General features: G+C 56.7%; 62 protein-coding genes, 4 tRNA genes and 2 rRNA genes (2 of these 68 only partly in view). 11 read left to right on the top strand and 57 right to left on the bottom strand.

The features are described 5' to 3' along the window. The 3 genes in view from M0746_RS28885 to M0746_RS28875 are tightly spaced (each overlapping or abutting the next) and all read left to right on the top strand, a layout consistent with a single transcriptional unit that may run on beyond the window. Window positions 1-740: the 3' portion of an endonuclease/exonuclease/phosphatase family protein gene (locus tag M0746_RS28885; RefSeq protein ID WP_208939579.1), read on the top strand. The gene continues 58 nt to the left of window position 1, outside the view; only the last 740 of its 798 coding nucleotides appear in the window; its start codon lies off the left edge, out of view; it ends in the stop codon at window positions 738-740. Then, window positions 737-2,011 carry a cardiolipin synthase ClsB gene (gene clsB / locus M0746_RS28880; protein WP_203419677.1) on the top strand — a complete coding sequence of 425 codons (1,275 nt, stop codon included), beginning with the start codon at window positions 737-739 and terminating at the stop codon, window positions 2,009-2,011. The genes M0746_RS28885 and clsB overlap by 4 nt, the downstream gene beginning before the upstream one ends. After that, entirely contained in the window at window positions 2,008-2,994 is a 987-nt protein-coding gene (locus M0746_RS28875; protein ID WP_258447863.1) for a lysylphosphatidylglycerol synthase domain-containing protein, read from the top strand. Before clsB ends, M0746_RS28875 begins: the two co-directional genes overlap by 4 nt. A 112-nt stretch (window positions 2,995-3,106) precedes the next feature. Here M0746_RS28875 and M0746_RS28870 read toward each other — a convergent pair whose 3' ends face one another. The 3 genes from M0746_RS28870 to M0746_RS28860 form a co-directional block, all read right to left on the bottom strand. Continuing rightward, complete coding sequence (locus tag M0746_RS28870) at window positions 3,107-3,865, bottom strand: alpha/beta hydrolase family protein (RefSeq protein ID WP_093097875.1); 759 nt, start codon at window positions 3,863-3,865, stop codon at window positions 3,107-3,109. Beyond that, on the bottom strand, window positions 3,855-4,964 hold the full coding sequence (locus M0746_RS28865; protein ID WP_208939575.1) for a DUF3182 family protein: 1,110 nt from the start codon (window positions 4,962-4,964) through the stop codon (window positions 3,855-3,857). Before M0746_RS28865 ends, M0746_RS28870 begins: the two co-directional genes overlap by 11 nt. A 299-nt stretch (window positions 4,965-5,263) precedes the next feature. After that, entirely contained in the window at window positions 5,264-6,244 is a 981-nt protein-coding gene (locus M0746_RS28860; RefSeq protein ID WP_258447862.1) for a GlxA family transcriptional regulator, read from the bottom strand. 101 nt (window positions 6,245-6,345) lie between these two features. Between M0746_RS28860 and M0746_RS28855 the strand changes: the two genes are divergently transcribed. From M0746_RS28855 to M0746_RS28825, 7 genes are all read left to right on the top strand, one after another. Then, the gene (locus M0746_RS28855; protein ID WP_208939573.1) at window positions 6,346-6,900 is read left to right on the top strand and encodes a cysteine hydrolase family protein; all 555 of its coding nucleotides are present in this window, start codon (window positions 6,346-6,348) and stop codon (window positions 6,898-6,900) included. A gap of 230 nt (window positions 6,901-7,130) precedes the next feature. Continuing rightward, on the top strand, window positions 7,131-7,712 hold the full coding sequence (locus M0746_RS28850) for a YjfI family protein (RefSeq protein ID WP_258447861.1): 582 nt from the start codon (window positions 7,131-7,133) through the stop codon (window positions 7,710-7,712). A 17-nt stretch (window positions 7,713-7,729) separates the two neighbouring features. Then, window positions 7,730-8,428: a PspA/IM30 family protein gene (locus tag M0746_RS28845; RefSeq protein WP_208939571.1), complete on the top strand. Its 699-nt coding sequence runs from the start codon at window positions 7,730-7,732 to the stop codon at window positions 8,426-8,428. 212 nt (window positions 8,429-8,640) lie between these two features. Beyond that, window positions 8,641-9,291: a YjfK family protein gene (locus tag M0746_RS28840; RefSeq protein ID WP_258447860.1), complete on the top strand. Its 651-nt coding sequence runs from the start codon at window positions 8,641-8,643 to the stop codon at window positions 9,289-9,291. Window positions 9,292-9,306: 15 nt separating this feature from the next. Further along, window positions 9,307-9,732, top strand: a complete 426-nt coding sequence (locus tag M0746_RS28835) for a DUF350 domain-containing protein (RefSeq protein WP_208939569.1) — start codon at window positions 9,307-9,309, stop codon at window positions 9,730-9,732. A 17-nt stretch (window positions 9,733-9,749) separates the two neighbouring features. Further along, window positions 9,750-10,445 (top strand): DUF1190 domain-containing protein, encoded by a 696-nt coding sequence (locus tag M0746_RS28830; RefSeq protein WP_258451406.1) that lies wholly within the window; start codon window positions 9,750-9,752, stop codon window positions 10,443-10,445. Between the two features lie 2 nt (window positions 10,446-10,447). Then, window positions 10,448-11,605 carry a glutathionylspermidine synthase family protein gene (locus tag M0746_RS28825; RefSeq protein WP_258451405.1) on the top strand — a complete coding sequence of 386 codons (1,158 nt, stop codon included), beginning with the start codon at window positions 10,448-10,450 and terminating at the stop codon, window positions 11,603-11,605. A gap of 78 nt (window positions 11,606-11,683) precedes the next feature. Here M0746_RS28825 and M0746_RS28820 read toward each other — a convergent pair whose 3' ends face one another. Next, window positions 11,684-12,205 carry a single-stranded DNA-binding protein gene (locus tag M0746_RS28820; protein ID WP_042610650.1) on the bottom strand — a complete coding sequence of 174 codons (522 nt, stop codon included), beginning with the start codon at window positions 12,203-12,205 and terminating at the stop codon, window positions 11,684-11,686. 15 nt (window positions 12,206-12,220) lie between these two features. After that, window positions 12,221-13,612: an MFS transporter gene (locus tag M0746_RS28815; protein WP_258451404.1), complete on the bottom strand. Its 1,392-nt coding sequence runs from the start codon at window positions 13,610-13,612 to the stop codon at window positions 12,221-12,223. A 191-nt stretch (window positions 13,613-13,803) separates the two neighbouring features. On the opposite strand from M0746_RS28815, the gene uvrA reads away from it, so the two are divergent. Next, window positions 13,804-16,638 carry an excinuclease ABC subunit UvrA gene (gene uvrA, locus M0746_RS28810; RefSeq protein WP_258451403.1) on the top strand — a complete coding sequence of 945 codons (2,835 nt, stop codon included), beginning with the start codon at window positions 13,804-13,806 and terminating at the stop codon, window positions 16,636-16,638. Window positions 16,639-16,702: 64 nt separating this feature from the next. Here uvrA and bfr read toward each other — a convergent pair whose 3' ends face one another. The 52 genes from bfr to M0746_RS28550 form a co-directional block, all read right to left on the bottom strand. Beyond that, the gene (gene bfr, locus M0746_RS28805) at window positions 16,703-17,170 is read right to left on the bottom strand and encodes a bacterioferritin (RefSeq protein ID WP_208939560.1); all 468 of its coding nucleotides are present in this window, start codon (window positions 17,168-17,170) and stop codon (window positions 16,703-16,705) included. A gap of 150 nt (window positions 17,171-17,320) precedes the next feature. Continuing rightward, the gene (locus M0746_RS28800; protein ID WP_258451402.1) at window positions 17,321-18,775 is read right to left on the bottom strand and encodes a catalase; all 1,455 of its coding nucleotides are present in this window, start codon (window positions 18,773-18,775) and stop codon (window positions 17,321-17,323) included. 236 nt (window positions 18,776-19,011) lie between these two features. Further along, on the bottom strand, window positions 19,012-19,398 hold the full coding sequence (rplQ, locus tag M0746_RS28795; protein WP_003176402.1) for a 50S ribosomal protein L17: 387 nt from the start codon (window positions 19,396-19,398) through the stop codon (window positions 19,012-19,014). Between the two features lie 42 nt (window positions 19,399-19,440). Then, window positions 19,441-20,442, bottom strand: a complete 1,002-nt coding sequence (locus tag M0746_RS28790) for a DNA-directed RNA polymerase subunit alpha (protein ID WP_003186012.1) — start codon at window positions 20,440-20,442, stop codon at window positions 19,441-19,443. Window positions 20,443-20,464: 22 nt separating this feature from the next. Beyond that, window positions 20,465-21,085: a 30S ribosomal protein S4 gene (gene rpsD / locus M0746_RS28785; protein ID WP_003176404.1), complete on the bottom strand. Its 621-nt coding sequence runs from the start codon at window positions 21,083-21,085 to the stop codon at window positions 20,465-20,467. 18 nt (window positions 21,086-21,103) lie between these two features. After that, complete coding sequence (gene rpsK / locus M0746_RS28780) at window positions 21,104-21,493, bottom strand: 30S ribosomal protein S11 (protein WP_002555466.1); 390 nt, start codon at window positions 21,491-21,493, stop codon at window positions 21,104-21,106. A 30-nt stretch (window positions 21,494-21,523) separates the two neighbouring features. Further along, window positions 21,524-21,880 carry a 30S ribosomal protein S13 gene (gene rpsM / locus M0746_RS28775; RefSeq protein WP_083353677.1) on the bottom strand — a complete coding sequence of 119 codons (357 nt, stop codon included), beginning with the start codon at window positions 21,878-21,880 and terminating at the stop codon, window positions 21,524-21,526. Between the two features lie 130 nt (window positions 21,881-22,010). Continuing rightward, the gene (rpmJ, locus tag M0746_RS28770) at window positions 22,011-22,127 is read right to left on the bottom strand and encodes a 50S ribosomal protein L36 (RefSeq protein WP_002555468.1); all 117 of its coding nucleotides are present in this window, start codon (window positions 22,125-22,127) and stop codon (window positions 22,011-22,013) included. Between the two features lie 27 nt (window positions 22,128-22,154). Then, on the bottom strand, window positions 22,155-23,483 hold the full coding sequence (gene secY / locus M0746_RS28765) for a preprotein translocase subunit SecY (RefSeq protein WP_090286770.1): 1,329 nt from the start codon (window positions 23,481-23,483) through the stop codon (window positions 22,155-22,157). After that, a complete protein-coding gene (rplO, locus tag M0746_RS28760) occupies window positions 23,484-23,921 on the bottom strand; it encodes a 50S ribosomal protein L15 (RefSeq protein ID WP_003228720.1) in 438 nt (145 codons plus the stop codon). A 3-nt stretch (window positions 23,922-23,924) separates the two neighbouring features. Beyond that, on the bottom strand, window positions 23,925-24,101 hold the full coding sequence (gene rpmD, locus M0746_RS28755) for a 50S ribosomal protein L30 (protein ID WP_003176408.1): 177 nt from the start codon (window positions 24,099-24,101) through the stop codon (window positions 23,925-23,927). Window positions 24,102-24,103: 2 nt separating this feature from the next. Further along, complete coding sequence (rpsE, locus tag M0746_RS28750) at window positions 24,104-24,604, bottom strand: 30S ribosomal protein S5 (RefSeq protein ID WP_007955637.1); 501 nt, start codon at window positions 24,602-24,604, stop codon at window positions 24,104-24,106. 3 nt (window positions 24,605-24,607) lie between these two features. After that, complete coding sequence (gene rplR, locus M0746_RS28745; protein ID WP_003186037.1) at window positions 24,608-24,958, bottom strand: 50S ribosomal protein L18; 351 nt, start codon at window positions 24,956-24,958, stop codon at window positions 24,608-24,610. A gap of 10 nt (window positions 24,959-24,968) precedes the next feature. Further along, window positions 24,969-25,502 (bottom strand): 50S ribosomal protein L6, encoded by a 534-nt coding sequence (gene rplF, locus M0746_RS28740; RefSeq protein WP_007966176.1) that lies wholly within the window; start codon window positions 25,500-25,502, stop codon window positions 24,969-24,971. A gap of 12 nt (window positions 25,503-25,514) precedes the next feature. After that, complete coding sequence (gene rpsH / locus M0746_RS28735) at window positions 25,515-25,907, bottom strand: 30S ribosomal protein S8 (RefSeq protein WP_016772944.1); 393 nt, start codon at window positions 25,905-25,907, stop codon at window positions 25,515-25,517. 210 nt (window positions 25,908-26,117) lie between these two features. Beyond that, the gene (gene rpsN / locus M0746_RS28730) at window positions 26,118-26,423 is read right to left on the bottom strand and encodes a 30S ribosomal protein S14 (RefSeq protein ID WP_003228726.1); all 306 of its coding nucleotides are present in this window, start codon (window positions 26,421-26,423) and stop codon (window positions 26,118-26,120) included. Window positions 26,424-26,436: 13 nt separating this feature from the next. Then, a complete protein-coding gene (gene rplE / locus M0746_RS28725; RefSeq protein ID WP_003210069.1) occupies window positions 26,437-26,976 on the bottom strand; it encodes a 50S ribosomal protein L5 in 540 nt (179 codons plus the stop codon). Window positions 26,977-26,996: 20 nt separating this feature from the next. Next, the gene (gene rplX, locus M0746_RS28720; protein WP_003186046.1) at window positions 26,997-27,311 is read right to left on the bottom strand and encodes a 50S ribosomal protein L24; all 315 of its coding nucleotides are present in this window, start codon (window positions 27,309-27,311) and stop codon (window positions 26,997-26,999) included. Between the two features lie 11 nt (window positions 27,312-27,322). Then, window positions 27,323-27,691: a 50S ribosomal protein L14 gene (gene rplN, locus M0746_RS28715; RefSeq protein ID WP_002555479.1), complete on the bottom strand. Its 369-nt coding sequence runs from the start codon at window positions 27,689-27,691 to the stop codon at window positions 27,323-27,325. A gap of 23 nt (window positions 27,692-27,714) precedes the next feature. Continuing rightward, window positions 27,715-27,981: a 30S ribosomal protein S17 gene (gene rpsQ / locus M0746_RS28710; RefSeq protein WP_003194644.1), complete on the bottom strand. Its 267-nt coding sequence runs from the start codon at window positions 27,979-27,981 to the stop codon at window positions 27,715-27,717. 2 nt (window positions 27,982-27,983) lie between these two features. Continuing rightward, window positions 27,984-28,175 carry a 50S ribosomal protein L29 gene (gene rpmC, locus M0746_RS28705; RefSeq protein ID WP_002555481.1) on the bottom strand — a complete coding sequence of 64 codons (192 nt, stop codon included), beginning with the start codon at window positions 28,173-28,175 and terminating at the stop codon, window positions 27,984-27,986. Beyond that, window positions 28,175-28,588 carry a 50S ribosomal protein L16 gene (gene rplP / locus M0746_RS28700; protein ID WP_003228729.1) on the bottom strand — a complete coding sequence of 138 codons (414 nt, stop codon included), beginning with the start codon at window positions 28,586-28,588 and terminating at the stop codon, window positions 28,175-28,177. The genes rpmC and rplP overlap by 1 nt, the downstream gene beginning before the upstream one ends. A gap of 12 nt (window positions 28,589-28,600) precedes the next feature. Further along, complete coding sequence (rpsC, locus tag M0746_RS28695; protein ID WP_003176422.1) at window positions 28,601-29,287, bottom strand: 30S ribosomal protein S3; 687 nt, start codon at window positions 29,285-29,287, stop codon at window positions 28,601-28,603. Between the two features lie 13 nt (window positions 29,288-29,300). Then, complete coding sequence (gene rplV / locus M0746_RS28690; RefSeq protein WP_003103908.1) at window positions 29,301-29,633, bottom strand: 50S ribosomal protein L22; 333 nt, start codon at window positions 29,631-29,633, stop codon at window positions 29,301-29,303. 11 nt (window positions 29,634-29,644) lie between these two features. After that, window positions 29,645-29,920, bottom strand: a complete 276-nt coding sequence (rpsS, locus tag M0746_RS28685; RefSeq protein ID WP_011336172.1) for a 30S ribosomal protein S19 — start codon at window positions 29,918-29,920, stop codon at window positions 29,645-29,647. A 16-nt stretch (window positions 29,921-29,936) separates the two neighbouring features. After that, window positions 29,937-30,761, bottom strand: coding sequence for a 50S ribosomal protein L2 (gene rplB / locus M0746_RS28680; protein WP_003228734.1), 825 nt, complete (start codon window positions 30,759-30,761; stop codon window positions 29,937-29,939). A gap of 14 nt (window positions 30,762-30,775) precedes the next feature. Then, the gene (gene rplW, locus M0746_RS28675; protein WP_002555488.1) at window positions 30,776-31,075 is read right to left on the bottom strand and encodes a 50S ribosomal protein L23; all 300 of its coding nucleotides are present in this window, start codon (window positions 31,073-31,075) and stop codon (window positions 30,776-30,778) included. Then, on the bottom strand, window positions 31,072-31,674 hold the full coding sequence (rplD, locus tag M0746_RS28670; RefSeq protein WP_003228735.1) for a 50S ribosomal protein L4: 603 nt from the start codon (window positions 31,672-31,674) through the stop codon (window positions 31,072-31,074). Before rplD ends, rplW begins: the two co-directional genes overlap by 4 nt. 12 nt (window positions 31,675-31,686) lie before the next feature. After that, window positions 31,687-32,322 carry a 50S ribosomal protein L3 gene (gene rplC / locus M0746_RS28665; RefSeq protein WP_003228738.1) on the bottom strand — a complete coding sequence of 212 codons (636 nt, stop codon included), beginning with the start codon at window positions 32,320-32,322 and terminating at the stop codon, window positions 31,687-31,689. Between the two features lie 80 nt (window positions 32,323-32,402). Beyond that, entirely contained in the window at window positions 32,403-32,714 is a 312-nt protein-coding gene (gene rpsJ / locus M0746_RS28660) for a 30S ribosomal protein S10 (protein WP_003186070.1), read from the bottom strand. A gap of 155 nt (window positions 32,715-32,869) precedes the next feature. Beyond that, the gene (tuf, locus tag M0746_RS28655; protein WP_024014521.1) at window positions 32,870-34,063 is read right to left on the bottom strand and encodes an elongation factor Tu; all 1,194 of its coding nucleotides are present in this window, start codon (window positions 34,061-34,063) and stop codon (window positions 32,870-32,872) included. A 31-nt stretch (window positions 34,064-34,094) separates the two neighbouring features. Then, the gene (gene fusA / locus M0746_RS28650) at window positions 34,095-36,200 is read right to left on the bottom strand and encodes an elongation factor G (protein WP_090286772.1); all 2,106 of its coding nucleotides are present in this window, start codon (window positions 36,198-36,200) and stop codon (window positions 34,095-34,097) included. A gap of 30 nt (window positions 36,201-36,230) precedes the next feature. Further along, window positions 36,231-36,704, bottom strand: coding sequence for a 30S ribosomal protein S7 (rpsG, locus tag M0746_RS28645; RefSeq protein ID WP_016772941.1), 474 nt, complete (start codon window positions 36,702-36,704; stop codon window positions 36,231-36,233). A 107-nt stretch (window positions 36,705-36,811) separates the two neighbouring features. Beyond that, window positions 36,812-37,183 carry a 30S ribosomal protein S12 gene (gene rpsL, locus M0746_RS28640; RefSeq protein WP_003186084.1) on the bottom strand — a complete coding sequence of 124 codons (372 nt, stop codon included), beginning with the start codon at window positions 37,181-37,183 and terminating at the stop codon, window positions 36,812-36,814. Between the two features lie 216 nt (window positions 37,184-37,399). Next, window positions 37,400-41,599 carry a DNA-directed RNA polymerase subunit beta' gene (rpoC, locus tag M0746_RS28635; protein WP_090286774.1) on the bottom strand — a complete coding sequence of 1,400 codons (4,200 nt, stop codon included), beginning with the start codon at window positions 41,597-41,599 and terminating at the stop codon, window positions 37,400-37,402. Window positions 41,600-41,663: 64 nt separating this feature from the next. Next, window positions 41,664-45,737 (bottom strand): DNA-directed RNA polymerase subunit beta, encoded by a 4,074-nt coding sequence (rpoB, locus tag M0746_RS28630; protein ID WP_258451401.1) that lies wholly within the window; start codon window positions 45,735-45,737, stop codon window positions 41,664-41,666. A 221-nt stretch (window positions 45,738-45,958) separates the two neighbouring features. Next, window positions 45,959-46,324 (bottom strand): 50S ribosomal protein L7/L12, encoded by a 366-nt coding sequence (rplL, locus tag M0746_RS28625; protein WP_003228750.1) that lies wholly within the window; start codon window positions 46,322-46,324, stop codon window positions 45,959-45,961. A 74-nt stretch (window positions 46,325-46,398) separates the two neighbouring features. Continuing rightward, window positions 46,399-46,899: a 50S ribosomal protein L10 gene (gene rplJ / locus M0746_RS28620; protein ID WP_008081912.1), complete on the bottom strand. Its 501-nt coding sequence runs from the start codon at window positions 46,897-46,899 to the stop codon at window positions 46,399-46,401. A gap of 198 nt (window positions 46,900-47,097) precedes the next feature. After that, entirely contained in the window at window positions 47,098-47,793 is a 696-nt protein-coding gene (rplA, locus tag M0746_RS28615) for a 50S ribosomal protein L1 (RefSeq protein ID WP_003228754.1), read from the bottom strand. Beyond that, on the bottom strand, window positions 47,793-48,224 hold the full coding sequence (rplK, locus tag M0746_RS28610) for a 50S ribosomal protein L11 (protein WP_003176435.1): 432 nt from the start codon (window positions 48,222-48,224) through the stop codon (window positions 47,793-47,795). The genes rplA and rplK overlap by 1 nt, the downstream gene beginning before the upstream one ends. A gap of 118 nt (window positions 48,225-48,342) precedes the next feature. Next, window positions 48,343-48,876: a transcription termination/antitermination protein NusG gene (gene nusG / locus M0746_RS28605; RefSeq protein WP_007957598.1), complete on the bottom strand. Its 534-nt coding sequence runs from the start codon at window positions 48,874-48,876 to the stop codon at window positions 48,343-48,345. A 9-nt stretch (window positions 48,877-48,885) separates the two neighbouring features. Then, complete coding sequence (gene secE, locus M0746_RS28600) at window positions 48,886-49,254, bottom strand: preprotein translocase subunit SecE (RefSeq protein WP_007916493.1); 369 nt, start codon at window positions 49,252-49,254, stop codon at window positions 48,886-48,888. 45 nt (window positions 49,255-49,299) lie between these two features. After that, window positions 49,300-49,375: transfer RNA gene (locus M0746_RS28595), tRNA-Trp, on the bottom strand. Between the two features lie 53 nt (window positions 49,376-49,428). Then, complete coding sequence (tuf, locus tag M0746_RS28590) at window positions 49,429-50,622, bottom strand: elongation factor Tu (protein ID WP_024014521.1); 1,194 nt, start codon at window positions 50,620-50,622, stop codon at window positions 49,429-49,431. Between the two features lie 84 nt (window positions 50,623-50,706). Beyond that, a tRNA-Thr gene (locus M0746_RS28585) sits at window positions 50,707-50,782 on the bottom strand. Window positions 50,783-50,808: 26 nt separating this feature from the next. Beyond that, window positions 50,809-50,882 (bottom strand) — tRNA-Gly (locus M0746_RS28580). Window positions 50,883-50,907: 25 nt separating this feature from the next. Next, window positions 50,908-50,992: transfer RNA gene (locus M0746_RS28575), tRNA-Tyr, on the bottom strand. A 143-nt stretch (window positions 50,993-51,135) separates the two neighbouring features. Beyond that, a complete protein-coding gene (locus tag M0746_RS28570) occupies window positions 51,136-51,567 on the bottom strand; it encodes a hypothetical protein (protein ID WP_258451400.1) in 432 nt (143 codons plus the stop codon). Between the two features lie 7 nt (window positions 51,568-51,574). Further along, window positions 51,575-52,324, bottom strand: a complete 750-nt coding sequence (locus M0746_RS28565; RefSeq protein WP_258451399.1) for a pantothenate kinase — start codon at window positions 52,322-52,324, stop codon at window positions 51,575-51,577. Further along, window positions 52,314-53,267: a bifunctional biotin--[acetyl-CoA-carboxylase] ligase/biotin operon repressor BirA gene (gene birA, locus M0746_RS28560; RefSeq protein WP_258451398.1), complete on the bottom strand. Its 954-nt coding sequence runs from the start codon at window positions 53,265-53,267 to the stop codon at window positions 52,314-52,316. The genes M0746_RS28565 and birA overlap by 11 nt, the downstream gene beginning before the upstream one ends. 132 nt (window positions 53,268-53,399) lie before the next feature. Further along, window positions 53,400-53,515, bottom strand: a 5S ribosomal RNA gene (gene rrf / locus M0746_RS28555). Between the two features lie 154 nt (window positions 53,516-53,669). Next, window positions 53,670-55,646: ribosomal RNA gene (locus M0746_RS28550) — 23S ribosomal RNA — on the bottom strand (it continues 917 nt past the right edge of the window).

Here is a 55,646-nt window from a genome sequence, read left to right as displayed (position 1 = left end):
TAAGCACCTTCACTGTACTGACGGTCAACACGCACAAGGGTTTCACGGCGCTAAACCGGCGCTTCATCCTGCCGGAGCTGCGCGAAGCGGTGCGCAGTGTCGCCGCCGATGTGGTGTTTTTGCAGGAAGTCCACGGCACCCACGAACACCACCACAAGCGCTTCGACAACTGGCCGACGATGCCGCAGTACGAATTTCTCGCCGACAGCCTCTGGCCGCAGTTCGCCTATGGACGCAATGCGGTATACCCGGATGGCGACCACGGCAACGCGCTGCTGTCGAAATTCCAGATCATCCGGCACGATAACCTCGACGTGTCGATCAGCGGCCACGAGAACCGCGGCCTGTTGCATTGCGTGCTGCGCTTGCCCGGCGACGGCGCTGAGGTGCATGCGATCTGCGTGCATCTGGGCTTGCGTGAGAGCCATCGCAACGCGCAACTGGATCTGCTGATGCAACGCCTGGCCGAATTGCCGCAGGACGCGCCGGTGATCGTCGCCGGCGACTTCAATGACTGGCGCCAGCGCGCTGATGCGCAACTCAAGCCGTGCGGCTTGCGCGAAGTGTTCGCCGAACATCAGGGCAAACCGGCGCGCAGTTTTCCGGCGCGCCTGCCGACCCTGCGCCTGGACCGCATCTACGTGCGCAACCTCAAGGCCAGCCAGCCGAAAGTTCTGGCGAACCGGCCCTGGTCACACCTTTCCGATCATGTCCCGCTGTCGGTGGAGATCCAACTATGAGCAGCTCGCCACTGGAGAAATCCGCCGTGGAGCCGATGACCATCACCCCGCCGGTCCGCGAGCCCGGCCATGTCGATGTCGAGTACCGCTGGCACGGCGGTAATCGCATCGAACTGCTGGAGAACGGCGAGGAATACTTCCCGCGAGTGTTCGAAGCGATGCGCGCGGCGAAAAGTGAAATCCTCCTTGAGACGTTTATCGTTTTTGAAGACAAGGTCGGTGCCGAGCTTCAGGAAATTCTCATCGACGCCGCGCGGCGGGGCGTGCGCACCACGGTCAGCCTTGACGGCTTTGGCTGTGGCGAGCTGAGCACCGGTTACCTCACGGCACTCAGCGACGCCGGCGTGCATTTGCAAATCTTCGACCCCGCCCCCAAGCACCTGGGCATTCGCACCAACTGGTTCCGCCGTCTGCACCGAAAGATCGTGGTGGTCGACGGCACGATCGCGTTCATCGGCGGGATCAATTTTTCCGGCGATCACCTGGCCGATTTCGGTCCCGAAGCCAAGCAGGATTACTCGGTGGAAATCCAGGGCCCGGCGGTCGCCGATATTCACCACTTCGCCTTGCTGCAAAGCGGTCGTCCGGGGCGAGCGAAATTCTGGTGGCAACGCCGGCGCCAGCGACGCGCCGAAATGGCTTTCAACGACCACGACGGCCAGGTGCGCCTGGTGTTTCGCGACAACGACCAGCATCACACCGACATCGAAGATGTGTATTTGCAGGCGCTGCGCCACGCCAAACACCGGGTGGTGATCGCCAACGCCTACTTCTTCCCCGGCTATCGCTTGCTGCGCGAAATCCGTAATGCCGCGCGCCGGGGCGTCGAGGTACGCCTGATTCTGCAAGGTCAGCCGGACATGCTGGTGGCCAAGATCGCCGCACGCATGACCTATGACTACCTACTCAAGGCCGGCGTGCAGATTCACGAATATTGCCAGCGCCCGCTGCACGGCAAAGTCGCGCTGATGGACGAAGAGTGGAGCACTGTCGGCTCGAGCAATCTCGATCCACTGAGCTTGTCGTTGAACCTTGAAGCCAACGTGCTGATCCGCGACCGCGCCTTCAATCAGCATCTGTACGAGCGCCTCGAAGACCTCAGCCGCAACCACTGCAAAGCCATGGACCCGGCGAAGCTGCCGCGCGGGCGCATCTGGCACATGACTGTGGGTTTTCTGGTGTTTCACTTCCTGCGGCATTTCCCGGCCATGGCCGGCTGGCTGCCGGCACATAAACCAAGGCTCAAGCCATTTCGAGGGAACCTGACATGAGCCATTCCGAAACGCATTCGGCCGAGCACTCGGCACCCGCGCAACATTCGAAGTGGAGCCGCTGGAAGCGTCCGCTGACGCTGCTGTTCTTTCTCGCCCTGATCGTCTTGCTGACCATGTTCGCCATGCGCATCGAATGGGCCGAAGTGCTGCAGACCCTTGCCGATTTCAAAGTGCGCACGCTGATCATCGCCGCCAGCCTGACCCTGCTGAGCTTTCTGGTCTACGCCAGTTACGACCTGATTGGCCGCACCTACATCGGCCAGGATCTGACCTGGAAGCAGATCCTGCCGGTGGGGATCATCAGTTACGCGTTCAACCTCAATCTGAGTGCCTGGGTCGGCGGCATCGCCATGCGCTACCGCCTGTATTCGCGGCTGGGGGTGAGCAAAAGCAACATCGCCAAGATTCTCGGCCTGAGCCTGGCGACCAATTGGTTCGGCTACATGACCATCGCTGGCGTGGTGTTCACCAGCGGTTTGGTGAGCATGCCGCCGGGCTGGAAAATCAGCAGCACCGCGTTGCAGGGCATCGGCGTTTTACTGTTGCTGGTGAGCGCGGGTTATCTGGCCGCGTGCCGCTTTTCCAAACGCCGTGAATGGTCGATTCGCAATGTTGAAATCAACCTGCCGTCGCTGCGCATGGCAGTTCTGCAACTGCTGCTCGGTGCGTTGAACTGGTCGTTGATGGCGGCGGTGATTTTCACCTTGCTGCCGAGCAAGCTCGATTATCCGTTGGTGCTGGGCGTGTTGCTGATCAGTGCGATTGCCGGCGTTATCACCCATATCCCGGCCGGACTTGGCGTGCTCGAGGCGGTGTTCGTCGCGCTGCTGCAACATGAGGTGTCGCGCGGCAGTCTGGTGGCGGGGTTGCTGGCGTATCGGGCGATTTATTTTTTGCTGCCGTTGCTGATTACGCTGGTGATGTATCTGGTGGTGGAAGCGAAGGCCAAGGCGTTGCGGATCGAGAAGAAGCCTTCCTGAGATTAGTGGTGAAGCTGATGGCCCCTTCGCGAGCAGGCTCGCTCCCACATTTGGAATGCATGCAACCTGTGGGAGCGAGCCTGCTCGCGAAGAGGCCAGAAAACCCAACACATCATCTGGACTGGATGATACTCAACCGCTCCCCGACCACCATCTCGGTAATCCAGTCCACCAGAATCGAGGTATACGCCTGCTGCGACACCGGATCGCTCAGCGCGTGATCGGCGCCGTCGATGATCCGGTGCGTCAGTGAGTGGGTCTGCTGACACGCCGCGCGATAACTCATGATCGTCGCGTGCGGGACGAAGTCATCGGTTTCGGATTCCACCAGCAACACGTCCCCGGTGAATTGCGAACAGGCATGCAAGGCGCGGTTGCTGTCCGCTCGCACCAGCGTGCCGCGATAGTCACGCAGATCCGCCTTGTCCAGATCGCGCTTGGGCGTGTGCCACTGCTCGTCGCGGTACAGCGCCGGCACCCGCAGCGCCAGCCAGCGCACCGGGCGCAACGAAGTCAGAATCGAGGCCAGATAGCCGCCATAACTGGTGCCGACCACGGCGATCGCCGAGGTATCCAGCGCCGGGTGCGCCAGCAGGCGATCGTAGGCGGCGAGCAAGTCGCGCAGATTATCCTCCCGGGTCACCCGGCTCAGCGGAATACCGGTGCCGCCGGTGTGCCCGCGCAAATCGAAGGTGAGGCACACGCAACCCAGACCGGCGATGCCCTTGGCGCGCTCCAGGTCACGCTCCTGACTGCCGCCCCAACCGTGCACGAACAAAACGCCCGGCACTTTCGATTTGGGACTCAGAAAGGTCCCGCTCATCTGTTCATCATCAATGTCGATTTGAATGCTTTCGCTTCTAGCCGTCATAGGATTTGACCGTTACATATTTGAGAAGAAATTCGCTGTTCTCGGCCGGGCCGCGATAGACCTCGATGGCGTCCGCCGGCAGCGCCTGATCGGTGTAGGTTTCCACCGAAGACACACGGATCGCGCGCATCCCCGGATCGTTGACGAAACTCTGCAGCGCCGCGACTTCGGCGCTGCTTGCCCCGCCCATGCGCCAGGATTGCTCAAGTACGCCGCTGCGCGGGTTGCCACTGCTGTCGAGGCCTTGGGCGATGTCGTAATTACGTCGCGAGGCGAAGAATCGCGGGTAGGCTTCGTCAGCGGCGCTGTCGAACACCTGGGCCTGTTCGATGGCCAGGCGCACGTCGTCGGGCAGATCCAGCGCCAGCAAGGCTTCATAACCGCCCTGCACCACCAGCAGATTGGACCCGCCGTAGACTTCCTCGCCCTGACCATCCTCGGTCAAGTATTGCTCGCCGCAGTAACTCAGCACTTTGCCGCCGATGAATGACTGGCCAACGCTGTGGGTCACCACTTTGCTCAAATCCTGCTCGAGCACCACGCCTTCGCCGAACAGCTTTTCAGCGTCGGGCCGGGCGAGGATTTCATCGAAGGCGTCGAGGCTTTTGATGACTTCCTGGCCGCGACCGGCGCAGGCATGAATCGGCTTGATGCGAATCGGCCCGGCATACAGCAGATGCTCGGCGGCTGGCCGTGCATCTTCCAGGGCGAATACGCTGAGCCCATCGAGCACGACGTTGCGCACCCGCTCGGAAAACAGTGGTGACCAGCCCGGCGGCGCGTGGGCCAGGTGGCTGCGTAAACCGTGGCTGATAGCTTTGGTGCAGATGAAGTCATGTTCGACGTAGCCGCCCCACAGATCGTCCGGGCCGCTGATGCCGAGCCCCTCGGCGTGGGCGGCACCGACGATAGTCTGCGTGGGCAGTAGATACAGGTCGCGGCCGCGGTGTTTTTCCGCATCGTAACTGCCGCCGAACTTGCACCCTAGAATCTGCGCCAGCCAGCGCGCCAGGGCTTTGTTGGTCTGGACTTCGTGTTGCGGCGCGTCGGGACGCACCGAGTGAGCGACAACGATTTTCTTGCGTGGTGTCGGGGTCATGCGTTCCCCTTTTGCTGGTTCAATGGTTTCCCGTTGAGAGGTGCAGAGATCAGGCCAATCGTTGCACGCGGCAAAGCTACTGAAAATCAATCAGTTACCGAGAAAATGCTGGCACCACGCCTGTTTCAAACTGCACGACAGCGCAGAAAATTCCGGCAAATTGCACGATTAATGGCTTCCACAACACACCTGTGGGAGCTGGCTTGCCAGCGATTTCGGTAGGTCCCTCACCAATGGCTTTAGCTGGAAGACCGAATCGCGGGCAAGCCCGCTCCCACAGGTTTTTCAGGCGCTGCTGACTAACGGGACAGACCAAACCGCCCCCGATAATCACTCGGCGTCAGCCCGGTAATCTTCTTGAAAATCGCGCGAAACGCGCCGGGATCCTGATAGCCCACCGTCCACGCAATGTGATCGATCGTGCCGTTGCTGAACTCCAACATCTCCCGCGCCTTGCCCACCCGCAGATGCTGGCAATACTCGGTCGGTTTCAACCCGGTCGCGGCGCGGAACCGGCGCAGAAAGGTACGTTCCTCCAACACCGCACGTTCAGCCATTGCGGCTAACGAAACATCCGTCGCGCCGGTGCTTTGCAGCCAGTGCTGGACCTTCAGAATGGCGGCGTCGCCATGGCTGAGAATCGGCGCGAAGTTGCTGCCGCAGGCGCTGGCGCTGTCGCTGTGCTCCATCACTAGAAAATGCGCGGTGCGAGTGGCGATGCTCGGGCCGAGCAAGCGGTTGACCAGGCGCAGGCCCAGCTCCGACCAGGCCATCAGCCCGGCCGTGGTGATCAGGTCGCCATCGTCGACGATCGGCGTATCGGCTTTGAGCTTGATCTTCGGGTAACGCTCGCTGAAGCCCTGCGCCGCCGTCCAGTGCACCGTCGCGCTGCGGCCGTCGAGCAGGCCGCTTTCGGCGAGCATCAGCGAACCCACGCAAACCCCGCCCAGCGTTGCCCCGCGTGCGTGCTGATCACGCAGCCACTGCATCAGCCGGGTCGGCGTTTGCGCCGCCGAGAAGCCGCTGATCGACGGCGGAATCAGCACGGCCTGCAAATTGGCTTCATCACCGGCGAGACTGGCGTAGATCCGCGTCGGCGGCCGATCATCTTCGGCCTGCCAATGGCTGACACGCAGCCTCGGCAGATGTGCGGTCTGCTGCTCTGCGGCAATCCGGTTGGCCACCGCAAACAGGTCAGTCAGCCCATGCACCGCGGCCATCTGCGCGCCGGGATAAATCAGCACGCCGAGTTCAGCGATGGCGGCGTTTTCTGCGCCCATTGTCAGTTTTCCCCTGTCTATTGTCGGTGCGGCCAATCCTCGAAGCGCTGCTCAGCGCCAATACTGGAGTCACTTCCAGCCAACACATCGAGGACACACCCATGGCCAAGCAAGCGCTCATCGTAGTCGATATCCAGAATGACTACTTCCCTCAAGGCAAGTGGCCGCTGGCCGGCGCCGACGCCGCTGCCGACAATGCCGCCCGATTGATCGAAGCCTTCCGCGAGGCGGGCGATTCAGTGGTGCACATCCGCCACGAATTCACTTCGCCGGACGCGCCGTTTTTCACCCCGGGTTCGGACGGCGCCAAGCTGCATCCGAAAGTGCTCAACCGCGCCGACGAGCCGGTGGTGCTCAAGCACTTCGTCAACTCGTTCCGCGAAACCGAGCTGAAAGCGGTTCTCGACGAAAAAGGCATAACTGACCTGGTGGTGGTTGGCAGCATGAGCCACATGTGCGTCGACGGCATCACTCGCGCCGCAGCAGACATGGGTTACAGCGTCACGGTGATTCACGACGCCTGCGCCAGCCGTGACCTGGAGTTCAACGGCGTGACCGTGCCGGCCGCGCAGGTGCATGCCGCGTTCATGTCGGCGCTGGGTTTCGCCTACGCCAGCGTGGTCTCGACAGACGAATTCCTGCGCAGCAATGCCTAGCAACAACTGCAATGCCCACTGGCCCGCCGCGTTGCGGGCCTTTTTTTGCCTGTCATGAAAATCTCACGCGTGAGTCATTGATGGCACTTTGAATTGGTTGTAGTGTGGCCCACGCGTGAGACATTCATAACCGGATTTCAGCCATGACAAGCCGCTCAAAGGCGCACGCCGCAGCAAGCCCGAAAGGCGAGCGCGCCAAAACCTCCGCAAAGAAACCGTCGAGCTTTTATATGAAGCAGATGCGCGCGGGTCTGGCCGCCGCCGGTTATGTGAAACACGAAACTTGGGTGCTTCCCGAAAACCGAAGCTTGCTCAAGCAAATGGAGCAACAGCTACGCCAACCGATTCTGGCTGGCTCATTCATGTCGGAGAATTACATGAGCGCAGGCAACAACTGGACCATCGATAGCCTCTTCAACGCCCTCAAGGCCCTGGACGAGGTGGCTTCGCAAGAAATCACGCTGTCGCTGATCCAGAGCTCCGAGCCGAGCATCAAGCTGGAAATGAACGAATTCGGCGGTCTGCCGATTCACATTGCCCTGGCCGGCCAGCAGATCATCGTCGACACCGTACTGGTCGATATCGATTCGATCAGCAACGTCCCGGCCTTCAACGACGCCGTGCTGCGCAGCCGGGAGATGTTCCCGCTGTCGTCGATCGGTATCGAGTCGATGCCCAACGGGCAGACCGTTTACAACATGTTTGGCGCCCTCAGCGCCGACTCGAGCTTGACCAACATCGTCACCGAGGTGAAAACCCTGGTCGACAACGTGCAGCGCGCCAGCGAAGCCTTCGAACACTTCTTCAAGTAATCAACAGGGAATATCCAATGACTCAGTCCATCTGGAGCAAGTTGTTCACCGCACTGCGCGGCGGCGCCAATGAAGTCGGCGAAGCCATCGCCGATCAGCAGGCCCTGCGCATCCTCGATCAGGAAATCCGTGACGCCGACAGCGCGCTGTCCAATGCTCGTCGCGAACTGGTCACCATCATGGCCAAGCACAAACTGGCCGCTGATCGTGTCAGCGAGTACGACGCCAAGATCAAGGACCTCGAAGCCAAAGCCGTCGCTGCACTCAACGCCGGCCGTGAAGACCTGGCGCTGGAAGTGGCCGAAGCGATTTCGACCCTGACCAATGACCTCGATGCCGAGAAGAAACTCAGCGATGAATTTGGCGCCTACGCCGACAACATGCGCAAGGACATCAGCAAGGCCGAGTCGCGCATCAAGAGCCTGCGCCAGCAAGTGGACATGGCGAAGGCCCGCGACAGCGTACAAAAGGCACAGGTCAGCGCTTCCATCGCCAGCGGTGGTGCCAATGGCAAGCTGGAAACCGCCGTCGGCACCCTGAACCGCCTGCAAGCCAAGCAGCAGCAACGCGCTGCTGAACTGAGCGCTGCCGACGAACTGGCCGACGCGTCGACCGGCAACGACCTGGAGCGCAAACTGCGCGACGCCGGCATCACGCCGAACGAAGGCAGCGCCAATGCGATTCTCGAGCGCCTGAAGCAGAAGTCCGCGCAGTAAGCTATTGCGCAAACCCTTGTAGGCCTTCGCCTGCTCGCGACGGGGCCGGAACATTCAACTTCAGTGTTGACTGACCCGCCGCCATCGCGAGCAGGCTCACTCCTACATCGTTTGCGCTGAGCAATTGCCTCTGCTCGTTCACCGCTTCGCCCGGTACACTACCGCCACTTTTACACCCCCGAACACCTCCACCCGCTTCAAGGAACGTACCCATGGGATGGTTTAAAGACTTGCTCGGCACCAGCAATTGGCAGGCCGCTGCGCCAACGAGCACCGGCGCCAGCGGCCCGCTGGGCATGGCGCAGGGCAAAGGCGTGCGTTTCGACACGACCCTGGCCTTGCTGCTCGAAGGCTCGACTTCAGTGCGGGTGCCCTTCGATCAGGCAGTCTGGAGCGCAGGCTGGGTCGACCTCGGCCAGTCCAACAAACTGCACCGCTATTACATGAATGACGAAGATTTCTGGGTGCAGATCCACGTCACCGGTGAGGACCAGATCGAATCGGTCACGCTGTTCAATTACCTCAGTTACGTGACCGTCAACAGTGACGCCGAACTGCAGCGTCTGGCCGGTCCGAACAGCCAGATCGGTTTGCCGAACTACACCCACGCAGGCATCGCCTACGCCCGCGAGTGGGGTACCGAACAGGGCCAGACCGAGCTCGTGCCGATGACCGAACATGTGGTGAATCCGGACGAGAGTTACACCATCAACCACCATTCGATGCTTTACGCGCGTGACACCGGCCTGACCGATCGCCGCGAATTGCTGCTGTTCTCCGTCGAACAGGACGAAGAAGGCACCGTCAGCCTGAGCACTTCGCTGGGCATCTCGCTGTACACGACTGATTTGAGCGCCATTTAAAAAAGGAAGTTTTTCATGCTGGAAGTGTTGGCCGTTTCCCTGAACAAGACCGCACTGGTCGGTTTCGTCGTCTACCTGATTGGCGCCGTGCTGCTGTTCATGTTGTTTCAATTCGTCTACACGCGCATCACCGCGCACAAGGAGTTCGAGCTGATCCGCGCCGGCAACACCGCCGCCGCTGTCGCACTGTCCGGCGCGATCATCGGTTTTGCCATTCCCGCCAGCAACGTGATCGCTTATTCGGTCAATGTGCTCGACTTCGTACTCTGGGCGGTGATTGCCGCCGTCGTGCAATTGCTGGCATTCCTCGCCACCGGTCTGGTGCTCAAAGGCACGTCCCAACGCATTGCAAACGGCGAAGTCGCCGCCGGCATTTACGTCGCTGCGGTGGCAATCAGCGTCGGCATGCTCAACGCCGCGTGCATGACACCGTCCAACTGATCGGCAGGAAGCCTTCGATGAAACGCAGCAAATACGTTCAGTTGTCCCTCGCCGCCTCGGTGGCCATGGCCGTTTCCGGCCAGGCGAGCGCCGCGGAGCAACCGCGCAGTTTCCAGAGCGTCGAGCAATGCGTCGACGCCGAAATGGCCGCCGATGTCTGCTCCAACGCCTACGTCGCGGCCTTGGCCGAACACCGACGCATCGCGCCGGCGTATGACGACAAAGCCAAGTGCGATGCGGATTTTGCCGCTGACTGGTGTCAGAAAAATTCCGATGGCCGCTTTGTGCCGAAACTTGGCGGGTTCAAGATTCCGCAGAACGGTGAAGCCGAACAGAACCTCGATGCAATCGCCAATGCGCAAATACCTGCCGGTGACAGCACCGCACAGAATGCGGGAACCACTTCGCACTATTCCGGTGGCGGTGGTGGTGGCGGCAATGGCTGGCTGACCGGTTGGCTGATCGGCAACGCCATGAGCAATAACGCCGATCGCACGGTTTATCGCGACCGCGAAACCCGCCAGACTTACAACACCTCGACGCAGTACCGCCGAGCCGAAACGACGGCGCGCAGCCAACCCGATTACGAAAGCAGCAAGAGTAAACCGGTCAACGTGGCTTCTTCGACCTCCCGTGGGGGCTTCGGCAGCCAGTCCAGCGCCCGCAGCGGCTGGGGTGGCTGGAGCAGCAGTTCCGGGCGTTCGAGCAGCTGATCATGAAGAAGATCGCCTGCACCGAGCGGCCCGACTGGAAGCACACCGCCGAGAGCCTCGGCTTTCTGTTCCATACCATCGACAACGAGCCGTACTGGGACGAAAGCGCGTATTACCAGTTCAGCCTGACGCAGATTGAAAACGATCTCGAGGACCCGACCACCGAGCTGCACGAGATGTGCATGGATCTGGTCGACCGCGTCGTGCACAGCGAAGAACTGCTGGATCGCCTGAGCATTCCGCCCTCGTACTACGACCTGATCCGCACCTCCTGGCTGGAAGGTCATCCGCATCTGTACGGGCGTATGGACTTTTCCTACAGCGGCAACGGCCCAGCGAAACTGCTCGAACTCAATTACGACACGCCGACCAGCCTCTACGAAGCCGCAGCGTTTCAGTGGGGCTGGCTGGAACAGTGCATCGAGCGCGGCACGCTGCCGCGCCATGCCGACCAGTTCAACAGCATCGACACCAAACTGCACCAGGCTTTCGCCGAACTGCAGCTCAAGCGTCCGTTCTATTTCGCCTCGATGAAGGATTCGCTCGAAGACAAGGGCACCACCGATTACCTGCGCCTGATCGCAGAAAAGGTCGGCATCGAGTCGCGGCACATCGATATCGAAGACATCGGCCTGACGACTGAGGGTCGCTTCGTCGATCTTGAGGATCGCTGGATTCCGCACCTGTTCAAGCTGCATGCCTGGGAGTTCATCTTCCACGAACCGTTCGGCGCAGCGATTGCTGAATGCGACACGCAGTTTTTCGAGCCGGCGTGGAAAGCGATTCTGTCCAACAAAGGCGTGCTGCCCTTGTTGTGGGAGATGCACAAGGGCCACCCGAATCTGCTGGCGGCGCATCTCGATCCAAATCCGCAAAGCGCGGTGCCGAAAGGCTGGGTGCGCAAGCCGTACTTTTCCCGCGAAGGTGCCAACATCGAGCTGCAAACCGCTGAAGGAATAATCGTCAAAGAGGACGGCCCCTACACCGATGCGCCATTTATCCTGCAGGAATTTGCGCCGTTGCCGAGGTTTGGCGACAGCTACACGCTGATCGGTTCCTGGGTAATTGGTGATGAGGCGACGGGAATTGGCGTGCGTGAGGACAACAGCCTGATCACCAAAGACTCCAGTCGCTTCTTGCCGCACCTGATCCTCGACTAGACACCAATCCCAAAGGCACAAAAAGGCCCGTCGCGTAACACGACGGGCCTTTTCATTTACAGCGGATGCAGCAGCAAATCAGAACGGAATATCGTCATCGAAGCTGTCGAAATCCGGAGCCGGTTGCGGTGCGGCCTGCTGTGGCGCTGGCGGGGCCGAACGCTGCTGTGGTGCCGACTGCTGCGGGCGCGGAGCCTGCTGGCGTGGCGCCTGCTGCTGGTAGTTGTTGCCGCCGCCTTGCTGGTCGCCCTGTTGTGGACGGCCGCCGAGCAGTTGCATGGTGCCTTGCATGTCGACCACGATTTCAGTGGTGTAACGCTTGATACCGTCTTTTTCCCATTCACGGGTCTGCAACTTGCCTTCGATGTACACCTGCGAACCCTTGCGCAGGTATTCGCCGGCAATCTCGGCAACCTTGCCGAACATCGAAACGCGGTGCCACTCGGTCTTCTCGACCTTCTGACCGGTTTGCTTGTCGGTCCATTGTTCGCTGGTGGCCAGACTCAGGTTGGTCACGGCGTTACCGTTCGGCAGGTAGCGAACTTCGGGATCCTGGCCGCAAGTGCCGACCAATATGACTTTGTTAACCCCACGGGCCATAACGTTCTCCTAGGCTTAGCACGCAGCCCCGGCCGGGTTTTTCACCAGGCGTTCGAGGGTGTCGCGATCCACTAATTCTTTGTCCAGTTTGATGTAAACAGCCGCCTCGTCAGCGACTATCACTGCATCCGTTACCCCTACGAGGGCCTTGAGACGCTCGACCAGACCCGCTTCGCGGATCGCTTCGGGCGACAACGGCAAGCGCAGGCTCGTCACGTAGGGAGGTTCGCGCATGGTAACAGCAAAGGCCAGCCAAAGTGCAGCCAGCCCGGCACATCCAAGGAACACAACCGACAGACCGCCATGCTGAAACAGCCAGCCGCCGAGTATCCCGCCGAGTGCCGATCCGAGGAACTGGCTGGTGGAGTACACGCCCATGGCCGTGCCCTTGCCGCCCGCCGGTGAAACCTTGCTGATCAGCGACGGCAACGAAGCCTCCAGCAGATTGAACGCGGTGAAGAACACCACCGTCCCGATCACCAGAGCGCGCAAGCTATCGCCGAACTGCCAGAAGAATAGTTCAGTCAGCATCAGTGTCATGACGGCGCCGAGCAAAACTCGTTTCATTTTGCGTCGCTTCTCGCCATAGATGATGAAAGGGATCATGGCGAAGAAGGAAATCACCAGTGCGGTGAGATACACCCACCAGTGCTGCTCCTTGGGCAAACCGGCTTTTTCCACCAGCGCCAATGGCAAAGCGACGAAGCTCGACATCAACATGGCATGTAACACAAAGATGCCCAGGTCGAGGCGCAGCAGGTCCGGATGCTTGAGCGTCGGTAACAATGCCTGCCGCGCCACCCCGGATTCACGATGCTGCAGCGGCCCGGTTGAGCGCGGCACCATGAACATGATGATCAGAATGCCGACCAGCGCCATGCCGCCAGTGGCGAGGAACAGACCGGACAGCCCGAACGCACGGGTCAGCAACGGCCCGACCACCATCGCCACGGCGAACGACAGGCCGATGGTCATGCCGATCATCGCCATGGCTTTGGTGCGATGTTGTTCGCGGGTCAGGTCGGACAGCAGCGCCATCACCGCTGCGGAAATCGCCCCGGCACCTTGCAGGATCCGTCCGGCGATCACGCCCCAGATCGAATCGGCCTGCGAGGCCAGGACACTGCCGAGGGCGAAGACGATCAGTCCCAGATAAATCACCGGACGGCGGCCGATGCGGTCGGAAATGATCCCGAACGGAATCTGGAAAATCGCCTGGGTCAGGCCGTAAGCGCCGATCGCCAGGCCGATCAGGGCCGGAGTCGCGCCCGCCAGATCCATGCCATAGGTCGCCAGTACCGGCAACACCATGAACATGCCCAGCATACGGAAGGCGAACACCAGGGCCAGACCGCTCGCCGCGCGGGTCTCGCTGCCACTCATGCGTTCGCTGTGGGGATCATGCATGGAAAAACCTCGTGTGAACCGGCGGCGATTCTACCAGTCCCATCGGAAGACGGGGTATATCGCGACGCTATGACGCGTATAGATGAAACTCTCTTCATGAACGGTGAAACGCCCTTCGTTTGATAGTGTGCATCCATCCAGTATTTGCCCGTATACTCCTACGTTTTCGACGCCCGCCGAGCGAGGCCACTTTGGACAAGATCCTGATACGTGGGGCCCGTACCCACAACCTGAAGAACATCGACCTGACCCTGCCACGGGACAAACTGATTGTCATCACCGGCCTGTCCGGATCCGGCAAGTCGTCCCTGGCATTCGACACGCTGTATGCCGAAGGTCAGCGCCGCTATGTCGAATCGCTGTCGGCCTACGCCCGCCAGTTCCTGTCGATGATGGAAAAACCCGACGTCGACACCATCGAAGGCCTGTCGCCGGCGATCTCCATCGAGCAGAAGTCGACCTCGCACAACCCGCGTTCCACGGTCGGCACCATCACCGAAATCTACGACTACCTGCGCTTGCTTTACGCTCGCGTGGGTACGCCGCGCTGCCCGGATCACGACATTCCGCTGGAAGCGCAGACTGTGAGCCAGATGGTCGATCTGGTGCTGGCCCAGCCGGAAGGCAGCAAGCTGATGCTGCTGGCGCCGGTGATCCGTGAGCGCAAAGGCGAACACCTGTCGGTCTTTGAAGAGCTGCGCGCGCAGGGCTTTGTCCGCGCACGGGTCAATGGCCGCATCTGCGAGCTCGACGAACTGCCGAAGCTGGATAAACAGAAGAAGCACTCGATCGATGTGATCGTCGACCGCTTCAAGGTCCGCGCCGATCTGCAGCAGCGCCTGGCCGAGTCGTTCGAAACCGCGCTGAAACTGGCCGACGGCATCGCCCTGGTGGCACCGATGGACGACGAACCGGGCGAAGAAATGATCTTCTCCGCGCGCTTCGCCTGCCCGATCTGCGGCCATGCGATCAGTGAGCTGGAACCCAAGCTGTTTTCCTTCAACAACCCGGCCGGCGCCTGCCCGACCTGCGATGGCCTTGGGGTGAAACAGTTCTTCGATATCAAGCGCCTGGTTAATGGCGAGCTGACCCTGGCCGAGGGTGCCATCCGCGGCTGGGACCGGCGTAACGTCTACTACTTCCAGATGCTCGGCTCGCTGGCTTCGCACTACAAGTTCAGCCTCGACAAGCCTTTCAACGAACTGACCGCCGAGCAGCAGAAAAACATCCTGCACGGCAGCGGTTCGCAGAACGTCGACTTCAAATACCTCAACGACCGGGGCGATATCGTCAAGCGTTCGCACCCGTTCGAAGGCATCGTGCCGAATCTCGAGCGCCGCTACCGCGAGACAGAGTCGGCAAGCGTACGCGAAGAGCTGGCCAAGTTCCTCAGCCACCAGGCTTGCCCGGATTGCCGCGGCACCCGCCTGCGCCGTGAAGCGCGGCACGTCTGGGTCGGCGAAAAAACCCTGCCGGCCGTGACCAACCTGCCGATCGGCGATGCCTGCGAATATTTCGCCGGGCTGAAGATGACCGGCCGTCGCGGCGAGATCGCCGACAAGATCCTCAAGGAAATTCGCGAGCGCCTGCAGTTTCTGGTCAACGTCGGGCTCGATTACCTGTCGCTGGATCGCAGCGCCGACACCCTGTCCGGGGGCGAGGCGCAGCGCATTCGTCTGGCCAGCCAGATCGGCGCGGGTCTTGTGGGCGTCTTGTACATTCTTGATGAACCGTCCATTGGCCTGCATCAACGCGATAACGACCGCCTGCTCGGCACGCTCAAGCACCTGCGCGATATCGGCAACACGGTGATTGTGGTCGAGCACGACGAAGACGCGATTCGTCTGGCTGACTATGTCGTGGATATCGGCCCGGGCGCCGGCGTACATGGCGGGCAGATCGTCGCCGAAGGTACCCCGGACGAAGTCATGGCCCACCCGGACTCGCTGACCGGTAAATACCTGTCGGGCCGGGTGAAGATCGAAGTGCCGGCCAAGCGCACGCCACGCAACAAAAAGCTCAACCTGTCGCTCAGAGGCGCGCGTGGCAATAATCTGCGCAACGTCGATCTGGACATTCCGATCGGCCTGCTGACGTGCGTGACCGGCGTGTCCGGCTCGGGCAAGTCGACACTGATCAACAACACGCTGTTCCCGTTGAGCGCCACCGCGCTCAACGGCGCGACCACGCTGGAAGCGGCCGCACACGACAGCATCAAAGGGCTTGAGCATCTGGACAAGGTCGTCGATATCGACCAGAGCCCGATCGGCCGTACACCGCGTTCCAACCCGGCGACGTACACCGGGCTGTTCACGCCGATACGCGAATTGTTCGCCGGCGTGCCGGAGTCGCGTTCGCGCGGTTACGGGCCGGGGCGTTTTTCGTTCAACGTCAAGGGCGGGCGTTGCGAGGCCTGCCAGGGCGATGGCCTGATCAAGGTGGAGATGCACTTCCTCCCAGACATCTATGTGCCGTGCGACGTGTGCAAGAGCAAGCGCTATAACCGCGAAACCCTTGAAATCAAATACAAGGGCAAGAGTATTCACGAGACCCTCGAGATGACCATCGAGGAAGCCCGCGAATTCTTCGACGCGGTGCCGGCGCTGGCGCGCAAGCTGCAGACGCTGATGGATGTGGGCCTGTCGTACATCAAGCTCGGGCAGTCGGCGACCACGCTATCGGGTGGTGAAGCACAGCGGGTCAAGTTGTCTCGCGAGCTGTCCAAGCGTGATACCGGCAAAACCCTGTACATCCTCGATGAGCCGACCACCGGTTTGCACTTCGCCGATATCCAGCAATTGCTCGATGTACTGCATCGCCTGCGCGATCACGGCAACACGGTGGTGGTGATTGAACACAACCTCGATGTCATCAAGACTGCCGACTGGCTGGTCGACCTTGGGCCGGAAGGCGGTTCCAAGGGCGGACAGATCATCGCCACCGGTACGCCAGAGGAAGTGGCCGAGATGAAGCAATCTCACACTGGCCATTACCTCAAGCCGCTGTTGATCCGCGACCGGGCGTAAACGCCGGGCATGAAAAAGCCCCTGTCACCGTTGAAGTGACAGGGGCTTTTTTATATCGGTTACATCAGGACGCGTGGGACTGCAGGTAGTTCTCGAGACCGATGAGCTTGATCAGCCCCAACTGCTTTTCCAGCCAGTAGGTGTGATCTTCTTCGGTGTCGTTGAGCTGAACCCGCAGGATCTCGCGAGTGACGTAATCTTTGTGCAGCTCGCACAGCTCGATGCCTTTGCACAGGGCAGCGCGAACTTTGTATTCGAGACGCAGATCCGCCTCGAGCATGGTCGGCACCGTTGTGCCCACATCCAGATCATCCGGACGCATGCGCGGCGTGCCTTCGAGCATCAAAATCCGCCGCATCAGCGCGTCGGCGTGGCCTGCCTCTTCTTCCATTTCGTGGTTGATTCGCTCGTAGAGCTTGGTGAACCCCCAGTCCTCATACATCCGCGAATGAACAAAATATTGGTCACGCGCGGCCAGTTCGCCGGTCAGCAACGTGTTGAGGTAATCGATTACGTCTGGGTGGCCTTGCATCGCCCTACATCTCCCTGCTTGAAAGTCTGTAGTTTGAACCAACCTGACCACAAGGTCACCCCGCTGAGCGCAACAAAAGCGAAGAATATCCGAGAAAAGCAGCTTAAATAACGCAAAAACCGCCCAAATGAGGGCGGTTCTGCTTCTCGTTTAGACTTCGTTAAGCTGTACGTTGAGCAGCTTTGCGATTGCTTCTCCATACGCCGGATCGGCTTTGTAGAAATGCTGCAACTGGCGGTCTACCACATCGCTGGAAACCCCGGCCATTGCACCGGCAATGTTGCTGACCAGCAGCGCTTTCTGCTCTTCACTCATCAAGCGGTACAGTGCACCGGCGTGGCTGTAGTAATCGGTATCTTCGCGGTGATCGTAACGATCGGCGGCACCACTCAAGGCCAGCGCAGGTTCAGCATAGTGCGGCGCTTGCTTAGGCGATTCGATGTAGCTGTTCGGCTCGTAGTTAGGCGCCGCACCACCGTTGCTACCGAACGCCATCGAGCCATCACGCTGATAGGTGTTCACCGGGCTGCGCGGGGCGTTCACCGGCAGTTGCTGGTGATTGGTGCCGACGCGGTAGCGGTGGGCGTCGGCATAAGCGAATACACGACCTTGCAGCATGCGATCTGGCGACAGACCAACACCTGGGACCATGTTGCTCGGGCCAAACGCGGCTTGCTCGACTTCGGCAAAGTAGTTGAGCGGGTTGCGGTTCAGCTCCAGCTCACCGACTTCGATCAGCGGAAATTCCTTCTGCGACCAGGTTTTGGTCACGTCGAACGGGTTTTCGTAATGCGCGGCTGCCTGGGCTTCGGTCATGATCTGAATGCACACGCGCCAATTCGGGAAGTCACCGCGCTCGATCGCTTCGAACAGGTCGCGCTGGGCGTAGTCCGGATCGGTGCCGGCCAAGCGTGCAGCATCGGCTGGCGCAAGGTTCTTGATGCCCTGCTGGGTCTTGTAATGCCATTTCACCCAGTGACGCTCGCCCTTGGCGTTGATCAGGCTATAGGTGTGGCTGCCGAAACCGTGCATGTGGCGGTAGCCGTCAGGAATGCCGCGATCGGAGAACAGAATTGTTACCTGGTGCAGTGCCTCAGGCGAGTGCGACCAGAAATCCCACATCATCTGCGCGCTTTTCAGATTGCTCTGCGGCAGGCGTTTTTGCGTGTGGATAAAGTCAGGGAATTTCAGTGGGTCGCGAATGAAAAACACTGGTGTGTTATTGCCGACGATGTCCCAGTTACCTTCTTCGGTGTAGAACTTCAGTGCGAAACCGCGTGGATCACGCTCGGTGTCGGCTGAACCGCGTTCGCCACCCACAGTGGAGAAGCGCAGGAACGTCGGGGTTTGCTTGCCGACCGCTTCGAACAGCTTGGCGCTGGTGTAGTCGGTGATATCACGGGTGACGGTGAAGGTGCCATAAGCACCCGAGCCTTTCGCATGAACGCGGCGCTCAGGGATGTTTTCGCGGTTGAAGTGGGCAAGCTTCTCGATCAGGTGAAAGTCATCGAGCAGCAACGGACCGCGTGGGCCGGCGGAGCGAGAATTCTGGTTGTCAGCAACAGGTGCGCCACTGGCGGTTGTAAGCGTTTTGGTCTGGCTCATGCGGTCTTCTTCCTCTGTCAGTCTTTAACTGCCGGCTAATGGCTTGGTGGAGAGTATTGATCATCGCTGCGACAGCCACAAATTCATTAACTTGCAGAAGTCGATAGATAATTACTAATTATGTTCCACCGCACATACTGGCATTACGACGTGTCAGAAACTTGTACGAACCGCGCATTTCTAGCAGGCACAAAAAACCGGGCACTAGGCCCGGTCCTTTGTTTCAGACTGACGTCTTACTCGGCAGATACAGCTTCGCCGGCAGTAGCACGATCAACCAACTCGACGTACGCCATAGGCGCGTTGTCGCCAGCGCGGAAACCGCACTTGAGGATGCGCAGGTAGCCACCCTCACGGGTAGCGTAACGCTTGCCCAGGTCGTTGAAGAGCTTACCAACGATAGCTTTCGAACGAGTACGGTCGAAAGCCAGACGGCGGTTAGCCAGGCTATCTGTCTTGGCCAGAGTGATCAGCGGCTCGGCAACGCGGCGCAGTTCTTTGGCTTTTGGCAGAGTAGTTTTGATCAGCTCGTGCTCGAACAGCGACACCGCCATGTTTTGGAACATGGCCTTGCGGTGCGAGCTGGTGCGGCTCAGGTGACGACCACTTTTACGATGACGCATGGTTCATTCCTTACCAAACACTACGTTCGGTGATTACGACGATCAGGCAGTCGCCTTGTCGTCCTTCTTAAGACTTGCAGGCGGCCAGTTGTCGAGGCGCATGCCGAGGGACAGACCGCGGGAGGCCAGAACGTCCTTGATTTCAGTCAAGGATTTCTTGCCAAGGTTCGGAGTCTTCAACAGCTCTACTTCGGTACGCTGAATCAGGTCGCCGATGTAGTAGATGTTTTCCGCCTTAAGGCAGTTAGCCGAACGTACAGTCAGTTCCAGATCGTCAACCGGGCGAAGCAGGATCGGATCGATCTCGTCTTCCTGCTCGACAACCACTGGCTCACTGTCACCCTTGAGGTCGACGAACGCAGCCAACTGCTGTTGCAGAATGGTTGCAGCGCGGCGGATAGCCTCTTCAGGATCCAGAGTACCGTTGGTTTCCAGATCAATAACCAGCTTGTCCAGGTTGGTACGCTGTTCGACACGGGCGTTTTCCACCACGTAGGCGATACGGCGAACCGGGCTGAACGAAGAGTCGAGCTGCAAGCGACCGATGCTGCGGCTTTCGTCTTCATCGCTCTGACGCGAGTCGGCTGGTTCATAACCACGACCACGAGCTACGGTGAGCTTCATGTTCAGGGCGCCGTTAGACGCCAGGTTAGCGATTACGTGATCGGGATTAACGATCTCGACATCATGATCCAGCTGAATATCGGCAGCGGTAACCACCCCCGAACCCTTCTTCGACAAGGTCAGCGTAACTTCGTCACGACCGTGCAGCTTGATGGCCAGACCTTTAAGGTTCAACAGGATTTCAATTACGTCTTCCTGTACACCTTCGATGGCGCTGTACTCGTGGAGCACACCGTCAATCTCGGCCTCGACTACTGCGCAGCCGGGCATTGAGGACAACAGGATGCGGCGCAGCGCGTTGCCCAGGGTGTGGCCAAAACCACGCTCGAGAGGCTCGAGAGTGATCTTGGCGCGGGTTGGACTGACAACCTGCACATCAATGTGGCGGGGTGTCAGGAACTCATTTACCGAAATCTGCATGGATGCACCTATTTTCTAGCCCTTACTTGGAGTAGAGCTCGACAATCAGGCTTTCGTTGATGTCGGCGGACAGATCACTGCGAGCAGGAACGTTCTTGAAAACGCCCGACTTCTTCTCAGTGTCTACTTCTACCCATTCTACGCGGCCACGTTGGGCACACAGATCGAGAGCTTGGACAATGCGAAGCTGGTTTTTTGCTTTCTCGCGAACTGCAACCACGTCACCAGCACGAACCTGATACGACGGAACGTTTACGGTCTGACCGTTAACGCTGATCGACTTGTGCGATACCAGCTGACGGGATTCGGCACGAGTCGAACCAAAGCCCATACGGTATACAACGTTGTCCAGACGGCATTCGAGCAGTTGCAGCAGGTTTTCACCGGTTGCACCTTTCTTGCCAGCAGCTTCTTTGTAGTAGCCGCTGAACTGACGCTCGAGAACGCCGTAGATACGACGAACCTTCTGCTTTTCACGCAGTTGGGTGCCGTAATCGGACTGGCGACCGCGGCGCTGGCCGTGGATACCAGGTGCTGCTTCAATGTTGCACTTCGATTCGATCGCGCGCACGCCGCTCTTCAGGAAGAGATCGGTGCCTTCGCGACGAGCGAGTTTGCATTTTGGACCAATGTAACGAGCCATTCTTTACAATCTCCTGGATTACACGCGGCGCTTCTTCGGCGGACGGCACCCGTTGTGCGGGATTGGCGTCACGTCGGTGATGCTGGCGATCTTGTAGCCACAGCCGTTCAAAGCGCGGACTGCGGATTCACGACCTGGACCTGGACCCTTGACGTTGACGTCGAGGTTTTTCAGGCCGTATTCCAGCGCAGCTTGACCAGCACGTTCTGCAGCTACTTGAGCAGCGAACGGGGTGGACTTGCGGGAACCGCGGAAACCCGAACCACCGGAGGTAGCCCAGGAAAGAGCGTTACCTTGACGGTCGGTAATGGTCACGATGGTGTTGTTAAAAGATGCATGGATGTGGGCGATGCCATCAACCACTGTCTTTTTAACTTTTTTACGAGGACGAGCAGCAGGTTTTGCCATGATTAAATTCCTGTCGATTCGCTGGGGCGATTACTTGCGGATCGGCTTACGCGGACCTTTACGGGTACGCGCGTTGGTCTTGGTACGCTGACCGCGTACTGGCAGACCACGACGATGACGCAGACCGCGATAGCAACCGAGGTCCATCAAGCGCTTGATTTTCATGTTGATTTCGCGACGCAGGTCACCTTCAGTGGTGAACTTCGCCACTTCGCCACGCAGCTGTTCAATTTGCTCGTCGCTCAGATCTTTGATCTTTGCTGCTGGGCTTACCCCAGTCACTGCACAGATCTTCTGCGCAGTAGTGCGACCAACACCATAGATGTAGGTCAGCGAGATAACAGTATGCTTGTTATCTGGAATGTTAACGCCTGCAATACGGGCCATTCAGTGGGACTCCAATTGACAGCTACCTACGCCCCGGAAGCCAAGAAATAGGGCGCGAGATAATATCGCTGTAATAACAAATAATCAACCCGGTAGCGCACTAGCTACCGGGCTTGAAGCACAATCACACTCAGCCTTGGCGCTGTTTGTGACGCGGTTCCGCGCTGCAAATTACTCGAACAACACCTTCGCGGCGAATAATCTTGCAGTTACGGCACAGCTTTTTCACCGATGCACGAACTTTCATCACCAACTCCTCGAACCTTATGGGTACTCAGCGCAACATGCCGCTGCCGTAACCCTTCAGGTTGGCTTTCTTCATCAGGGATTCGTACTGGTGCGAAACGAGGTGCGATTGTACTTGGGACATGAAGTCCATCACAACCACGACCACGATCAGCAACGAGGTCCCGCCAAGGTAGAACGGTACGTTTGCCGCAACCACCAGGAACTGGGGCAACAGACACACGGCCGTCATGTAAAGAGCACCGAACAGGGTCAAACGAGTCAGAACGCCATCAATGTAGCGCGCAGACTGCTCACCTGGACGAATGCCCGGAATAAAGGCACCGGACTTCTTCAGGTTTTCCGCTACGTCTTTCGGATTGAACATCAACGCCGTATAGAAGAAGCAGAAGAAAATAATCCCTGCACTAAACAGCAGAATATTCAACGGCTGACCAGGAGCGATCGACTGCGAGATGTCCTGCAGCCAGCCCATACCTTCAGACTGACCGAACCAGGCACCCAGCGAAGCCGGGAACAGCAAAATGCTGCTCGCGAAAATAGCCGGAATAACACCGGCCATGTTCACCTTCAGCGGCAAGTGGCTGGTCTGCGCAGCAAAAACCTTGCGGCCCTGCTGACGCTTGGCGTAGTGAACGGCAATACGCCGCTGACCACGCTCAATGAACACCACGAAACCGATAATCGCTACTGCCAGCAAACCGATGGCAACCAGGGCGAAGATGTTGATATCACCCTGACGCGCAGACTCGAAAGACTGCCCGATTGCTCTCGGAAGACCGGCGACGATACCCGAAAAAATCAACATCGAGATACCGTTGCCAACACCACGCTCAGTAATCTGCTCACCCAGCCACATCATGAACATCGCACCAGCCACAAATGTGGTTACCGCGACGAAATGGAAGCCCAAGTCACCAGTGAACGCCACGCCCTGCCCCGCCAGACCAATGGACATGCCAATGGCCTGAACGAGAGCGAGAGCGACGGTGAGGTAGCGGGTGTACTGGCTGATCTTGCGACGGCCAGCTTCACCTTCCTTCTTCAACTGCTCCAGCTGTGGGCTGACGGCGGTCATCAACTGCATGATGATCGATGCCGAAATATACGGCATGATCCCCAGTGCAAAGATGCTCATCCGTTCCAGCGCACCGCCGGAGAACATGTTGAACAAGCTAAGAATGGTCCCCTCATTCTGTCGAAACAGGTCTGCGAGTCGGTCCGGGTTGATACCTGGAACCGGGATGTGTGCGCCTATTCGGTAGACGATAATCGCCAGGAACAGAAAACGCAGACGAGCCCAGAGTTCAGACATACCGCCTTTGCCGAGCGCAGAGAGAGCACCTTGCTTAGCCATTTATTCCTCGAACTTGCCGCCAGCTGCTTCGATAGCCGCACGCGCACCTTTGGTGGCGCCGATTCCCTTGCCGATAGTGACAGCGCGAGTCACTTCACCGGACAGCATGATTTTCACACGCTGTACGTTGACGTTGATCACGTTGGCATCTTTCAGGGACTGCACAGTAACGATGTCGCCTTCCACTTTGGCCAGCTCGGACAGACGCACTTCTGCGCGATCCATGGCTTTCAGGGAAACGAAACCGAACTTAGGCAGGCGACGATGCAGCGGCTGTTGACCGCCTTCAAAGCCTGGAGCGATGGTGCCACCGGAGCGGGAGGTTTGACCTTTGTGACCACGGCCACCAGTCTTGCCCAAACCACTACCGATACCACGGCCCGGACGATGCTTTTCGCGACGGGAACCCGGCGCTGGACTCAGATCATTGAGTTTCATCGATTAACCCTCGACACGCAGCATGTAGTAAGCCTTGTTGATCATCCCGCGATTCTCGGGAGTATCCTGGACTTCTACAGTGTGACCGATGCGACGCAGACCCAGGCCCTTAACGCACAGTTTGTGGTTAGGGATGCGGCCGGTCATGCTTTTGATCAGCGTAACTTTAACGGTAGCCATGATTACTTGATCTCCTCAACACGCAGGCCACGCTTCGCAGCGATGGACTCAGGAGACTGCATAGCCTTCAGACCCTTGAAAGTGGCGTGAACCACGTTTACCGGGTTAGTCGAGCCGTAGCACTTGGCCAGAACGTTCTGAACGCCAGCAACTTCGAGGACAGCACGCATAGCGCCGCCAGCGATGATACCGGTACCTTCAGAAGCAGGCTGCATGTACACCTTCGAAGCGCCGTGAGCGGACTTCATTGCGTACTGCAGAGTGGTGCCGTTCAGGTCAACTTGAATCATGTTGCGGCGAGCAGCTTCCATTGCCTTCTGGATCGCAGCAGGCACTTCACGCGACTTGCCACGGCCGAAGCCAACACGCCCTTTACCATCACCAACCACGGTCAACGCGGTGAAAGTGAAGATACGGCCGCCTTTAACGGTTTTGGCTACGCGGTTAACTTGAACCAGCTTCTCGATGTAGCCTTCGTCGCGCTTTTGGTCGTTATTTGACATAACTTAGAACTCCAGCCCAGCTTCACGAGCAGCATCAGCCAGCGCTTTAACGCGGCCGTGGTACTTGAAGCCAGAGCGGTCGAAAGCCACTTGCGATACGCCAGCGGCCTTAGCACGCGTAGCGACCAGCTGGCCAACCTTTGTGGCCGCGTCGATGTTGCCAGTGGCACCATCACGCAGTTCTTTATCCAAAGTCGAGGCACTTGCCAGGACTTTGTTGCCGTCGGCCGAGATGACCTGGGCGTAGATGTGCTGCGACGAGCGGAACACGCAGAGACGCACGACTTCGAGTTCGTGCATTTTCAGGCGTGCTTTGCGAGCGCGACGCAGTCGAGTAACTTTTTTGTCGGTCATTTGCTATGCCCTACTTCTTCTTGGCTTCTTTACGACGGACGACTTCGTCCGCGTAGCGCACACCTTTGCCTTTGTACGGCTCTGGTGGACGGAAGTCGCGGATCTCAGCGGCCACTTGACCTACCAGCTGCTTGTCGATGCCCTTGATCAGGATATCGGTCTGGCTAGGAGTCTCAGCGGTGATGCCTTGCGGCAGTTCGTAATCCACTGGGTGCGAGAAGCCAAGAGCCAGGTTCAGAACCTGACCTTTTGCTTGCGCCTTGTAACCAACACCGACCAGCTGGAGCTTGCGCTCGAAGCCTTGGCTTACGCCCTGGACCATGTTGTTTACCAACGCACGCGTGGTACCGGCCATTGCGCGAGTTTGTTGATCGCCATTGCGAGCAGCGAAACGCAGCTCACCAGCTTCTTCAACGATCTCAACGGACGAATGGATGTTCAGTTCAAGAGTACCCTTGGCACCCTTCACCGAAAGCTGTTGGCCTGCGAATTTGACTTCGACACCGGCTGGCAGCTTAACGGGGTTCTTAGCGACGCGAGACATGCTTATCCCCCCTTAGAACACAGTGCAAAGAACTTCGCCGCCGACACCGGCAGCGCGCGCAGCACGATCCGTCATCACACCTTTGTTGGTGGAGACGATAGACACGCCAAGACCGCCACGAACTTTCGGCAGATCTTCAACGGACTTGTACTGACGCAGGCCTGGACGACTAACGCGCTTCACTTCTTCGATAACCGGACGGCCTTCGAAGTACTTCAGCGAGATGGACAACGACGGCTTGGCGTCAGTGGTGATCTGAAAATCCGCGATGTAACCTTCGTCCTTCAGGACTTTTGCTACAGCAGCCTTCAACGTGGAAGACGGCATGCTTACGACAGACTTTTCAGCCATCTGGGCATTACGGATTCGAGTTAGCATGTCCGCTAACGGGTCCTGCATACTCATGGGCTAGACGCTCCTAATACAGAAAAATTAGCCTTGCGGCTACTACTTGTCGCCGAGAACTTCCGGGCATGAAAAAACACGGGCTCAGGCGAGCCGGTCATTCTAGACACACCCCAGAAATGAATCAAGCCCCAAAAGGGGCTTGATTCAGATTCAAGGCCACCGATGGTCAGGTTTTTGCAAACCGGACCATCGAAGCTTTGACGACTATTACCAGCTGGCTTTAACCAGACCTGGAACGTCACCACGCATTGCAGCTTCACGCAGCTTGTTACGGCCAAGGCCGAACTTGCGGTAAACGCCGTGCGGACGACCAGTCAGGCGGCAACGGTTACGCATGCGCGAAGCGCTTGCGTCACGTGGCTGCTTCTGCAGAGCTACGGTAGCTTCCCAACGCGCTTCTGGACTTGCGTTCAGATCGACGATGATAGCTTTCAGCGCTGCACGCTTGGTGGCGTACTTGGCAACGGTGAGCTGACGCTTCAGCTCACGGTTTTTCATGCTCTTCTTGGCCATTTTCCTACTCCAATCAGTTGCGGAACGGGAATTTGAAAGCACGCAGCAGAGCGCGGCCTTCATCATCGTTCTTGGCAGTGGTGGTCAGGGTAATGTCCAGACCGCGGAGAGCATCGATCTTGTCGTAGTCGATTTCCGGGAAGATGATCTGCTCTTTCACACCCATGCTGTAGTTACCACGACCATCGAAGGACTTGGCATTCAGGCCGCGGAAGTCGCGAACCCGAGGCAGGGAGATCGACAGCAGACGATCCAGGAACTCGTACATACGCTCACGGCGCAGGGTCACTTTGACGCCGATCGGCCATCCTTCGCGGACTTTGAAGCCAGCGATGGATTTACGAGCGTAGGTCACAACGACTTTCTGGCCGGTGATCTTTTCCAGGTCAGCAACAGCGTGCTCGATGACTTTTTTGTCGCCGATCGCTTCGCCCAGACCCATGTTCAGGGTGATTTTGGTAACGCGCGGAACTTCCATCACGTTCGAAAGCTTAAGTTCTTCCTTAAGTTTCGGAGCGATTTCCTTCCGGTAAATCTCTTTTAGTCGTGCCATGGTCTTCTACCTAGCAGTGTTCAAGCATCAACCGCTTTTTGGGTCGACTTGAAGACACGAATTTTCTTACCGTCTTCTACTTTGAAACCAACGCGGTCAGCCTTGTTGGTTTCGCCGTTGAAGATGGCGACGTTGGAAGCGTGCAGTGGCGCTTCTTTCTCGACGATACCGCCCTGTACGCCCGACATCGGGTTAGGCTTGGTATGACGCTTGACCAGGTTCAGACCACCAACAACCAGACGGTTGTCAGCAAGAACCTTCAGCACCTTACCGCGCTTACCTTTGTCTTTGCCGGCGATCACGATGATCTCGTCGTCACGACGAATCTTTTGCATGTCGGATCTCCTTACAGCACTTCTGGGGCGAGCGAGACGATCTTCATGAACTTCTCAGTACGAAGTTCACGGGTCACTGGCCCAAAGATACGGGTGCCGATCGGCTCTTGCTTGTTGTTCAGAAGAACAGCAGCGTTGCCATCAAAGCGGATAATGGAGCCATCAGCACGACGTACGCCGTGACGAGTGCGGACTACAACAGCAGTCATCACTTGGCCTTTTTTCACTTTACCGCGCGGAATTGCTTCCTTCACGGTAACTTTGATGATGTCACCGATACCAGCGTAACGACGATGGGAGCCACCCAGCACCTTGATGCACATAACACGGCGAGCGCCGCTGTTATCGGCCACATCGAGCATGGATTGAGTCTGAATCATATAATTTCTCCGACCCCTAGCCCTTAGACTTCCACAGCGCGTTCGAGAACATCAACCAGCGCCCAAGATTTGGTCTTGGCCATCGGACGAGTTTCACGAATAGTGACTTTGTCGCCGATGTGGCACTGATTGGTTTCGTCGTGCGCGTGCAGCTTAGTCGAACGCTTAACGTATTTACCGTAGATCGGGTGCTTAACGCGACGCTCGATCAGAACGGTGATGGTTTTGTCCATCTTGTCGCTGACAACACGGCCAGTCAGCGTACGGACAGTTTTTTCGGCTTCAGCCATGATCACTTACCTGCCTGCTGGTTGAGCACAGTCTTCACGCGAGCGATGTCACGCTTAACTTGCGAGAGCAGATGAGACTGCCCCAACTGGCCAGTTGCTTTCTGCATGCGCAGATTGAACTGGTCGCGCAGCAGGCCGAGCAGTTGCTCGTTCAGCTGCTGTGCGGATTTTTCACGAAGTTCATTCGCTTTCATCACATCACCGTCCGTTTAACAAAGGAGGTGGCGAGCGGCAGCTTTGCAGCAGCCAGGGCGAAAGCCTCACGCGCCAGCTCTTCAGAAACACCCTCGATTTCATACAGGACTTTGCCTGGCTGAATCTGGGCAACCCAGTACTCCACGTTACCCTTACCTTTACCCATACGAACCTCGAGAGGTTTTTTGGAGATCGGCTTGTCCGGGAATACACGGATCCAGATCTTGCCGCCACGTTTTACGTGACGGGTCAGAGCACGACGCGCTGACTCGATCTGACGAGCGGTGAGACGACCACGAGCAACAGACTTCAGCGCGAACTCGCCGAAGCTGACTTTGCTACCGCGCAGTGCCAGACCACGGTTGTGGCCGGTCATCTGCTTGCGGAACTTCGTACGCTTTGGTTGCAACATTTGGCGTACCCCTTACTTAGCAGCTTTTTTACGAGGCGCTGGTGCTTGTGGTTTCAGTTCTTCTTGGCGACCACCAATAACTTCGCCTTTGAAGATCCAAACCTTTACACCGATCACACCGTAAGTGGTGTGAGCTTCGTAGTTGGCATAGTCGATGTCGGCACGCAGGGTGTGCAATGGCACACGACCTTCGCGATACCATTCAGTACGTGCGATTTCAGCACCGCCGAGACGACCGCTCACTTGGATTTTGATGCCTTTGGCACCAATGCGCATGGCGTTCTGTACTGCGCGCTTCATAGCGCGACGGAACATTACGCGACGCTCCAGCTGCTGAGCTACGCTCTGCGCAACCAGCATACCGTCGAGCTCCGGCTTGCGGATCTCTTCGATATTGATGTGCACAGGCACACCCATTTGCTTGGTCAGGTCCTGACGCAGCTTCTCAACATCCTCACCTTTCTTCCCGATAACGATACCTGGACGAGCGGTGTGGATGGTGATGCGTGCAGTTTGGGCCGGACGATGGATATCGATACGGCTTACGGACGCGCTTTTTAGTTTGTCTTGGAGATACTCACGCACTTTCAGATCTGCGAACAAGTAGTCCGCATAAGTCCGACCGTCTGCGTACCAGACGGAGGTGTGCTCCTTGACGATTCCCAGGCGAATGCCAATGGGATGTACTTTCTGACCCATCTCTTCGACTCCGTTACTTGTCAGCAACCTTGACAGTGATATGGCAAGACCGCTTGACGATGCGATCAGCACGGCCTTTGGCACGTGGCATGATGCGCTTCAGCGAACGCCCTTCGTTGACGAAAACGGTGCTGACCTTCAGGTCATCAACGTCTGCGCCTTCGTTATGCTCGGCGTTGGCTACGGCCGACTCCAGCACTTTTTTCATGATCTCGGCGGCTTTCTTACTGCTGAAAGCCAACAGGTTGAGCGCTTCGCCCACCTTCTTCCCGCGGATCTGGTCGGCGACCAAGCGGGCTTTCTGGGCGGAGATTCGAGCGCCCGACAACTTAGCGGCTACTTCCATTTCCTTACCCCTTAACGCTTGGCTTTCTTGTCAGCCACGTGCCCGCGATAGTTGCGGGTACCGGCGAACTCGCCCAGTTTGTGGCCGACCATGTCTTCGTTAACGAGAACCGGGACGTGCTGACGACCGTTGTGTACTGCGATGGTCAGACCGACCATTTGTGGCAGGATCATGGAACGACGCGACCAGGTTTTAATTGGTTTGCGATCGTTCTTTTCCGCCGCCACTTCGATCTTCTTCAGTAGGTGAAGATCAATAAAAGGACCTTTTTTCAGAGAACGTGGCACTGTCGTATCCCTCTATTTACTTGCGACGACGGACGATCATTTTGTCGGTACGCTTATTACCACGAGTCTTCGCGCCCTTAGTCGGGAAGCCCCATGGCGATACCGGATGACGACCACCAGAGGTACGACCTTCACCACCACCATGTGGGTGGTCAACCGGGTTCATGGCAACACCACGAACGGTTGGGCGAACGCCACGCCAGCGTTTGGCACCAGCTTTACCCAGCGAACGCAGGCTGTGCTCGGAGTTCGAGACTTCGCCCAGGGTCGCACGGCATTCAGCCAGGACTTTACGCATCTCACCGGAACGCAGACGCAGGGTAACGTACACACCTTCACGAGCGATCAGCTGAGCCGAAGCACCAGCGGAACGAGCGATCTGTGCGCCTTTACCTGGCTTCAATTCGATGCCGTGTACGGTAGAACCGACTGGAATGTTGCGCAGTTGCAGAGCGTTGCCTGGCTTGATTGGAGCCAGAGCGCCTGCGATCAGCTGGTCGCCAGCACTCACGCCTTTAGGGGCGATGATGTAGCGGCGCTCGCCGTCTGCGTAGCACAGCAGTGCGATGTGAGCAGTACGGTTTGGATCGTATTCGATACGCTCGACAGTGGCGACGATGCCATCTTTGTCGTTGCGACGGAAATCGACCATACGGTAATGCTGCTTATGACCACCACCGATGTGACGAGTGGTAATACGGCCATTGTTGTTACGACCACCAGTCTTCGATTTTTTCTCGAGCAGCGGTGCGTGAGGAGCGCCTTTATGCAGCTCCTGGTTGACCACCTTGACCACAAAACGGCGGCCAGGGGAAGTCGGTTTGCATTTAACGATTGCCATGATGCACCCCTTCCTTACTCAGCACTGCTGCTGAAATCGAGATCTTGGCCTGGCTGAAGGGAGATAACTGCCTTCTTCCAGTCATTACGCTTGCCCAGACCGCGAGCAGTGCGCTTGCTCTTACCCAGAACATTCAGGGTAGTGACGCGCTCTACTTTCACGCTGAACAGGCTTTCGACGGCCTTCTTGATTTCCAGCTTGGTTGCGTCAGTAGCAACCTTGAAAACGAACTGGCCTTTCTTGTCTGCCAGAACCGTAGCCTTCTCGGAAACGTGCGGGCCAAGCAGAACTTTAAATACGCGTTCCTGGTTCATCCCAGCAGCTCCTCGAATTTCTTCACGGCCGACACGGTGATCAACACCTTGTCGTATGCGATCAGACTAACTGGATCGGAACCTTGCACATCACGTACATCTACGTGCGGCAGGTTGCGAGCAGCCAGGTACAGGTTCTGATCAACAGCGTCCGACACGATGAGAACATCGGTCAGGCTCATGTTGTTCAGCTTGCCCAGCAGATCTTTGGTTTTCGGAGTTTCAACAGCGAAATCCTGAACCACGACCAGACGATCAGTACGCACCAGCTCAGCAAGGATGGAACGCATTGCTGCGCGATACATCTTCTTGTTCAGCTTCTGGGAGTGATCCTGTGGACGAGCTGCGAAAGTGGTACCGCCGCCACGCCAGATTGGGCTACGGATAGTACCGGCACGAGCACGGCCAGTACCTTTCTGACGCCATGGGCGCTTGCCACCACCACGAACGTCGGAACGGGTCTTCTGCTGCTTGCTACCTTGACGGCCGCCGGCCATGTAGGCCACGACTGCTTGGTGAACCAGCGTCTCGTTGAATTCGCCGCCAAATGTCAGTTCGGAAACTTCGATCGCTTGAGCGTCATTTACATTTAATTGCATGTCAGCTTCCCCTTAACCGCGAGCCTTGGCTGCTGGACGTACAACCAGGTTGCCGCCAGTAGCGCCAGGAACAGCACCCTTGACCAACAACAGATTGCGTTCAGCGTCCACGCGCACTACTTCCAGGGACTGCACGGTCACGCGCTCAGCGCCCATATGACCGGACATTTTTTTGCCCTTGAATACACGACCAGGAGTCTGGCACTGGCCGATAGAGCCTGGGACGCGGTGGGATACGGAGTTACCGTGGGTGTTATCTTGCCCGCGGAAATTCCAACGCTTGATCGTACCCTGGAAGCCTTTACCCTTGGACTGACCGGTTACATCAACCAGTTGACCAGCGGCGAAGATTTCAGCGTTGATCAGATCGCCTGCCTGGTACTCGCCTTCTTCAAGACGGAATTCCATGGTGGTGCGACCAGCGGCAACGTTCGCTTTAGCGAAGTGGCCAGCCTGAGCTGCTGTTACACGCGAAGCACGACGCTCGCCGACAGTGACTTGCACTGCACGATAGCCATCGGTCTCTTCAGTTTTGAACTGGGTGACGCGATTCGGCTCGATCTCAATGACCGTGACCGGAATGGAGACACCTTCTTCGGTGAAAATACGGGTCATACCGCATTTACGACCGACTACACCAATAGTCATGTTGTAAACCTCATGAGTGTACGGGGCTTTCACCCGCTATGGCCGCCCATTTCAGAGCGTTACACGACTAAGACCGAGTCTTAGCCGAGGCTGATCTGCACTTCCACACCGGCCGCAAGATCAAGCTTCATAAGAGCATCAACGGTTTTATCCGTTGGCTGGACGATGTCCAGAACGCGCTTATGAGTGCGGATCTCGTACTGGTCGCGCGCGTCTTTGTTGACGTGCGGGGAAACCAGAACGGTGAACCGCTCTTTACGGGTAGGCAGTGGAATTGGACCACGCACTTGAGCACCAGTACGTTTCGCGGTTTCCACGATTTCCTGGGTTGATTGGTCGATCAGGCGATGGTCAAAAGCCTTCAACCTGATACGGATTTGCTGATTTTGCATTGGATTTCAGACTCCGGCTGCTATTCCCACCGGGCGCAATACGCCCGTTAAAAGGAGGCGCAATTCTATAGACGCCCCCGATAGGTGTCAACCCAATAAAAAAGCCCCCGCTGAGCGGGGGCTTTTTCAATCCATCAAGCTGACTTTAAAAAGTCTTACTCGATGATTTTGGCTACGACGCCGGCGCCGACGGTACGACCGCCTTCACGGATAGCGAAACGCAGACCGTCTTCCATCGCGATGGTTTTGATCAGGGTAACAGTCATCTGAATGTTGTCACCTGGCATTACCATTTCAACGCCTTCTGGCAGCTCGCAGTTACCAGTCACGTCAGTAGTACGGAAGTAGAACTGTGGACGGTAGCCTTTGAAGAACGGAGTGTGACGACCGCCTTCTTCTTTGCTCAGAACGTAAACTTCTGCGGTGAACTTGGTGTGCGGCTTGACCGAACCTGGCTTGACCAGAACCTGGCCACGCTCAACGTCGTCACGCTTGGTACCACGCAGCAGAACACCGCAGTTCTCGCCAGCACGACCTTCGTCGAGCAGCTTGCGGAACATCTCAACACCGGTGCAGGTGGTGGTGGTAGTGTCACGCAGACCAACGATTTCCAGTGCATCCTGAACGCGAACGATACCGCGCTCGATACGACCAGTCACAACAGTACCGCGACCCGAAATCGAGAATACGTCTTCGATTGGCATCAGGAATGGCTTGTCGATCATACGAACTGGTTCTGGGATGTAGGTATCCAGAGTTTCAACCAGTTTACGAACGGCAGTAGTGCCCATTTCGTTGTCGTCTTTGCCTTCCAGCGCCATACGAGCCGAACCGATGATGATCGGAGTGTCGTCACCTGGGAAGTCGTAGGTCGACAGCAGGTCACGAACTTCCATCTCAACCAGTTCCAGCAGCTCAGCGTCGTCTACCAGGTCAGCCTTGTTCAGGAAAACCACGATGTACGGAACGCCTACCTGACGGGACAGCAGGATGTGCTCACGGGTTTGCGGCATCGGACCATCAGCGGCCGAGCAAACCAGGATCGCGCCGTCCATCTGGGCAGCACCGGTGATCATGTTCTTCACGTAGTCAGCGTGACCTGGGCAGTCAACGTGAGCGTAGTGACGAATAGTCGAGTTGTACTCAACGTGAGCGGTGTTGATGGTGATACCGCGAGCTTTTTCTTCTGGAGCGCTGTCGATCTTGTCGAATTCAACGACGGCCGAACCGAAAACTTCGGAGCAGACGCGAGTCAGAGCAGCGGTCAGAGTGGTTTTACCGTGGTCAACGTGACCGATGGTGCCAACGTTGACGTGCGGTAGGGAACGATCAAATTTTTCTTTAGCCACGACAATTAACTCCTAGCCTAAAGGGGCTGAATCAGCCTTGTTTTTTGGTTACGGATTCGACGATGTGCGACGGAGCCGTATCGTATTTTTTGAATTCCATAGAGTAGCTTGCGCGACCCTGAGACATGGAACGAACGTCGGTCGCATAACCGAACATCTCACCCAGTGGAACCTCGGCACGGATAACCTTGCCGGACACTGTGTCTTCCATACCCTGGATCATGCCGCGACGACGGTTAAGGTCGCCCATCACATCACCCATATAGTCTTCAGGCGTAACAACTTCTACAGCCATGATCGGCTCGAGCAACTCACCACCGCCCTTCTGGGCCAGTTGTTTGGTCGCCATGGAGGCAGCCACTTTAAACGCCATCTCGTTCGAGTCGACGTCGTGGTAAGAACCATCGAACACGGTAGCCTTCAGGCCGATCAGCGGATAGCCGGCAACAACGCCGTTCTTCATCTGCTCTTCGATACCCTTCTGGATAGCCGGGATGTATTCCTTAGGAACCACACCACCTACAACTTCGTTCACGAATTGCAGACCTTCCTGACCTTCGTCAGCAGGAGCAAAACGAATCCAGCAGTGACCGAACTGGCCGCGACCACCGGACTGACGAACGAACTTGCCTTCGATTTCACAGTTCTTCGTGATGCGCTCACGATACGAAACCTGAGGCTTGCCGATGTTGGCTTCGACGTTGAACTCACGGCGCATCCGGTCAACCAGGATGTCCAGGTGCAGCTCGCCCATGCCGGAGATGATCGTCTGACCAGTCTCTTCATCAGTTTTAACGCGGAAAGACGGGTCTTCCTGAGCAAGTTTGCCCAGAGCGATGCCCATTTTTTCCTGGTCGTCCTTGGTCTTGGGCTCTACGGCAACCGAAATAACCGGCTCCGGGAAGTCCATGCGAACCAGGATGATTGGCTTGTCAGCGTTGCAGAGGGTTTCACCAGTGGTGACGTCCTTCATGCCGATCAGGGCCGCGATGTCGCCAGCGCGTACTTCCTTGATCTCTTCACGGGCGTTTGCGTGCATTTGCACCATACGACCCACACGCTCTTTCTTGCCTTTGACCGAGTTGATCACGCCGTCGCCGGAGTTCAACACGCCCGAGTAAACGCGGACGAAGGTCAGAGTACCCACGAATGGGTCGGTAGCAATCTTGAACGCCAGAGCAGCAAACGGCTCGTCATCGCTTGCGTGACGCTCCATTTCCTCTTCCTCGTTATCAGGGTTGGAACCCTTGATCGCAGGAATGTCGGTCGGAGCAGGCAGGTAGTCGATAACGGCGTCGAGAACCAGGGGAACGCCCTTGTTCTTGAACGAAGAACCGCAAACGGCCAGAACGATTTCGCCGGCGATAGTACGCTGACGCAAAGCAGCCTTGATCTCTTCGATCGACAGCTCTTCGCCTTCCAGGTACTTGTTCATCAGCTCTTCGTTGGCTTCGGCGGCAGCTTCAACCATGTTGTTGCGCCACTCTTCAGCCAGCTCTTGCAGCTCCGCAGGGATGTCCTTGCGAACAGGGACCATACCCTTGTCAGAGTCGTTCCAGTAGACAGCTTGCATGTTGATCAGATCGATCTGACCCTGGAAGTTGTCTTCGGAACCGATAGCCAGCTGAATCGGCACCGGAGTGTGACCCAGACGCTGCTTGATCTGACCGATCACGCGCAGGAAGTTGGCGCCGGCACGGTCCATCTTGTTTACGTAAACAAGACGTGGAACGCCGTATTTGTTGGCTTGACGCCATACGGTTTCCGACTGCGGCTCAACACCCGAGGTACCACAGAATACAACGACAGCGCCGTCGAGTACGCGCAGGGAACGCTCAACTTCAATGGTGAAGTCTACGTGGCCCGGGGTATCGATTACGTTGAAGCGGTGTTCGTGCGGGTACTGCTTCTCGGAACCTTTCCAGAAGGCGGTAATGGCAGCAGAAGTAATGGTAATACCACGCTCCTGCTCCTGAACCATCCAGTCTGTGGTCGCGGCGCCATCATGCACCTCGCCCATTTTGTGACTTTTGCCGGTGTAAAACAGTACGCGCTCGGTGGTGGTGGTTTTACCAGCATCCACGTGAGCGACGATACCGATGTTACGGTAGCGGCTAATCGGAGTAGTACGAGCCATAAAGCCCTCGCAAAATTAGTGAAGCTAAAATTAGAAGCGGTAGTGCGAGAAAGCTTTGTTGGCTTCAGCCATACGGTGCACGTCTTCACGCTTCTTAACAGCAGCACCTTTACCTTCAGCAGCATCCAGCAGTTCGCCAGCCAAACGCAGAGCCATAGACTTCTCGCCACGCTTACGGGCAAAGTCTACCAACCAGCGCATTGCCAGAGCGTTACGACGGGAAGGACGAACCTCGACCGGAACCTGGTAAGTAGCACCACCAACGCGGCGCGACTTCACTTCGACCAGCGGAGCGATGGCGTCGAGTGCTTTTTCGAAGAGTTCCAGGGGATCGGTGCCAGCCTTACGGGCCGCAACGGTTTCCAGGGCACCATAAACGATACGCTCGGCAACGGCTTTCTTGCCGCTTTCCATAACGTGGTTCATGAATTTGGCGAGGATCTGGCTTCCGTATTTCGGATCGTCCAGAATCTCACGCTTTGCTGCTACGCGACGTCTTGGCATGATAAGCCCTCAAGCGGTCTTCAGGTTAGCTCGGGACAGATCCAGAGGATGCGTGCCCGACCTTACTCTTATCGACTCAATAAAATGAAAAACTGCAAAACGGCCGATTACTTCGGACGCTTGGTACCGTACTTCGAACGACCCTGGTTACGGCCTTTAACGCCGGAAGTATCCAAGGAGCCGCGAACGGTGTGGTAACGAACACCTGGCAAGTCTTTTACACGACCGCCGCGGATCAGTACCACGCTGTGCTCTTGCAGGTTGTGACCTTCACCACCGATGTACGAGGAAACCTCGAAACCGTTGGTCAGGCGCACACGGCATACTTTACGCAGTGCCGAGTTAGGTTTTTTCGGCGTGGTGGTGTACACACGGGTGCACACGCCACGACGTTGCGGACAGTTCTGCAGCGCAGGTACGTCGGATTTCTCGACGATACGCTTACGCGGCTGACGTACCAGCTGGTTGATAGTTGCCATCTACTAGCTCCACTGTTGTCTTGCGACGCTATTGTCTTGCAAGAAAAGCAAAATGGCAGGAACGAATTCCCGCCAAATTTAGGGGATCAAGAGTCTAAAGAGGATCTTGATCCCAGTCAAGGCAAGGCCCCGACCTCCCCACCCATCGAACCTCGACTAAATGTCTCGATTCGACGAACGGAGCGATCAGGGCCTTACGCTCAATTACCGCAGAACTCAGTTACCGCTCGAGTTCAGTGCTTCGGTCAGTGCAGCTTCCACTTCACTGGCGCTTACGCGCAACGGTTTGTCTGCATCACGGCGACGCTTGCGCTCGCTGTGATAAGCCAGACCGGTACCCGCCGGGATCAGACGACCCACGACGACGTTTTCTTTCAGGCCGCGCAGGTAATCGCGCTTGCCGGTGACTGCCGCTTCGGTCAGTACGCGCGTGGTTTCCTGGAAGGAAGCCGCCGAGATGAACGATTCGGTGGACAGCGACGCCTTGGTGATACCCAGCAGAACGCGAGTGAACTTGGAGACAAACTTGTCTTCCGTGCTCAGACGCTCGTTCTCTACCAGAACGTGAGTCAGTTCCATCTGGTCGCCCTTGATGAAGCTGGAGTCGCCGGACTCGGAGATCTCAACTTTACGCAGCATCTGACGCAGGATCGTCTCGATGTGCTTGTCGTTGATCTTCACGCCTTGCAGACGGTAAACGTCCTGGATCTCGTTGACGATGTACTTGGCCAGCGCACTCACACCCAGCAGACGCAGGATGTCGTGTGGATCGCTCGGGCCGTCGGAGATAACTTCGCCGCGGTTGACCTGTTCGCCTTCGAACACGTTCAGGTGACGCCACTTCGGAATCAGCTCTTCGTACGGATCGCTACCGTCGTTCGGGGTAATGACCAGACGGCGCTTGCCCTTGGTCTCTTTACCGAACGCGATGGTGCCGCTGACTTCAGCCAGAATCGACGCTTCTTTCGGACGACGGGCTTCGAACAGGTCGGCAACACGCGGCAGACCACCGGTGATGTCGCGAGTCTTCGAAGTTTCTTGCGGGATACGAGCGATAACATCACCGATCGCAATCTTCGCGCCGTCAGCCACACCGACCAGAGCGTTGGCTGGCAGGAAGTACTGAGCGATAACGTCAGTGCCTGGCAGCAACAGATCCTTGCCGTTGTCGTCGACCATCTTCACTGCAGGACGGATTTCCTTACCGGCAGCTGGACGATCTTTCGCGTCGAGTACTTCAATGTTGGTCATACCGGTCAATTCGTCAGTCTGACGCTTGATCGTGATGCCTTCTTCCATGCCCACGTAGGTCACGGTACCTTTCATTTCGGTAACGATCGGGTGAGTGTGCGGATCCCACTTGGCCACGATTGCGCCAGCGTCGACCTTGTCACCTTCTTTAACCGAAATCACGGCACCGTATGGCAGCTTGTAACGCTCGCGCTCACGACCGAAGTCATCAGCGATTGCCAGCTCACCGGAACGGGACACAGCTACCAGGTGACCATCCACTCGCTCAACGTGCTTCAGGTTGTGCAGACGGACAGTACCGCCATTCTTCACCTGAACGCTGTCGGCTGCGGAAGTACGGCTTGCCGCACCACCGATGTGGAACGTACGCATCGTCAGCTGGGTACCCGGCTCACCGATGGACTGGGCAGCGATGACGCCGACCGCTTCACCGATGTTCACCTGGTGACCACGAGCCAGATCACGGCCGTAGCACTTGGCGCAAATGCCATAGCGGGTTTCGCAGCTGATCGGCGAACGCACGATCACTTCGTCGATGCTGTTCAGCTCGATGAACTCGACCCACTTCTCGTCTACCAGAGTGCCGGCAGGAACGATAACGTCCTCGGTACCTGGCTTGAATACGTCACGAGCAATAACACGACCCAATACGCGCTCACCCAACGGCTCTACAACATCACCGCCTTCAATGTGCGGAGTCATCAGCAGACCGTGCTCGGTGCCGCAATCGATCTCGGTTACTACCAGATCCTGCGCCACGTCTACCAGACGACGAGTCAGGTAACCGGAGTTCGCAGTTTTCAACGCGGTATCCGCCAGACCTTTACGAGCACCGTGAGTCGAGATGAAGTACTGAAGTACGCTCAAACCTTCACGGAAGTTCGCAGTAATCGGCGTTTCAATGATGGAACCGTCCGGCTTGGCCATCAGACCACGCATACCGGCCAGCTGACGAATCTGTGCGGCGGAACCCCGCGCACCCGAGTCAGCCATCATGTACATCGAGTTGAACGACTCTTGATCGACTTCAACGCCGTGACGGTCGATAACCTTCTCTTTCGAGAGGTTGGCCATCATTGCCTTGGAAACTTCGTCGTTCGCTTTCGACCAGAGGTCGATCACTTTGTTGTACTTCTCGCCCTGGGTTACCAGGCCGGAGGCGTACTGGCTCTCGATCTCTTTCACTTCGTCGGTGGCAGCACCGATGATGCGGGCTTTCTCGTCCGGGATAACGAAGTCGTTAACACCGATGGAAACGCCGGAAATGGTCGAGTAAGCGAAACCGGTATACATCAACTGGTCAGCGAAGATAACGGTCTCTTTCAAACCAACCACGCGGTAGCACTGGTTGATCAGTTTGGAGATCGCCTTTTTCTTCATCGGCAGGTTGACGACGTCGAACGACAGACCTTTTGGCACAACCTGGAACAGCAGCGCACGGCCGACAGTGGTGTCGACGATACGGGTACCGCTCACGCTGTTGCCGTCACGGTCGTTGACGGTTTCGTTGATACGAACCTTGACCTTGGCGTGCAGTGCGGCTTCGCCGGCACGGAACACACGGTCGACTTCCTGCAGATCCGCGAACACACGACCTTCGCCTTTGGCGTTGATCGCTTCACGAGTCATGTAGTACAGACCCAATACAACGTCCTGCGACGGAACGATGATTGGCTCACCGTTGGCTGGCGACAGAATGTTGTTGGTCGACATCATCAGCGCACGCGCTTCGAGCTGGGCTTCCAGCGTCAGCGGTACGTGCACGGCCATTTGGTCGCCGTCGAAGTCGGCGTTGTACGCGGCGCAGACCAGAGGGTGCAGCTGGATAGCCTTACCTTCGATCAGAACCGGTTCAAACGCCTGGATACCCAGACGGTGAAGGGTCGGTGCACGGTTGAGCAGGACCGGGTGTTCGCGAATCACTTCAGCGAGAACGTCCCAAACCTCTGGCAGTTCGCGCTCGACCATTTTCTTGGCCGCTTTGATGGTGGTCGCGAGACCACGCATTTCCAGCTTGCCGAAAATGAACGGCTTGAACAGCTCGAGAGCCATCTTCTTCGGCAGACCGCACTGGTGCAGACGCAGGGTCGGGCCTACGGTAATTACCGAACGACCGGAGTAGTCAACACGCTTACCGAGCAAGTTCTGACGGAAACGACCCTGCTTACCCTTGATCATGTCAGCCAGGGATTTCAGAGGGCGCTTGTTGGAACCGGTGATGGCGCGGCCACGACGACCGTTGTCGAGCAGAGCATCGACAGCTTCCTGCAACATACGCTTTTCGTTGCGCACGATGATGTCCGGAGCGGACAGATCCAGCAGGCGCTTCAAACGGTTGTTACGGTTGATCACTCGACGATACAGATCGTTGAGGTCGGAAGTCGCGAAACGACCGCCATCGAGCGGGACCAGTGGACGCAGATCTGGCGGCAGAACCGGCAGAACGGTCAGCACCATCCACTCTGGCAGGTTGCCGGAACCCTGGAAGGCTTCCATCAACTTCAGACGCTTGGACAGCTTCTTGATCTTGGTTTCCGAGTTGGTTTGCGGAATTTCTTCACGCAGACGGCCAATCTCGTGTTCCAGGTCGATAGCGTGCAGCAGTTCACGGACAGCTTCCGCACCCATGCGGGCGTCGAAGTCGTCACCGAACTCTTCCAGCGCTTCGAAGTACTGCTCGTCGTTCAGCAGCTGACCTTTTTCAAGGGTGGTCATGCCTGGATCGATAACGACATAGCTCTCGAAGTAGAGAACGCGTTCGATATCACGCAGGGTCATGTCCATCAGCAAGCCGATACGCGACGGCAGCGATTTCAGGAACCAGATGTGGGCAACCGGCGAAGCCAGTTCGATGTGCGCCATGCGCTCACGACGAACTTTGGCCAGTGCAACTTCAACGCCGCACTTCTCGCAGATCACACCACGGTGCTTCAAGCGCTTGTACTTACCGCACAGGCACTCGTAATCCTTTACCGGGCCAAAGATCTTGGCGCAGAACAGGCCGTCACGCTCAGGTTTGAACGTACGGTAGTTGATGGTTTCCGGCTTTTTAACTTCACCGAACGACCACGAACGGATCATCTCAGGCGATGCCAATCCGATACGGATGGCGTCGAACTCTTCGACTTGACCCTGGTTTTTCAGCAAATTCAGTAGGTCTTTCAAGGCCTTTCCTCCTGGCGGAGCAGAGAGCGGGCAATCCTGCCCCGCTCTCGATTCGCGTCACGTGTTATTCGGTTTCCAGATCGATATCGATGCCGAGGGAACGAATTTCCTTGATCAACACGTTGAAGGACTCGGGCATGCCCGGCTCCATACGGTGATCGCCATCCACGATGTTCTTGTACATCTTGGTACGGCCGTTCACATCGTCCGACTTCACTGTGAGCATTTCTTGCAGAGTGTATGCAGCACCGTATGCTTCCAGTGCCCAGACCTCCATCTCCCCGAAACGCTGACCACCGAACTGCGCCTTACCACCCAGCGGCTGCTGGGTAACCAGGCTGTACGAACCGGTAGAACGCGCGTGCATCTTGTCGTCTACCAAGTGGTTCAGCTTCAGCATGTACATGTAGCCAACGGTAACTGGACGCTCGAACTTGTTGCCGGTACGGCCGTCGGTCAGCTGCATCTGGCCGCTTTCCGGCAGGTCTGCCAGTTTCAGCATGGCCTTGATTTCGCTTTCCTTGGCGCCGTCGAACACTGGAGTGGCCATTGGAACGCCGCCACGCAGGTTCTTCGCCAGATCCAGGATTTCCTGATCGGAGAAGCTGTCCAGATCTTCGTTACGACCGCCGATCTGGTTGTAGATCTCGTCCAGGAAGGTACGCAGTTCAGCGACTTTACGCTGCTCTTCGACCATTCGGTTGATCTTCTCGCCCAGACCTTTGGCCGCGAGGCCCAGGTGGGTTTCAAGGATCTGACCAACGTTCATACGCGAAGGTACGCCCAGCGGGTTGAGGACCACGTCGACCGGAGTGCCATTGGCATCGTGCGGCATGTCTTCAACCGGCATGATCACGGAGACCACACCTTTGTTACCGTGACGACCGGCCATCTTGTCGCCCGGCTGGATGCGACGACGGATTGCCAGGTAAACCTTGACGATTTTCAGCACGCCTGGAGCCAGGTCATCGCCCTGCTGCAGTTTGCGCTTCTTGTCTTCGAACTTGTCGTCCAGCAGACGGCGACGATCAACGATGTAGGCCTGAGCCTTCTCGAGCTGCTCGTTCAGAGCATCTTCAGCCATGCGCAGCTTGAACCACTGGCCGTGCTCAAGACCGTCGAGTACTTCGTCGGTGATGTCCTGACCTTTCTTAAGACCGGCGCCGCCTTCAGCCTTGTGGCCTACCAGAGCGGAACGCAGACGTTCGAAAGTAGCGCCTTCAACGATGCGGAACTCTTCGTTCAGATCCTTGCGGATCTCGTCCAGCTGGGACTTCTCGATCGACAGTGCACGAGCATCACGCTCAACGCCGTCACGGGTGAAGACTTGTACGTCGATGACAGTGCCTTTGGTGCCGGTTGGCACGCGCAGGGAAGTGTCTTTTACGTCGCTGGCTTTTTCACCGAAGATCGCACGCAGCAGTTTTTCTTCCGGAGTCAGTTGGGTCTCGCCTTTCGGAGTGACCTTGCCAACCAGGATGTCGCCTGCGCCTACTTCAGCACCTACATAAACGATACCGGCTTCGTCCAGCTTGTTCAGTGCAGCTTCACCCACGTTCGGGATGTCCGCAGTGATTTCCTCTGGGCCAAGCTTGGTGTCACGGGCCACACAGGTCAGTTCCTGAATGTGGATCGTGGTGAAGCGGTCTTCCTGAACCACACGCTCGGACAGGCAGATGGAGTCTTCGAAGTTGAAGCCGTTCCATGCCATGAACGCGATGCGCATGTTCTGACCCAGAGCCAGTTCACCCATGTCGGTGGACGGGCCGTCGGCCATGATGTCGCTACGCTGAACATGATCACCTTTACGCACCAGCGGACGCTGGTTGATGCAGGTGTTCTGGTTCGAGCGGGTGTATTTGGTCAGGTTGTAGATGTCGACACCGGCTTCACCGGTTTCAACTTCATCATCAGCAACACGAACCACGATACGGCTGGCGTCGACGGAGTCGATCACGCCGCCACGACGAGCCACGACGCAAACGCCGGAGTCACGGGCTACGTTACGCTCCATGCCGGTACCGACCAGCGGCTTGTCGGCGCGCAGGGTTGGTACAGCCTGACGCTGCATGTTCGAACCCATCAACGCACGGTTGGCGTCGTCGTGCTCGAGGAACGGAATCAGCGACGCTGCAACCGAAACTACCTGCTTCGGCGAAACGTCCATCAAGGTGACTTCTTCAGGCGCCTTGACGGTGAATTCGTTCAGGTGACGTACGGCAACCAGTTCGTCGATCAGGACTTTCTGCTCGTTCATGGTCGCCGAAGCCTGCGCGATCACGTGATCGGCTTCTTCAATGGCGGACAGGAACACGATCTCGTCGGTGACCACACCCTCTTTCACCACACGGTACGGGCTTTCCAGGAAGCCGTACTGGTTGGTGCGAGCGTACGCAGCCAGGGAGTTGATCAGACCGATGTTCGGACCTTCCGGCGTTTCAATCGGGCAGACACGACCGTAGTGAGTCGGGTGTACGTCACGGACTTCAAAGCCGGCGCGCTCACGAGTCAGACCGCCAGGGCCGAGTGCGGACACACGACGCTTGTGGGTGATCTCGGACAGCGGGTTGTTCTGGTCCATGAACTGCGAGAGCTGGCTGGAACCGAAGAACTCTTTCACCGCCGCAGCCACTGGCTTGGCGTTGATCAGGTCTTGCGGCATCAGGCCTTCGCTTTCGGCCATCGACAGACGCTCTTTGACCGCACGCTCTACACGTACCAGGCCAACGCGGAACTGGTTCTCGGCCATTTCGCCTACGCAGCGAACACGACGGTTACCCAGGTGGTCGATGTCATCGACGATGCCTTTACCATTACGGATGTCGACCAGAGTCTTCAGTACCGCGACGATGTCTTCCTTGCACAGCACGCCCGAACCTTCGATCTCGGTACGACCGATACGACGGTTGAACTTCATCCGGCCGACCGCAGACAGGTCATAGCGCTCAGGGCTGAAGAACAGGTTGTTGAACAGGGTTTCGGCAGCGTCCTCGGTTGGCGGCTCGCCTGGACGCATCATGCGATAGATCTCGACCAGCGCTTCCAATTGGTTGCTGGTGGAGTCGATCTTCAGTGTGTCGGAGACGAACGGACCGCAGTCGATATCGTTGGTGTACAGAGTCTCGATGCGTACAACGCCGGCCTTGGCAATTTTTGCCAGGACTTCGGTGTTCAGCTCGGTGTTGCACTCTGCCAGGATTTCGCCGGTAGCCGGGTGCACGATGACCTTGGCGGTAGTGCGACCCAGGACGTAGTCCAGTGGTACTTCCAGCGTCTTGATACCGGCTTTTTCGATCTGGTTGATGTGGCGCGCGGTAATACGGCGGCCTGCTTCAACGATGACCTTGCCCTTTTCGTCCTGGATGTCCAGAACTGCGATCTCGCCACGCAGGCGCGACGGCACCAGTTCCAGGCTGAGGGTTTCGCCGCTCAGGTGGAAAACGTTGGTGGTGTAGAACGCGTCGAGCACTTCTTCGGTGGTATAGCCGAGCGCGCGCAGCAGCACGGATGCCGGCAGCTTGCGACGACGGTCGATACGCACGAACACGCAGTCTTTCGGGTCGAACTCGAAGTCCAGCCACGAACCGCGGTAAGGAATGATGCGCGCGGAGTACAGCAGTTTGCCGGAGCTATGCGTCTTGCCGCGGTCGTGGTCGAAGAACACGCCCGGGGAACGGTGCAGCTGGGAAACGATTACACGCTCGGTACCGTTGATTACGAAGGTACCGTTCTCAGTCATCAGGGGGATTTCACCCATGTAGACTTCTTGCTCTTTGATGTCCTTGATCGCTTTGTTCGACGATTCTTTGTCGAAAATGATCAGGCGCACTTTTACCCGCAAAGGTACGGCGAAAGTTACACCGCGCAATACGCATTCTTTGACATCAAATGCCGGTTCGCCCAGACGATAACCGACGTACTCCAGCGCAGCATTGCCGGAGTAGCTGATGATCGGGAAAACGGATTTGAAGGCCGCATGCAGGCCCACGTCGCGGAACTGATCTTTAGTCGCTCCCGCTTGCAAGAATTCACGATACGAATCCAGCTGGATGGCCAGGAGGTAAGGCACATCCATGACGTCCGGCAACTTGCTAAAGTCCTTGCGGATACGTTTTTTCTCAGTATATGAGTAAGCCATCAGCGTTCCCCAGCTTGGTCACCTGCTTGTTTGGCCCCTCCCGACGGGAGCAGCCAGAAAATCGTGCAAACCCCATGGTTTGCGCCACCGCATCGGGTGGTTACAGCGCCTTTATCAGCACCGACCCAGTCGGCTGCCAATAACGGAAAAAGGCCGGTGGCAAGAGCCACCAGCCATCAGCCTGTCGCTTGACGCTCGGGCTGGAGGAGCAAAGTCGATGCTTACTTCAGCTCGACTTTAGCGCCTGCTTCTTCCAGCTTCTTCTTGGCGTCTTCGGCCGCTTCTTTCGAAACGCCTTCAGCTACAACCTGAGGAGCGCCGTCTACTTTCTCTTTGGCTTCTTTCAGGCCCAGACCGGTCAGTTCACGAACTGCCTTGATCACGTTAACCTTCTTCTCGCCAGCTTCCAGCAGAACAACGTTGAACTCGGTTTGCTCTTCAACAACAGCGGCAGCAGCAGCTGGGCCAGCCGAAGCGGCAGCAGCGGTAACACCGAAGGTTTCTTCCATCGCTTTGATCAGCTCAACGATTTCCACTACGGATTTCTGGCCGATTGCTTCGATGATTTGTTCGTTAGTCAGAGACATGACTCAATTCCTGAATTGGGGGACGGCCTACGCGACCATCGAAATAAACAAAAAACGCGAGAAGTTGACGAGCCTTAGGCTGCGGCAGCTTCTTTCTGGTCGCGAATTGCCGCCAGAGTACGAGCCAATTTGCTGGTAGCGCCTTGAATCACGCTCATCAGCTGGGAAATTGCTTCGTCACGGGTCGGCAGAGTTGCCAGTACGTCGATCTGATTAGCTGCGAGGAACTTGCCCTCGAACGCAGCTGCCTTGATCTCGAACTTGTCCTGACCCTTGGCAAACTCTTTGAAGATACGGGCAGCAGCGCCCGGATGTTCGTTGGAGAATGCAATCAGGGTCGGGCCGGTGAACACGTCATTGAGGACACTGTATTGAGTGTCAGCAACAGCGCGCTTGAGCAGGGTGTTACGTACAACACGTACGTAAACGCCAGCTTCACGAGCCTCTTTACGGAGTCCGGTCATTGCGCCTACTGTTACGCCACGTGCATCAACCACGACAGCGGACAGAGCGACTTTGGCAGCCTCGTTGACTTCAGCGACGATGGCCTTCTTGTCTTCGAGATTAATTGCCACGGGTTTAACTCCTGCTTGTTACCGTTTCATTCGATCGAAACCGAATGTCGTTTTGGTGTCTGATTCGGTAAGGAACCGGGAGCACCATCTGCGTAGGCTGATGGTTTAAGACTTGCGTCGCCTACGGTCTTGGATAGCCCCCGCCAGGCAGGGACCCCAATTTTTCAATTGACGCGATCTCTCGCGCCAATCTGTGTCTTACGCGTCCAGCGAGCTCTGATCGATAACCAGACCTGGGCCCATAGTGGTGCTCAGGGTAACGCGCTTAACGTAGATACCTTTCGAAGAAGCTGGCTTGATACGCTTCAGGTCAGCGATCAGGGCTTCAACGTTTTCCTTCAGCTTGACGGCATCGAAACCGATCTTGCCAACGGAGGTGTGAATGATGCCGTTTTTGTCGGTGCGATAACGAACCTGACCAGCCTTGGCGTTTTTAACCGCAGTAGCTACGTCTGGAGTCACGGTACCAACCTTAGGGTTAGGCATCAGACCACGTGGACCGAGGATCTGACCCAACTGACCTACAACGCGCATGGCATCCGGGGATGCGATTACTACGTCATAGTTCAGGTCGCCGCCTTTCATTTCGGCAGCCAGGTCATCCATGCCTACACGGTCAGCGCCGGCAGCCAAAGCGGCCTCAGCAGCTGGACCCTGAGTGAACACAGCAACGCGAACAGTCTTGCCAGTGCCGTGTGGCAGCACGGTAGCGCTACGAACAACCTGGTCGGATTTACGCGGGTCTACACCCAGGTTTACAGCAACGTCGAACGACTCGCTGAACTTGACAGTCGACAGCTCAGCCAGCAGAGCAGCAGCGTCTACAATGTTGTAGGCCTTGCCTGCTTCGATTTTGCCGGCGATAGCCTTTTGACGCTTGGTCAGCTTAGCCATTACACACCCTCCACGTTAAGGCCCATGCTACGAGCAGAACCGGCGATAGTACGCACGGCTGCATCCATATCAGCTGCAGTCAGATCCGCGTTTTTGGTTTTCGCGATTTCTTCCAGCTGAGCACGGGTAACAGTGCCAACCTTAACGGTGTTCGGACGAGCGGAGCCGCTGGTCAGACCGGCCGCCTTCTTCAGCAGAACCGAAGCAGGGGTGGATTTGGTTTCGAAAGTGAAGCTACGGTCACTGTAGACAGTGATGATCACTGGAGTCGGCAGACCTGGCTCAAGACCCTGAGTACGGGCGTTGAAAGCCTTGCAGAATTCCATGATGTTCACGCCGTGCTGACCCAGAGCAGGACCAACAGGTGGACTTGGGTTAGCCTGAGCGGCCTTCACTTGCAGCTTGATGTAAGCGGTAATCTTCTTGGCCATGAGGCACTCCAATTACGGGTTCGAACGCCTCGAAAGGCTCCCCGGTTACTTGCGCGTTTATCCCAGTGACGACAAAACCCCACAGCCTAGGGCTGCGGGGTTGGGATTGCTTGCCCAGTTAGACCTTTTCGACCTGACTGAACTCGAGCTCCACCGGAGTAGAGCGACCGAAAATGAGCACCGCGACCTGGATCCGGCTCTTTTCGTAGTTAACTTCTTCAACGACGCCATTAAAATCAGCAAATGGACCGTCATTGACGCGTACCGTTTCACCTGGCTCAAACAGAGTCTTAGGCTTCGGCTTGTCGCTACCATCAGCAACACGACGCAGAATCGCTTCTGCCTCTTTATCAGTGATAGGCGCAGGCTTGTCAGCAGTACCGCCGATAAAGCCCATCACCCGAGGAGTATCCTTGACCAAGTGCCAAGTACCCTCGTTCATATCCATCTGGACCAGCACATAGCCAGGGAAGAACTTACGCTCGCTTTTGCGCTTCTGGCCATTACGCATTTCAACCACTTCTTCAGTGGGAACCAGAATCTCGCCGAAGCCATCTTCCATGCCAGCCAGCTTTACGCGCTCGATCAGCGAGCGCATCACATGCTTCTCGTAACCCGAGTAAGCATGCACAACATACCAACGCTTAGCCACGGGACACCCTTAGCCGACAATCAAGGAAACAAGCCAGCCGAGCAGGGAATCAAGACCCCACAACAGCAACGCCATAACCAGAACAACAGCCACCACAATCAGGGTGGTCTGCGTGGTTTCTTGGCGAGTTGGCCACACGACTTTACGAATCTCGGTGCGAGCTTCCTTAACCAGTACAAAGAAAGACTTGCCCTTCGCAGTCTGCAGGCCTACAAAGGCAGCTACAGCAGCGATGACAAGCAAAGCAAGTACGCGGTACAGGATCGGCGAAGCAGAGTAATACTGATTGCCAACAACGCCAACAACCACCAAAGCGACAACTACAAGCCACTTGAGCAGATCGAAGCGAGAGCCTTGAGCTTCAGCTTTAGGAGTCATCTATGAAGATCCTGTGAAAAGAAAGCCAGACACACTGAGTGAATCTGGCAGGTCAGGAGGGAATCGAACCCCCAACCTACGGTTTTGGAGACCGTCGCTCTGCCAATTGAGCTACTGACCTAAAACAAAATCAGGCCGACCATTATGCCGGCCCGAAAAATACATTACAACCACTTACTCGATGATTTTGGCTACGACGCCGGCGCCGACGGTACGACCGCCTTCACGGATAGCGAAACGCAGACCGTCTTCCATCGCGATGGTTTTGATCAGGGTAACAGTCATCTGAATGTTGTCACCTGGCATTACCATTTCAACGCCTTCTGGCAGCTCGCAGTTACCAGTCACGTCAGTAGTACGGAAGTAGAACTGTGGACGGTAGCCTTTGAAGAACGGAGTGTGACGACCGCCTTCTTCTTTGCTCAGAACGTAAACTTCTGCGGTGAACTTGGTGTGCGGCTTGACCGAACCTGGCTTGACCAGAACCTGGCCACGCTCAACGTCGTCACGCTTGGTACCACGCAGCAGAACACCGCAGTTCTCGCCAGCACGACCTTCGTCGAGCAGCTTGCGGAACATCTCAACACCGGTGCAGGTGGTGGTGGTAGTGTCACGCAGACCAACGATTTCCAGTGCATCCTGAACGCGAACGATACCGCGCTCGATACGACCAGTCACAACAGTACCGCGACCCGAAATCGAGAATACGTCTTCGATTGGCATCAGGAATGGCTTGTCGATCATACGAACTGGTTCTGGGATGTAGGTATCCAGAGTTTCAACCAGTTTACGAACGGCAGTAGTGCCCATTTCGTTGTCGTCTTTGCCTTCCAGCGCCATACGAGCCGAACCGATGATGATCGGAGTGTCGTCACCTGGGAAGTCGTAGGTCGACAGCAGGTCACGAACTTCCATCTCAACCAGTTCCAGCAGCTCAGCGTCGTCTACCAGGTCAGCCTTGTTCAGGAAAACCACGATGTACGGAACGCCTACCTGACGGGACAGCAGGATGTGCTCACGGGTTTGCGGCATCGGACCATCAGCGGCCGAGCAAACCAGGATCGCGCCGTCCATCTGGGCAGCACCGGTGATCATGTTCTTCACGTAGTCAGCGTGACCTGGGCAGTCAACGTGAGCGTAGTGACGAATAGTCGAGTTGTACTCAACGTGAGCGGTGTTGATGGTGATACCGCGAGCTTTTTCTTCTGGAGCGCTGTCGATCTTGTCGAATTCAACGACGGCCGAACCGAAAACTTCGGAGCAGACGCGAGTCAGAGCAGCGGTCAGAGTGGTTTTACCGTGGTCAACGTGACCAATGGTCCCAACGTTGACGTGGGGCAGGGAACGATCAAATTTTTCCTTAGCCATCGATATTACCCTCAACAGAAGAATTAGAAAAACAATATCAACCATTAAAACAAAGGCAGATATTTTCATATCTGCCTTGTTAGATGGAGCTCTTGAGCGGATTTGAACCGCTGACCTCACCCTTACCAAGGGTGTGCTCTACCAACTGAGCTACAAGAGCAAAACACTTTGCACAATCTGCAAACTTGGAGCGGGTAGCGGGAATCGAACCCGCATCATCAGCTTGGAAGGCTGAGGTTCTACCACTAAACTATACCCGCGGAGCCTGCAGCTCACGCTTAAATCTGGTGGAGGGAGAAGGATTCGAACCTTCGAAGTCGTAGACGTCAGATTTACAGTCTGATCCCTTTGGCCGCTCGGGAACCCCTCCTAATCAGGCCGGCATTCTATACTATGCCAAACCCCTGTCAAGCATTTTCTCATTTAAAAACCTGAGGTTAGCTGCATTGACACCACCCCACTTCAACTACCTCTTCAGGTCTTCGCTGTGGAGCGGGCGCCATTCTATGCAAACTATTGAGCAGGTGCAACCCCCTCACACAGCATTATTTTATGTTTTAACTCATTGAATTCATTGGAAAGGTTTTGCAGCTGGACATCGCCCAGCAAACGCTGGCTCTGAGGCGCGACAGACAACCAATAACCCTCCCCCGAAACATCTTTTGACGAAGATCGCACCTCGACCCCCAGTGCTGCCAAACGTTGTTGAAGGCGCGCAATCGATTCCTGACGGGTGAGGCCGCCGAGCAACAGACAGTCTTGCCGCCGCCCCTCCTGCCTTTCGCTCACATTACTGTTCGATTCACTGAGCAAACGAATGTCTTGCTGGGAACCGCGGTACAAACTGAGAGGCGTTACATCCTTCGCTCGCAGAGGCGCCTCCTGTTGATGCCAGACATAATAAAAAACGTTCAGAACGACTAGCAGGAGGAACAACCAACGCATACAAACCTCAGGAAAAAGGACACGCCATAGCCAACCCCACAAATACCAAGTCCGGAACGACCCGAGCCTCAGGCGCAACATCTGCTACAAGTTGAGCATCACCACCCGTTATGAAAACTGCAAAATTCCCCCCGACGACGCGCGCCATTTCCATCTGGGTCAACACAAAGCCTCGCAACATCAAGGAACAACCGCGCTCCACCGCCTCTACAGTTGTCCGCCCTGGCGCGGTACTGGACAGCGCGCGCTCAGCCGCCAGGTCTCCATAGCGAATCTTCCGGGTATGGGTGCGCAACTGATCTCGCATCAACGGCATTCCAGGACAAATGAAGCCTCCTAGGTGCTCACCGTCAGCAGCTACGAAATCAGCGGTTACCGCTGTACCAAAATCGAGCACCAGGCAAGCCTTGCCCGACGCCAGGTGAAAGCCACCCAGCATGGCAAGCCAACGATCAAGGCCCAAGCGCTGATAATCTTCGTAACCATTCCTGACGCCGGACATCTCCTTAGCGGAAGTGGCGCGCACAACGGAAATAGCGAACTCTCGCTCAAGAACATCAACCAAAGCATCTGTTTCCTCAGTGGTTCTGACACTGACCAAGCGACATCTGCGCAGGCCAAGCCCATCAACAGCCCTCAAGCTCTCAAGCAATGCCAGATTAGAGTCGACAACACCCTCGGCAAACAAGATTCCAAGGGCAGATTTCAATACTCGCCACTTGATGAAACTGTTTCCACAATCGAGCTCAAGAATCATCACGCAACCTCAGGCTGAGCTCACCACCACTAAATACCTTTTCCACGCCATCCACCTTCAAGCGCAGCGCACCCTGGTTATCTATTCCAACTACCACGCCGTCGATATGGCTTGAACCTGCAATCAATGACACCGAGCGATCCTGCCACAAATGATTGACTTCCCATTCCGCCCGGAGCGTAGAAAAGCCTTCCAACTGGTGGCGCTGGATGTAGGCATTCAACTGTGCGTTCAACTCACCCACCAAAACATTACGATCAATACATCTGCCGGATTCGAGCCGTATCGAAGTCCATTGCTGGTCGACTTCGTCAGCCTTTTGCATGTTCACGTTGATACCAATACCCAGCACTACATGACAAACATCCGCCGGATCCCCGACGAGCTCAAGGAGGATGCCTGCAATTTTTTTGCTTCCGACCAAAACATCGTTAGGCCACTTCAACCCGGCAGACGAAACACCGAAATTTCGCAAAACCTGCAGCACAGCCAAACCCACGACAAGACTCAAGCCTTCGAGCTGGCGCATCCCGCCATCAATACGCAGGACAAGACTGTAGTAAAGATTTTCGGCAAACGGACTGACCCATTTACGGCCTCTACGTCCACGGCCGGAAACCTGCCGCTCCGCGAGAACCAAAAAAGGTGCAAGAGCACCCTGGCCAATGGCGCGCAACGCTTCTGCGTTTGTCGAGTCGACGGAATTCAAAACGGTCACAGGCCATTTCAGCGCTGCGGCCGATATTTCCACTGTATCGAGCAGACTCAAGGGTGCTGCCAATTGATAGCCCCGCCCTCGAACTTTATGGATGGACAGTCCAAGCTCAGCCTCGAGGTGCTGAAGCTGCTTCCATACTGCGCTCCGACTTATACCCAGAGCTGCCCCTAGATCCTGGCCAGAATGGAATCGACCATCCTTCAAGAGATTTAACAACGTCAGCATGCAGGTCTCGCCTCACAATGAGGCCCGAATGATAGCCATGCACCGGGTCATTGCATAGAAATCAAGCGCGTAGTTTTCCTGCAGGCAAAACAAAACCCCAACTGCTTTCGCAATTGGGGTTTCGGAATTTAATCTTGACGATGACCTACTCTCACATGGGGAAACCCCACACTACCATCGGCGATGCATCGTTTCACTGCTGAGTTCGGGATGGGATCAGGTGGTTCCAACGCTCTATGGTCGTCAAGAAATTCGGGTACTGAGTCGTGACCAGATGGCCTCGCTTCAGCAAATTGGGTATGTGACAGCCAGGTGTTTGTGAACTTCGAACTTTCGGTTCGTTTCGTCTTCACACACCGCAATCTGGTGCCTTTTCAGGTCAGCAAATTGCTTGGGTGTTATATGGTCAAGCCTCACGGGCAATTAGTATTGGTTAGCTCAACGCCTCACAGCGCTTACACACCCAACCTATCAACGTCGTAGTCTTCGACGGCCCTTCAGGGAACTCAAGGTTCCAGTGAGATCTCATCTTGAGGCAAGTTTCCCGCTTAGATGCTTTCAGCGGTTATCTTTCCCGAACATAGCTACCCGGCAATGCCACTGGCGTGACAACCGGAACACCAGAGGTTCGTCCACTCCGGTCCTCTCGTACTAGGAGCAGCCCCTCTCAAATCTCAAACGTCCACGGCAGATAGGGACCGAACTGTCTCACGACGTTCTAAACCCAGCTCGCGTACCACTTTAAATGGCGAACAGCCATACCCTTGGGACCGGCTTCAGCCCCAGGATGTGATGAGCCGACATCGAGGTGCCAAACACCGCCGTCGATATGAACTCTTGGGCGGTATCAGCCTGTTATCCCCGGAGTACCTTTTATCCGTTGAGCGATGGCCCTTCCATACAGAACCACCGGATCACTAAGACCTACTTTCGTACCTGCTCGACGTGTCTGTCTCGCAGTCAAGCGCGCTTTTGCCTTTATACTCTACGACCGATTTCCGACCGGTCTGAGCGCACCTTCGTACTCCTCCGTTACTCTTTAGGAGGAGACCGCCCCAGTCAAACTACCCACCATACACTGTCCTCGATCCGGATAACGGACCTGAGTTAGAACCTCAAAGTTGCCAGGGTGGTATTTCAAGGATGGCTCCACGCGAACTGGCGTCCACGCTTCAAAGCCTCCCACCTATCCTACACAAGCAAATTCAAAGTCCAGTGCAAAGCTATAGTAAAGGTTCACGGGGTCTTTCCGTCTAGCCGCGGATACACTGCATCTTCACAGCGATTTCAATTTCACTGAGTCTCGGGTGGAGACAGCGCCGCCATCGTTACGCCATTCGTGCAGGTCGGAACTTACCCGACAAGGAATTTCGCTACCTTAGGACCGTTATAGTTACGGCCGCCGTTTACCGGGGCTTCGATCAAGAGCTTCGCGTTAGCTAACCCCATCAATTAACCTTCCGGCACCGGGCAGGCGTCACACCCTATACGTCCACTTTCGTGTTTGCAGAGTGCTGTGTTTTTAATAAACAGTCGCAGCGGCCTGGTATCTTCGACCGGCATGAGCTTACGGAGCAAGTCCTTCACCCTCACCGGCGCACCTTCTCCCGAAGTTACGGTGCCATTTTGCCTAGTTCCTTCACCCGAGTTCTCTCAAGCGCCTTGGTATTCTCTACCCAACCACCTGTGTCGGTTTGGGGTACGGTTCCTGGTTACCTGAAGCTTAGAAGCTTTTCTTGGAAGCATGGCATCAACCACTTCGTCACCCAAAGGGTAACTCGTCATCAGCTCTCGGCCTTAAGATCCCGGATTTACCTAAGATCTCAGCCTACCACCTTAAACTTGGACAACCAACGCCAAGCTGGCCTAGCCTTCTCCGTCCCTCCATCGCAATAACCAGAAGTACAGGAATATTAACCTGTTTTCCATCGACTACGCTTTTCAGCCTCGCCTTAGGGACCGACTAACCCTGCGTCGATTAACGTTGCGCAGGAAACCTTGGTCTTTCGGCGTGGGTGTTTTTCACACCCATTGTCGTTACTCATGTCAGCATTCGCACTTCTGATACCTCCAGCAAGCTTCTCAACTCACCTTCACAGGCTTACAGAACGCTCCTCTACCGCATCATCCGAAGATGATACCCGTAGCTTCGGTGTATGGTTTGAGCCCCGTTACATCTTCCGCGCAGGCCGACTCGACTAGTGAGCTATTACGCTTTCTTTAAAGGGTGGCTGCTTCTAAGCCAACCTCCTAGCTGTCTAAGCCTTCCCACATCGTTTCCCACTTAACCATAACTTTGGGACCTTAGCTGACGGTCTGGGTTGTTTCCCTTTTCACGACGGACGTTAGCACCCGCCGTGTGTCTCCCATGCTCGGCAC

The sequence above is a fragment of the Pseudomonas sp. S11P7 genome (assembly GCF_023195435.1).
In the GTDB taxonomy this organism is placed as follows: Bacteria; Pseudomonadota; Gammaproteobacteria; order Pseudomonadales; family Pseudomonadaceae; genus Aquipseudomonas; species Aquipseudomonas fluorescens_G.
Note: the sequence above shows the minus strand (reverse complement) of the source record. Positions and strands in the feature narration are given on the sequence as shown.

Bases quoted from the DNA above. Each gene is read 5' to 3' on its own strand.
- clsB (WP_203419677.1), top strand. From the start codon at position 737: ATGAGCAGCTCGCCACTGGAGAAATCCGCCGTGGAGCCGATGACCATC.
- M0746_RS28875 (WP_258447863.1), top strand. From the start codon at position 2,008: ATGAGCCATTCCGAAACGCATTCGGCCGAGCACTCGGCACCCGCGCAA.
- M0746_RS28870 (WP_093097875.1), bottom strand. From the start codon at position 3,865: ATGACGGCTAGAAGCGAAAGCATTCAAATCGACATTGATGATGAACAG.
- M0746_RS28865 (WP_208939575.1), bottom strand. From the start codon at position 4,964: ATGACCCCGACACCACGCAAGAAAATCGTTGTCGCTCACTCGGTGCGT.
- M0746_RS28860 (WP_258447862.1), bottom strand. From the start codon at position 6,244: ATGGGCGCAGAAAACGCCGCCATCGCTGAACTCGGCGTGCTGATTTAT.
- M0746_RS28855 (WP_208939573.1), top strand. From the start codon at position 6,346: ATGGCCAAGCAAGCGCTCATCGTAGTCGATATCCAGAATGACTACTTC.
- M0746_RS28850 (WP_258447861.1), top strand. From the start codon at position 7,131: ATGAAGCAGATGCGCGCGGGTCTGGCCGCCGCCGGTTATGTGAAACAC.
- M0746_RS28845 (WP_208939571.1), top strand. From the start codon at position 7,730: ATGACTCAGTCCATCTGGAGCAAGTTGTTCACCGCACTGCGCGGCGGC.
- M0746_RS28840 (WP_258447860.1), top strand. From the start codon at position 8,641: ATGGGATGGTTTAAAGACTTGCTCGGCACCAGCAATTGGCAGGCCGCT.
- M0746_RS28835 (WP_208939569.1), top strand. From the start codon at position 9,307: ATGCTGGAAGTGTTGGCCGTTTCCCTGAACAAGACCGCACTGGTCGGT.
- M0746_RS28830 (WP_258451406.1), top strand. From the start codon at position 9,750: ATGAAACGCAGCAAATACGTTCAGTTGTCCCTCGCCGCCTCGGTGGCC.
- M0746_RS28825 (WP_258451405.1), top strand. From the start codon at position 10,448: ATGAAGAAGATCGCCTGCACCGAGCGGCCCGACTGGAAGCACACCGCC.
- M0746_RS28820 (WP_042610650.1), bottom strand. From the start codon at position 12,205: ATGGCCCGTGGGGTTAACAAAGTCATATTGGTCGGCACTTGCGGCCAG.
- M0746_RS28815 (WP_258451404.1), bottom strand. From the start codon at position 13,612: ATGCATGATCCCCACAGCGAACGCATGAGTGGCAGCGAGACCCGCGCG.
- bfr (WP_208939560.1), bottom strand. From the start codon at position 17,170: ATGCAAGGCCACCCAGACGTAATCGATTACCTCAACACGTTGCTGACC.
- M0746_RS28800 (WP_258451402.1), bottom strand. From the start codon at position 18,775: ATGAGCCAGACCAAAACGCTTACAACCGCCAGTGGCGCACCTGTTGCT.
- rplQ (WP_003176402.1), bottom strand. From the start codon at position 19,398: ATGCGTCATCGTAAAAGTGGTCGTCACCTGAGCCGCACCAGCTCGCAC.
- M0746_RS28790 (WP_003186012.1), bottom strand. From the start codon at position 20,442: ATGCAGATTTCGGTAAATGAGTTCCTGACACCCCGCCACATTGATGTG.
- rpsD (WP_003176404.1), bottom strand. From the start codon at position 21,085: ATGGCTCGTTACATTGGTCCAAAATGCAAACTCGCTCGTCGCGAAGGC.
- rpsK (WP_002555466.1), bottom strand. From the start codon at position 21,493: ATGGCAAAACCTGCTGCTCGTCCTCGTAAAAAAGTTAAAAAGACAGTG.
- rpsM (WP_083353677.1), bottom strand. From the start codon at position 21,880: ATGGCCCGTATTGCAGGCGTTAACATTCCAGATAACAAGCATACTGTT.
- rpmJ (WP_002555468.1), bottom strand. From the start codon at position 22,127: ATGAAAGTTCGTGCATCGGTGAAAAAGCTGTGCCGTAACTGCAAGATT.
- secY (WP_090286770.1), bottom strand. From the start codon at position 23,483: ATGGCTAAGCAAGGTGCTCTCTCTGCGCTCGGCAAAGGCGGTATGTCT.
- rplO (WP_003228720.1), bottom strand. From the start codon at position 23,921: ATGAAACTCAATGATCTGAGTCCAGCGCCGGGTTCCCGTCGCGAAAAG.
- rpmD (WP_003176408.1), bottom strand. From the start codon at position 24,101: ATGGCTACCGTTAAAGTTACGCTGATCAAAAGCATGACCGGCCGCATC.
- rpsE (WP_007955637.1), bottom strand. From the start codon at position 24,604: ATGTCAAATAACGACCAAAAGCGCGACGAAGGCTACATCGAGAAGCTG.
- rplR (WP_003186037.1), bottom strand. From the start codon at position 24,958: ATGACCGACAAAAAAGTTACTCGACTGCGTCGCGCTCGCAAAGCACGC.
- rplF (WP_007966176.1), bottom strand. From the start codon at position 25,502: ATGTCTCGCGTCGCTAAGAACCCCGTTAAGCTGCCAGCCGGTGTCGAA.
- rpsH (WP_016772944.1), bottom strand. From the start codon at position 25,907: ATGAGTATGCAGGACCCGTTAGCGGACATGCTAACTCGAATCCGTAAT.
- rpsN (WP_003228726.1), bottom strand. From the start codon at position 26,423: ATGGCCAAGAAGAGCATGAAAAACCGTGAGCTGAAGCGTCAGCTCACC.
- rplE (WP_003210069.1), bottom strand. From the start codon at position 26,976: ATGGCACGACTAAAAGAGATTTACCGGAAGGAAATCGCTCCGAAACTT.
- rplX (WP_003186046.1), bottom strand. From the start codon at position 27,311: ATGCAAAAGATTCGTCGTGACGACGAGATCATCGTGATCGCCGGCAAA.
- rplN (WP_002555479.1), bottom strand. From the start codon at position 27,691: ATGATTCAGACTCAATCCATGCTCGATGTGGCCGATAACAGCGGCGCT.
- rpsQ (WP_003194644.1), bottom strand. From the start codon at position 27,981: ATGGCTGAAGCCGAAAAAACTGTCCGTACGCTGACTGGCCGTGTTGTC.
- rpmC (WP_002555481.1), bottom strand. From the start codon at position 28,175: ATGAAAGCGAATGAACTTCGTGAAAAATCCGCACAGCAGCTGAACGAG.
- rplP (WP_003228729.1), bottom strand. From the start codon at position 28,588: ATGTTGCAACCAAAGCGTACGAAGTTCCGCAAGCAGATGACCGGCCAC.
- rpsC (WP_003176422.1), bottom strand. From the start codon at position 29,287: ATGGGTCAGAAAGTACATCCCATTGGCATTCGCCTGGGAATCGTCAAG.
- rplV (WP_003103908.1), bottom strand. From the start codon at position 29,633: ATGGAAGTAGCCGCTAAGTTGTCGGGCGCTCGAATCTCCGCCCAGAAA.
- rplB (WP_003228734.1), bottom strand. From the start codon at position 30,761: ATGGCAATCGTTAAATGCAAACCGACTTCCCCTGGCCGCCGTTTTGTG.
- rplW (WP_002555488.1), bottom strand. From the start codon at position 31,075: ATGAACCAGGAACGCGTATTTAAAGTTCTGCTTGGCCCGCACGTTTCC.
- rplD (WP_003228735.1), bottom strand. From the start codon at position 31,674: ATGCAATTAAATGTAAATGACGCTCAAGCGATCGAAGTTTCCGAACTG.
- rplC (WP_003228738.1), bottom strand. From the start codon at position 32,322: ATGACTATTGGTGTAGTCGGTCGTAAATGCGGTATGACCCGTATTTTC.
- rpsJ (WP_003186070.1), bottom strand. From the start codon at position 32,714: ATGCAAAATCAGCAAATCCGTATCAGGTTGAAGGCTTTTGACCATCGC.
- fusA (WP_090286772.1), bottom strand. From the start codon at position 36,200: ATGGCTCGTACTACTCCGATTAGCCGCTACCGTAACATCGGTATCGTC.
- rpsG (WP_016772941.1), bottom strand. From the start codon at position 36,704: ATGCCAAGACGTCGCGTAGCAGCAAAGCGTGAGATTCTGGACGATCCG.
- rpsL (WP_003186084.1), bottom strand. From the start codon at position 37,183: ATGGCAACTATCAACCAGCTGGTACGTCAGCCGCGTAAGCGTATCGTC.
- rpoB (WP_258451401.1), bottom strand. From the start codon at position 45,737: ATGGCTTACTCATATACTGAGAAAAAACGTATCCGCAAGGACTTTAGC.
- rplL (WP_003228750.1), bottom strand. From the start codon at position 46,324: ATGTCTCTGACTAACGAACAAATCATCGAAGCAATCGGCCAGAAATCC.
- rplA (WP_003228754.1), bottom strand. From the start codon at position 47,793: ATGGCTAAGCTGACCAAGCGTCAAAAGGCTATCGCCGGCAAAATCGAA.
- rplK (WP_003176435.1), bottom strand. From the start codon at position 48,224: ATGGCCAAGAAGATTACCGCTTACATCAAGCTGCAAGTGAAGGCCGCT.
- secE (WP_007916493.1), bottom strand. From the start codon at position 49,254: ATGACTCCTAAAGCTGAAGCTCAAGGCTCTCGCTTCGATCTGCTCAAG.
- tuf (WP_024014521.1), bottom strand. From the start codon at position 50,622: ATGGCTAAGGAAAAATTTGATCGTTCCCTGCCCCACGTCAACGTTGGG.
- M0746_RS28570 (WP_258451400.1), bottom strand. From the start codon at position 51,567: ATGCGTTGGTTGTTCCTCCTGCTAGTCGTTCTGAACGTTTTTTATTAT.
- M0746_RS28565 (WP_258451399.1), bottom strand. From the start codon at position 52,324: ATGATTCTTGAGCTCGATTGTGGAAACAGTTTCATCAAGTGGCGAGTA.
- birA (WP_258451398.1), bottom strand. From the start codon at position 53,267: ATGCTGACGTTGTTAAATCTCTTGAAGGATGGTCGATTCCATTCTGGC.